53 protein-coding genes (2 of these 53 only partly in view) are annotated in these 56,452 nt (G+C 72.9%); 30 read left to right on the top strand and 23 right to left on the bottom strand.

Features of this window, described 5'->3' with window-relative positions; genetic code table 11:
* The 5 genes from ACNAW0_RS03040 to ACNAW0_RS03020 all read left to right on the top strand — a co-directional run.
* On the top strand, positions 1-195 hold the 3' end of the coding sequence (locus tag ACNAW0_RS03040) for a cytochrome c oxidase subunit 3 (RefSeq protein ID WP_416286117.1). It extends 405 nt beyond the left edge of the window; the window shows 195 of its 600 coding nt (coding positions 406-600); its start codon lies off the left edge, out of view; the stop codon is at positions 193-195.
* Between the two features lie 72 nt (positions 196-267).
* Positions 268-1,104: a c-type cytochrome gene (locus ACNAW0_RS03035; RefSeq protein ID WP_416286116.1), complete on the top strand. Its 837-nt coding sequence runs from the start codon at positions 268-270 to the stop codon at positions 1,102-1,104.
* A 67-nt stretch (positions 1,105-1,171) separates the two neighbouring features.
* Positions 1,172-2,254 carry a ubiquinol-cytochrome c reductase iron-sulfur subunit gene (locus tag ACNAW0_RS03030; protein ID WP_416286114.1) on the top strand — a complete coding sequence of 361 codons (1,083 nt, stop codon included), beginning with the start codon at positions 1,172-1,174 and terminating at the stop codon, positions 2,252-2,254.
* Complete coding sequence (locus ACNAW0_RS03025; protein ID WP_416286113.1) at positions 2,251-3,879, top strand: cytochrome b N-terminal domain-containing protein; 1,629 nt, start codon at positions 2,251-2,253, stop codon at positions 3,877-3,879. Before ACNAW0_RS03030 ends, ACNAW0_RS03025 begins: the two co-directional genes overlap by 4 nt.
* A 207-nt stretch (positions 3,880-4,086) precedes the next feature.
* A complete protein-coding gene (locus tag ACNAW0_RS03020) occupies positions 4,087-4,785 on the top strand; it encodes a DUF4142 domain-containing protein (RefSeq protein WP_416286112.1) in 699 nt (232 codons plus the stop codon).
* A gap of 65 nt (positions 4,786-4,850) precedes the next feature.
* On the opposite strand, the gene ACNAW0_RS03015 is transcribed toward ACNAW0_RS03020, so the two are convergent.
* From ACNAW0_RS03015 to ACNAW0_RS02995, 5 genes are all read right to left on the bottom strand, one after another.
* On the bottom strand, positions 4,851-5,138 hold the full coding sequence (locus ACNAW0_RS03015) for an Lrp/AsnC family transcriptional regulator (protein ID WP_416286111.1): 288 nt from the start codon (positions 5,136-5,138) through the stop codon (positions 4,851-4,853).
* Positions 5,139-5,205: 67 nt separating this feature from the next.
* Positions 5,206-6,051 carry a sugar phosphate nucleotidyltransferase gene (locus tag ACNAW0_RS03010; protein ID WP_416286174.1) on the bottom strand — a complete coding sequence of 282 codons (846 nt, stop codon included), beginning with the start codon at positions 6,049-6,051 and terminating at the stop codon, positions 5,206-5,208.
* Positions 6,052-6,251: 200 nt separating this feature from the next.
* On the bottom strand, positions 6,252-6,791 hold the full coding sequence (locus ACNAW0_RS03005) for an NUDIX hydrolase (RefSeq protein ID WP_416286109.1): 540 nt from the start codon (positions 6,789-6,791) through the stop codon (positions 6,252-6,254).
* A gap of 43 nt (positions 6,792-6,834) precedes the next feature.
* A complete protein-coding gene (locus ACNAW0_RS03000; RefSeq protein WP_416286172.1) occupies positions 6,835-8,628 on the bottom strand; it encodes a RelA/SpoT family protein in 1,794 nt (597 codons plus the stop codon).
* Positions 8,629-8,754: 126 nt separating this feature from the next.
* Positions 8,755-10,512, bottom strand: a complete 1,758-nt coding sequence (locus ACNAW0_RS02995; protein ID WP_416286108.1) for a DEDD exonuclease domain-containing protein — start codon at positions 10,510-10,512, stop codon at positions 8,755-8,757.
* 126 nt (positions 10,513-10,638) lie between these two features.
* Between ACNAW0_RS02995 and ACNAW0_RS02990 the strand changes: the two genes are divergently transcribed.
* The 4 genes from ACNAW0_RS02990 (at position 10,639) to ACNAW0_RS02975 (ending at position 15,064) form a co-directional block, all read left to right on the top strand.
* Positions 10,639-12,093, top strand: coding sequence for an NYN domain-containing protein (locus ACNAW0_RS02990; protein ID WP_416286107.1), 1,455 nt, complete (start codon positions 10,639-10,641; stop codon positions 12,091-12,093).
* A 182-nt stretch (positions 12,094-12,275) separates the two neighbouring features.
* Complete coding sequence (locus ACNAW0_RS02985; protein WP_416286106.1) at positions 12,276-12,491, top strand: hypothetical protein; 216 nt, start codon at positions 12,276-12,278, stop codon at positions 12,489-12,491.
* 192 nt (positions 12,492-12,683) lie between these two features.
* Positions 12,684-13,943, top strand: a complete 1,260-nt coding sequence (locus tag ACNAW0_RS02980) for a M48 family metallopeptidase (RefSeq protein WP_416286105.1) — start codon at positions 12,684-12,686, stop codon at positions 13,941-13,943.
* Entirely contained in the window at positions 13,940-15,064 is a 1,125-nt protein-coding gene (locus tag ACNAW0_RS02975; RefSeq protein WP_416286103.1) for a glycosyltransferase family 4 protein, read from the top strand. Before ACNAW0_RS02980 ends, ACNAW0_RS02975 begins: the two co-directional genes overlap by 4 nt.
* Before the next feature lie 160 nt (positions 15,065-15,224).
* Here the strand turns inward: ACNAW0_RS02975 and ACNAW0_RS02970 are convergent, their stop codons facing one another.
* From ACNAW0_RS02970 to ACNAW0_RS02950, 5 genes are all read right to left on the bottom strand, one after another.
* On the bottom strand, positions 15,225-16,892 hold the full coding sequence (locus ACNAW0_RS02970; protein WP_416286171.1) for a putative bifunctional diguanylate cyclase/phosphodiesterase: 1,668 nt from the start codon (positions 16,890-16,892) through the stop codon (positions 15,225-15,227).
* Between the two features lie 85 nt (positions 16,893-16,977).
* Complete coding sequence (locus ACNAW0_RS02965) at positions 16,978-17,790, bottom strand: SAM-dependent methyltransferase (RefSeq protein WP_416286101.1); 813 nt, start codon at positions 17,788-17,790, stop codon at positions 16,978-16,980.
* A 206-nt stretch (positions 17,791-17,996) separates the two neighbouring features.
* Entirely contained in the window at positions 17,997-18,665 is a 669-nt protein-coding gene (locus tag ACNAW0_RS02960; protein ID WP_416286100.1) for a response regulator, read from the bottom strand.
* A 7-nt stretch (positions 18,666-18,672) separates the two neighbouring features.
* Positions 18,673-20,364 (bottom strand): GAF domain-containing sensor histidine kinase, encoded by a 1,692-nt coding sequence (locus ACNAW0_RS02955; protein ID WP_416286099.1) that lies wholly within the window; start codon positions 20,362-20,364, stop codon positions 18,673-18,675.
* A 14-nt stretch (positions 20,365-20,378) separates the two neighbouring features.
* Positions 20,379-22,184, bottom strand: coding sequence for an AMP-dependent synthetase/ligase (locus tag ACNAW0_RS02950; RefSeq protein ID WP_416286098.1), 1,806 nt, complete (start codon positions 22,182-22,184; stop codon positions 20,379-20,381).
* A gap of 190 nt (positions 22,185-22,374) precedes the next feature.
* Here ACNAW0_RS02950 and ACNAW0_RS02945 point away from each other — a divergent pair, with 190 nt between their 5' ends.
* From ACNAW0_RS02945 to ACNAW0_RS02920, 6 genes are all read left to right on the top strand, one after another.
* Positions 22,375-22,830 (top strand): SRPBCC family protein, encoded by a 456-nt coding sequence (locus ACNAW0_RS02945; RefSeq protein ID WP_416286097.1) that lies wholly within the window; start codon positions 22,375-22,377, stop codon positions 22,828-22,830.
* Positions 22,831-22,871: 41 nt separating this feature from the next.
* The gene (locus ACNAW0_RS02940; RefSeq protein WP_416286096.1) at positions 22,872-23,543 is read left to right on the top strand and encodes a hypothetical protein; all 672 of its coding nucleotides are present in this window, start codon (positions 22,872-22,874) and stop codon (positions 23,541-23,543) included.
* Positions 23,544-23,582: 39 nt separating this feature from the next.
* On the top strand, positions 23,583-24,566 hold the full coding sequence (locus ACNAW0_RS02935) for an ROK family glucokinase (RefSeq protein WP_416286095.1): 984 nt from the start codon (positions 23,583-23,585) through the stop codon (positions 24,564-24,566).
* A 1-nt stretch (position 24,567) separates the two neighbouring features.
* On the top strand, positions 24,568-25,269 hold the full coding sequence (locus tag ACNAW0_RS02930; RefSeq protein ID WP_416286094.1) for an endonuclease/exonuclease/phosphatase family protein: 702 nt from the start codon (positions 24,568-24,570) through the stop codon (positions 25,267-25,269).
* A gap of 106 nt (positions 25,270-25,375) precedes the next feature.
* Complete coding sequence (locus ACNAW0_RS02925; protein WP_416286093.1) at positions 25,376-26,779, top strand: flavin-containing monooxygenase; 1,404 nt, start codon at positions 25,376-25,378, stop codon at positions 26,777-26,779.
* 40 nt (positions 26,780-26,819) lie between these two features.
* The gene (locus tag ACNAW0_RS02920; RefSeq protein WP_416286091.1) at positions 26,820-27,644 is read left to right on the top strand and encodes an alpha/beta hydrolase; all 825 of its coding nucleotides are present in this window, start codon (positions 26,820-26,822) and stop codon (positions 27,642-27,644) included.
* 16 nt (positions 27,645-27,660) lie between these two features.
* Here ACNAW0_RS02920 and ACNAW0_RS02915 read toward each other — a convergent pair whose 3' ends face one another.
* The 3 genes from ACNAW0_RS02915 to ACNAW0_RS02905 form a co-directional block, all read right to left on the bottom strand.
* Entirely contained in the window at positions 27,661-29,079 is a 1,419-nt protein-coding gene (locus ACNAW0_RS02915) for an alpha,alpha-trehalose-phosphate synthase (UDP-forming) (protein ID WP_416286090.1), read from the bottom strand.
* A 174-nt stretch (positions 29,080-29,253) separates the two neighbouring features.
* Positions 29,254-30,087, bottom strand: a complete 834-nt coding sequence (locus tag ACNAW0_RS02910) for a DUF308 domain-containing protein (RefSeq protein ID WP_416286089.1) — start codon at positions 30,085-30,087, stop codon at positions 29,254-29,256.
* A gap of 480 nt (positions 30,088-30,567) precedes the next feature.
* Complete coding sequence (locus ACNAW0_RS02905; RefSeq protein WP_416286170.1) at positions 30,568-34,140, bottom strand: ATP-binding protein; 3,573 nt, start codon at positions 34,138-34,140, stop codon at positions 30,568-30,570.
* A gap of 195 nt (positions 34,141-34,335) precedes the next feature.
* Here ACNAW0_RS02905 and ACNAW0_RS02900 point away from each other — a divergent pair, with 195 nt between their 5' ends.
* The gene (locus tag ACNAW0_RS02900; protein WP_416286088.1) at positions 34,336-34,581 is read left to right on the top strand and encodes a hypothetical protein; all 246 of its coding nucleotides are present in this window, start codon (positions 34,336-34,338) and stop codon (positions 34,579-34,581) included.
* 61 nt (positions 34,582-34,642) lie between these two features.
* On the opposite strand, the gene ACNAW0_RS02895 is transcribed toward ACNAW0_RS02900, so the two are convergent.
* Complete coding sequence (locus tag ACNAW0_RS02895; protein ID WP_091196260.1) at positions 34,643-35,335, bottom strand: Crp/Fnr family transcriptional regulator; 693 nt, start codon at positions 35,333-35,335, stop codon at positions 34,643-34,645.
* Positions 35,336-35,584: 249 nt separating this feature from the next.
* On the opposite strand from ACNAW0_RS02895, the gene ACNAW0_RS02890 reads away from it, so the two are divergent.
* From ACNAW0_RS02890 to ACNAW0_RS02865, 6 genes are all read left to right on the top strand, one after another.
* Positions 35,585-36,079, top strand: coding sequence for a polyadenylate-specific 3'-exoribonuclease AS (locus ACNAW0_RS02890; RefSeq protein ID WP_416286168.1), 495 nt, complete (start codon positions 35,585-35,587; stop codon positions 36,077-36,079).
* A gap of 177 nt (positions 36,080-36,256) precedes the next feature.
* Positions 36,257-37,285, top strand: coding sequence for a 6-phosphofructokinase (locus tag ACNAW0_RS02885; RefSeq protein ID WP_416286087.1), 1,029 nt, complete (start codon positions 36,257-36,259; stop codon positions 37,283-37,285).
* 73 nt (positions 37,286-37,358) lie between these two features.
* Positions 37,359-38,177 (top strand): pyrroline-5-carboxylate reductase, encoded by an 819-nt coding sequence (gene proC / locus ACNAW0_RS02880; RefSeq protein ID WP_416286086.1) that lies wholly within the window; start codon positions 37,359-37,361, stop codon positions 38,175-38,177.
* A gap of 302 nt (positions 38,178-38,479) precedes the next feature.
* Complete coding sequence (locus ACNAW0_RS02875; protein ID WP_416286085.1) at positions 38,480-38,689, top strand: hypothetical protein; 210 nt, start codon at positions 38,480-38,482, stop codon at positions 38,687-38,689.
* 114 nt (positions 38,690-38,803) lie between these two features.
* Positions 38,804-39,877, top strand: coding sequence for an oxidoreductase (locus ACNAW0_RS02870; RefSeq protein WP_416286084.1), 1,074 nt, complete (start codon positions 38,804-38,806; stop codon positions 39,875-39,877).
* Complete coding sequence (locus tag ACNAW0_RS02865) at positions 39,877-40,152, top strand: hypothetical protein (RefSeq protein ID WP_416286083.1); 276 nt, start codon at positions 39,877-39,879, stop codon at positions 40,150-40,152. Before ACNAW0_RS02870 ends, ACNAW0_RS02865 begins: the two co-directional genes overlap by 1 nt.
* On the opposite strand, the gene ACNAW0_RS02860 is transcribed toward ACNAW0_RS02865, so the two are convergent.
* From ACNAW0_RS02860 to ACNAW0_RS02850, 3 genes are all read right to left on the bottom strand, one after another.
* Positions 40,146-40,697, bottom strand: a complete 552-nt coding sequence (locus ACNAW0_RS02860; RefSeq protein WP_416286082.1) for a PIN domain-containing protein — start codon at positions 40,695-40,697, stop codon at positions 40,146-40,148. The two genes, ACNAW0_RS02865 and ACNAW0_RS02860, sit on opposite strands and share 7 nt — an antisense overlap.
* Before the next feature lie 8 nt (positions 40,698-40,705).
* Positions 40,706-41,173, bottom strand: a complete 468-nt coding sequence (locus ACNAW0_RS02855) for a helix-turn-helix domain-containing protein (protein ID WP_416286081.1) — start codon at positions 41,171-41,173, stop codon at positions 40,706-40,708.
* 331 nt (positions 41,174-41,504) lie between these two features.
* Positions 41,505-41,984 (bottom strand): hypothetical protein, encoded by a 480-nt coding sequence (locus ACNAW0_RS02850; RefSeq protein ID WP_416286080.1) that lies wholly within the window; start codon positions 41,982-41,984, stop codon positions 41,505-41,507.
* A 247-nt stretch (positions 41,985-42,231) separates the two neighbouring features.
* On the opposite strand from ACNAW0_RS02850, the gene ACNAW0_RS02845 reads away from it, so the two are divergent.
* The gene (locus ACNAW0_RS02845; protein ID WP_416286079.1) at positions 42,232-43,035 is read left to right on the top strand and encodes an SGNH/GDSL hydrolase family protein; all 804 of its coding nucleotides are present in this window, start codon (positions 42,232-42,234) and stop codon (positions 43,033-43,035) included.
* Positions 43,036-43,144: 109 nt separating this feature from the next.
* On the opposite strand, the gene ACNAW0_RS02840 is transcribed toward ACNAW0_RS02845, so the two are convergent.
* On the bottom strand, positions 43,145-44,437 hold the full coding sequence (locus tag ACNAW0_RS02840; RefSeq protein WP_416286078.1) for an exo-beta-N-acetylmuramidase NamZ domain-containing protein: 1,293 nt from the start codon (positions 44,435-44,437) through the stop codon (positions 43,145-43,147).
* A 214-nt stretch (positions 44,438-44,651) separates the two neighbouring features.
* On the opposite strand from ACNAW0_RS02840, the gene ACNAW0_RS02835 reads away from it, so the two are divergent.
* From ACNAW0_RS02835 to ACNAW0_RS02820, 4 genes are all read left to right on the top strand, one after another.
* Entirely contained in the window at positions 44,652-46,262 is a 1,611-nt protein-coding gene (locus ACNAW0_RS02835; RefSeq protein WP_416286077.1) for a glycosyl hydrolase family 18 protein, read from the top strand.
* A gap of 211 nt (positions 46,263-46,473) precedes the next feature.
* A complete protein-coding gene (locus ACNAW0_RS02830) occupies positions 46,474-46,968 on the top strand; it encodes a hypothetical protein (protein WP_416286076.1) in 495 nt (164 codons plus the stop codon).
* A gap of 108 nt (positions 46,969-47,076) precedes the next feature.
* A complete protein-coding gene (locus ACNAW0_RS02825; protein WP_416286075.1) occupies positions 47,077-48,483 on the top strand; it encodes a class II 3-deoxy-7-phosphoheptulonate synthase in 1,407 nt (468 codons plus the stop codon).
* 62 nt (positions 48,484-48,545) lie between these two features.
* The gene (locus ACNAW0_RS02820; protein ID WP_416286167.1) at positions 48,546-49,565 is read left to right on the top strand and encodes a threonine aldolase family protein; all 1,020 of its coding nucleotides are present in this window, start codon (positions 48,546-48,548) and stop codon (positions 49,563-49,565) included.
* 95 nt (positions 49,566-49,660) lie between these two features.
* Here the strand turns inward: ACNAW0_RS02820 and ACNAW0_RS02815 are convergent, their stop codons facing one another.
* Both ACNAW0_RS02815 and pknB read right to left on the bottom strand, forming a co-directional pair.
* Positions 49,661-50,521 (bottom strand): deoxyribonuclease IV, encoded by an 861-nt coding sequence (locus ACNAW0_RS02815; protein ID WP_416286074.1) that lies wholly within the window; start codon positions 50,519-50,521, stop codon positions 49,661-49,663.
* A gap of 56 nt (positions 50,522-50,577) precedes the next feature.
* Positions 50,578-52,560 carry a Stk1 family PASTA domain-containing Ser/Thr kinase gene (gene pknB / locus ACNAW0_RS02810; RefSeq protein ID WP_416286073.1) on the bottom strand — a complete coding sequence of 661 codons (1,983 nt, stop codon included), beginning with the start codon at positions 52,558-52,560 and terminating at the stop codon, positions 50,578-50,580.
* A gap of 164 nt (positions 52,561-52,724) precedes the next feature.
* Here pknB and ACNAW0_RS02805 point away from each other — a divergent pair, with 164 nt between their 5' ends.
* On the top strand, positions 52,725-53,114 hold the full coding sequence (locus ACNAW0_RS02805) for an Rv2175c family DNA-binding protein (RefSeq protein WP_416286072.1): 390 nt from the start codon (positions 52,725-52,727) through the stop codon (positions 53,112-53,114).
* Positions 53,115-53,263: 149 nt separating this feature from the next.
* On the opposite strand, the gene ACNAW0_RS02800 is transcribed toward ACNAW0_RS02805, so the two are convergent.
* Entirely contained in the window at positions 53,264-54,346 is a 1,083-nt protein-coding gene (locus ACNAW0_RS02800) for a polyprenyl synthetase family protein (protein ID WP_416286071.1), read from the bottom strand.
* Positions 54,347-54,355: 9 nt separating this feature from the next.
* Positions 54,356-55,819 (bottom strand): transcriptional regulator, encoded by a 1,464-nt coding sequence (locus ACNAW0_RS02795; protein ID WP_416286070.1) that lies wholly within the window; start codon positions 55,817-55,819, stop codon positions 54,356-54,358.
* 56 nt (positions 55,820-55,875) lie between these two features.
* Between ACNAW0_RS02795 and ACNAW0_RS02790 the strand changes: the two genes are divergently transcribed.
* Both ACNAW0_RS02790 and ACNAW0_RS02785 read left to right on the top strand, forming a co-directional pair.
* A complete protein-coding gene (locus ACNAW0_RS02790) occupies positions 55,876-56,037 on the top strand; it encodes a hypothetical protein (protein ID WP_416286069.1) in 162 nt (53 codons plus the stop codon).
* Positions 56,034-56,351: a helix-turn-helix domain-containing protein gene (locus ACNAW0_RS02785; RefSeq protein WP_416286068.1), complete on the top strand. Its 318-nt coding sequence runs from the start codon at positions 56,034-56,036 to the stop codon at positions 56,349-56,351. The genes ACNAW0_RS02790 and ACNAW0_RS02785 overlap by 4 nt, the downstream gene beginning before the upstream one ends.
* On the opposite strand, the gene ACNAW0_RS02780 is transcribed toward ACNAW0_RS02785, so the two are convergent.
* Positions 56,341-56,452: the end of an ISAs1 family transposase gene (locus ACNAW0_RS02780; protein WP_416286067.1), read on the bottom strand. 1,079 nt of this gene lie beyond the right edge of the window; only the last 112 of its 1,191 coding nucleotides appear in the window; its start codon lies beyond the right edge, outside the window — the gene reads right to left on this strand; its stop codon occupies positions 56,341-56,343. The two genes, ACNAW0_RS02785 and ACNAW0_RS02780, sit on opposite strands and share 11 nt — an antisense overlap.

Raw genomic sequence — 56,452 nt, 5'->3', positions numbered from 1 at the left:
TTCTACCTGACCACCGGCTTCCACGGTCTGCACGTGAGCGGTGGTCTGGTGGCTTTCATCATCTTCATGATCCGTACCACCATGGGCCGGTTCACTCCGGCGCAGGCCACATCGGCGATCGTCGTCTCCTACTACTGGCACTTCGTCGACGTCGTGTGGATCGGGCTCTACGCCATGATCTACTGGCTCCAGTGATCTTGGCGCGTCACATACCGCGCCGCTGCTCCGTCCCCTGAGACAAGGTCCAACCGGTTAAGGACACAGGTCATGACTTCTGACAACGACCGCCGACGCGGTCTGCTCGCGCGGCTGCGCGGGCGGCCCGTAGCGCGCAGCAGGGGCCGCCGCCGGCTGGGTGCCGCGGTCCGGCTGGCCGCCGCGCTGATGCTGGCCGGCGGCGCCTACACCGTCTTCGCCCCCGGCGTGCAGGCGCAGGACACGCCGCCCCTGAGCGCCGCCGCCAACGAGGGCAAGGCGCTGTTCGACGTGAGCTGTGTGACCTGCCACGGTCGCAACGCCCAGGGCGTCGTGGGCCGTGGTCCGAGCCTGATCGGTGTCGGCTCGGCCTCGGTCGAGTTCCAGGTCAGCAGCGGCCGCATGCCGATGGCCCGGCAGGAGGCCCAGGCCCCGCGGAAGAACCCGCAGTTCACCGACGAGCAGGTGCGCCAACTCGGCCAGTACATCCAGGAGCTCGGCGGCGGCCCGGAGGTCCCCGCGGGCAACAACCTGCACCAGAACGGCAACGTGGCCACCGGTGGCGAGCTGTTCCGGATCAACTGCTCGCAGTGCCACGCCTTCACCGGTGGCGGCGGCGCCCTCTCCTCGGGCAAGTACGCGCCGAGCCTGCACCCGGCCAGCGACCGGCAGATCTACGCCGCCATGCTGAGCGGCCCGCAGAACATGCCGGTGTTCGGCGACAACCAGATCTCTCCGCAGGAGAAGGCGGACATCATCGCCTACATCCAGCAGACCCTGAAGTCCGACCAGGACCAGGGCGGTTTCAACCTCGGCCGGTACGGCCCGTCGACCGAGGGTCTGGCGATCTTCCTGGTCGGCATCGTCGCGTTGGTCTTCGCGAGCCTGTGGATTGCGGGCAAGTCGTGACCGAGCAGACCATTCGTTTCAGTGCTGTGGCGTCGACCCCCGGCGCCATCCGTAGCGAGGTGGCGGCATGAGCATCCACACCGAGCGCCCGCAGGGGCGGGAGCCGCTCGACGTGAACGACCCCCGGGTCTCCCGGTTCGAGATCGTCCAGGAGGGCGCGCGGCGGGACGACATCGAGATCGTCCACTACGAGCCGCAGGTGGTCCCGGGCAGCAAGGCGGAGCGCCGGCTGACCCGTACGGTGGCCTTGTTCTTCCTGCTGACCGGCGCGGCCGCCACCGCGTTCCTGGTCGTCTACATCTGGTGGCCGTGGGAGTGGGAGCCGGGCCACGGCGGCGACAAGTGGTATACGCCGCTGCTCGGCGTGACCCTCGGCGTCGCGCTGCTCGGCATCGGCTTCGGCATCCTCACCTGGGGCAAGAAGCTGCTGCCCAAGGAGGTCTCGATCCAGGACCGGCACGACCAGCCGGGCCCCGCGGAGGACCGCCGGATCACCGGCGAGACGATGCTCTACATGGCCGACGAGCTGGGCGTCCGGCGGCGGCCGCTGCTCGGTGTGTCGCTGCTCGCCGGGCTCGCGCCGGTCGGCGCGGTGGTCGCGGCGCCGCTGATCGGTGGCCTGATCGAGAACCCGCACAAGAACAACCAGATGTTCACCACCGGGTTCAAGCCGGTGGACGGGAAGAAGATCCGGCTGATCCGCGAGGACGGCCGGCCGATCCGCCCGGCGGACGTCAGCGTCGGTGGTCAGCTCACCGTCTTCCCGGGCGTCGACGGCGGCGTCAGCAACAGGTACGCCGACTCGCCGACCCTGCTGATCCACCTGCGTGACGAGGACGCGCAGGCGTCGCGCGCCGCCAACGCGGGGAAGAAGCACAACCGCGACTACATGTGGGGCAACTTCGTCGCGTTCTCCAAGATCTGCACGCACGCCGGTTGCCCGGCGAGCCTCTACGAGCAGCAGACCAACCGCCTGCTCTGCCCCTGCCACCAGTCGCAGTTCCTCATCACCCGCAACGCCGAGCCGGTCTTCGGCCCGGCGAACCGGCCGCTGCCGCAGCTGCCGCTCGAGGTGGACGAGGAAGGCTTCTTCGTGGCGAAGTCCGACTACACCGAAACCATCGGTCCCGACTTCTGGGAGCGGCCATGAAGCGCAGAAAGTTTGACGCAGCAGCGCTGCCGGGCAAGACCGCCGGGGCGCTGGACGACCGCTTCCAGGCGGCCACCCCGCTGCGTAAGCTGCTGAACAAGGTCTTCCCCGACCACTGGTCCTTCCTGCTCGGCGAGATCGCGCTCTTCTCGTTCATCGTGCTGGTGCTGACCGGTGTCTTCCTGACCTTCTTCTTCGAGCCGGCGATGACCGAGGTCATCTACAGCGGCAGCTACGCCCCGCTGCGGGGCACCCCGATGTCGGCCGCGTACGCCTCCAGCCTGGACATCTCGTTTGATGTCCGGGGTGGTCTGATCATGCGGCAGATGCACCACTGGGCGGCGCTGCTGTTCATGGCCTCGATCGTGGTGCACATGCTGCGGGTGTTCTTCACCGGCGCGTTCCGCAAGCCGCGCGAGACCAATTGGATCATCGGCTCGCTGCTGTTCTGGGTGGGCTTCCTGGCCGGCTTCACCGGCTACTCGCTGCCTGACGACGGCCTGTCCGGCACCGGTCTGCGGATCGCCTCCGGCATCATGCTGTCGATCCCGGTGATCGGCTCCTGGGTCACCACGTCGGTCTTCGGCGGGGAGTTCCCGGGCACCATCATCATCAGCCGGTTCTTCATCGCCCACGTGCTGCTCATCCCGGGCCTGCTGGTGGCGCTGATCAGTGCCCACCTGGGCCTGGTCTTCAAGCAGAAGCACACCCAGTGGCCCGGCCCCGGCCGGACCAACGACAACGTGGTCGGCGAGCGGATGTTCCCGCGCTACGCGATCAAGCAGGGCGGCTTCTTCATGGTCGTCTTCGGCGTGATCGCCCTGATGGCGGGCATTTTCCAGATCAACCCGATCTGGTACTTCGGCCCGTACGAGGCCTGGGTGGTCTCCGCGGCCAGCCAGCCCGACTGGTACGTCATGTTCCTCGACGGCTCGACCCGCCTCATGCCCCCCTGGGGGATCTACATCCCGATCGGCGACGGCTACGTCATCCCGCCGCTGTTCTGGCCGACGGTCGTGCTCCCCGGCGTCCTGGTGGGCCTGTCGACGATGTACCCGTTCCTGGAGGCCCGCCGCCTCAAGGACAACCGCCACCACAACCTGCTCCAGCGGCCCCGGGACGTCCCGGCCCGCACCGCGGTGGGCGCGATGGCGGTGGCGTTCTTCATCGTGCTGACCCTCTCCGGCGGCAACGACGTCATCGCCGACAAGTTCCACATCAGCTTGAACGCGATGACCTGGGCGGGCCGGGTCGGCCTGCTGGTCCTCCCGCCAGTGGCGTACTACCTCACCTACCGGATCTGCCTGGGGCTCCAGCAGCACGACCGGGAGGTGCTGGCCCACGGCGTGGAGACCGGCATCATCAAGCGGCTGCCGGACGGCCGGTTCGTCGAGGTGCACCAGCCGCTCAGCGCGGCCGAGGGCCACGACGAGCACGGTGCGCTGGACTACGCCGGCTGGGTCGTCCCGAAGAAGATGAACCGGCTCGGCGCCCTCGGCCCGGCGGTCCGGGGCTTCTTCTACCCGATCGAGAGGCCGGCCGAGGCGCCGGTCTCGCCGGGGCACCCGCCGGTCGAGCCCCGACCGGAGCGCGAGGAGATCGGCAGCGGCGAGAGCCGTCGCTGACCTGCCCCAGCCCACTGACCGTGGCGCCCGCCGGGATTCCCGGCGGGCGCCACGGCCGTTTCCACGCCGTCCGTCCCGTCCCGCCCACCGAGTGCCTCGTGCTTCCGCTCCACTGCCCCGCAACCCCCTGACCCGGACGGGTGGATTCGCAGGAATAACCCTCGTCAACCGGGTATCCGTGCGGTCCAACGAAAAAGGGGGGGAAAGATGTTGGGTATCAAGCGCCTCGGACTCCTGGCCGCCATGGTGGTGGTCGGGGTGGCGCCCGCCGCGGCGGCGGCGCAGGCCGCGGCACAGCCGTCAACCCAGGACACCCAGTACCTGCAGGCCATGCACCAGGTGAACCTGGCCGAGATCACCATGGGCAACTTGGCCCAGCAGAAGGGCCAGAACGCCCAGGTCAAGGACTTGGGCAAGCAGTTCGTGACGGACTTCACCCAGCTGGACGACGCGGTGAAGTCCACCGCGCAGCAGTTGAACGTCCAGCTGCCGAACAACCCGACCACGGACCAGCAGAACGTCATCAACCAGCTGAACGGCCTCAGCGGGGCCGACTTCGACAAGGCGTGGGTGACCGCCGAGCTGAACAGCCACGTTCAGGCCATCCAGGCCACCCAGACCGAGATCTCGCAGGGCTCCGAGCAGTCGGTGATCACGCTGGCTCAGGACGCGCTGCCGGTGCTCCAGGCGCACCTCGACGCGTTGACGTCGCTGGCCGAGACCCTGGGCGTCCCGGTCCCGCAGGCCAGCGCCAGCGGCTCGCCCAGCCCGGGCGGCACCTCGACGCCGGCTCCGGGCGGCACCGAGTCCCCGACTCCGGGTGGTACCGAGTCGCCGACTCCGGGCACCACCGAGACGCCGGCTCCGGGCACCACGGAGGAGACCCCGGCGCCGAGCCAGAGCTGACCCGTACGACCGATGGTGGCCGGTCCATTCCCCGCGGGGTGGACCGGCCGCTACGCATACCGGGGTCAGTCGGCGTTGGCCAGCCCGATCGCGAACGCCTGCTCCAGGTCGTGCTGCGAGTAGGCTCGGAACGCGATGTGCGACTCGGTGTTGATCACGCCGGGCACCTTGGAGATGCTGCCGGCGATGACCTGGGCTATCTGCTCGAACTCGCGGACCCGGATCATGGCGATCAGGTCGACGTGACCGGCCACCGAGTAGACCTCGCTGACGCCGGGCAGGTTGGCCAGGGTCTCGGCCACCTCGGGGATGGAGTCGGTGGCGCAGTCGATCAGCACGATCGCGGTGATCACGGGATATTTCTCCGTTCGTCGGCGTCGTCGCCCATGCTAGGCGCTCGGCCGGTCAGCCCGTCCCCGGCTACGGGATCCGGGCGGCCGGGACGGTCAGAGCGTCCCCGGCACGGATCGTGTCGGTGAGCAGCTCGTCCGGCCCGACCGACGCGCCGGGCCAGACCACGGCACGGACAACCTCGCCCCGGACGGTCGCCCCCGGGCCGATCACCGCCCGGTGCAGCCGGCCGGTGACGGTGGCGGACGGGTGGACGAGGCTGTCGTCGCCGGCCGCGTGCAGGTTGGCCGCGAGGTAGTCGGCCGGGGTGCCGGTGTCGTAGAAGGTGCCCCGGTAGGGCACCACCTCCAGCGCGCTGGCCGCCTCCGCCGGCCGCCACACCGTCCGGACCAGGTCGCCGAAGATCGCCGGCAGGTCCCGGACCAGCCGCCAGGGCAGCAGCGAGAACCCGACGAACCGGTGGCCGCTGAAGGTCCCCGGGGCCGCCGGGTCGTCGGCCGGCTGGCCGAGCAGGCGTACGCTCCACCCGTCCCAGCCGTCCAGCAGCGCCGCGACGTCCGGCCCCGGCGGGACGTCCGGATCGGCCAGGTACGCGTCGGCGTTGCCGACCAGCACGCCCCGTCCGGCGATCCAGTCCCGCAGGTTGCCCAGCCCACCCGCGGTGCCGAGCGGGTCGCCCGGCTCGACCGAGAGGTGCGCCCTGGCTCCGACGTGCGCCACCACGAGGTCGCCCAGGTAGCAGGCGTTCACCGCGACGCGTTCCGGACCGGCCAGGGCGAGCCCCGCCAGCCGGTCGAGGGCCCGGTCCAGCAGCGGCACGTTGCCGATCGGGCAGAGCGCCTTGGGCACCCGCTCGGTGAGCGGGCGCAGCCGGGTGCCCTCGCCCGCGGCGAGCACCACCGCGCAGACGTCCACCGCCGCCCGCCAGCCCGGACCCCCCGCTCCGGTGGGGCTGCCCGCTCCGGCGTGATGGTTCGCTCCGGCGGAGCGGTTCGCTTTGGTCGGGCCGGCCGGATCCTCACCGGCAACGTTCGCGGAGGCCGGGCCGGCCGGGTCCTCGGCGGCAAGGTTCGCGGCGGCCGGGCCGCCGGGGCCGGGACGCGACCCGAGGCCGGTCACGCGTTCGGTGGCGTCGCCGGCGGCACCTCGCCGGCGCGCGGGCCGATGCCGTAGTAACCGAGCAGGTTGGCGGTGGCCCGGCTCAGCCGGGGCAGGTCGTCCAGCGGGTACCAGGCCGCCTCGAGGACCTCGGCGCCATCCACGGCCAGCTGCGTGGTCGAGGCCGGCACCTCGGTCTCGAAGACCACGTCCACCCAGCCCTTGGCGTGCACCAGGGCGTTGGGCACGGCCGGGCGGAGCCGGTCCGGGGAGAGCCGGATGCCCGACTCCTCGTACAGCTCGCGGGCCGCGCCCACCACCGGGGCCTCGCCGCGTTGCAGCAGCCCGGCCGGCAGGGTCCAGCTGTAGCCGGGTGGCTGGCGCAGCAGCAGGAGCCGCCCCACGCCCTCGGCTTCGGCGTCCCGGACCAGGGCGACCGCGCCGACGATGTACTTGGGCACGGCCAGCCGGACCAGTCGCCGCCGCAGCGGGACGGGGAGGCGGTAGAAGAGGTGGTAGCCGAGGGCCCGTCCGTTGGCACGCGCGCGGGGGATCATGCCCTCAGGCTAGTGCGCCCGCGGGCGCGCCGGGGGAACGGCTTTAGCCACTGCGGTGGTCGACGAGGTCGATCAGTTGCTGGACCACCGTGTCCGGCTCGACGGCCCGATCGAAGACCGCCACCAGCAGGGTCTCCAGGTCCGGGTAGCCCAGCTCCTCGGAGAGCCGCAGCAGCGGCAGGTCGCTGGCCAGCCCCCGGTTGTGCTTGCGCAGCGCGAGGCCGATGGTGGCCCGGCCCAGGCGTACCTTGTCGGCGATCGAGATGCCCGGCTCGGTGTGCTCGGCGAACCACCGGTTGATCTGCATCTGGGCGTGCGGCGACTTGACGAAGCGCAGCCACTCCCGGCGCGGCCCGCGCGGGGCGACGTCGGCCTCGAAGCCGCTCTCCGCGTCGCTCTCGGTGAAGATCTCCACCACGTCGCCCTCCTTCAGTTCGGAGGAGAGTGGGGCCAGCCGCCCGTTGATCCGCGCGGCGAGGCAGTGGTCGCCCCGCTCGCTGCCCAGCTCGTACGCGAGATCGACCGGGGTCGCGCCGGCCGGGAGGACCACCTGCCGCCCGTCGGCGACCACCTGGATCTGTGCCTCTGCGAGGTCGCAGCGCAGCGACTCCATGAACTGGGTCGGGTCGACGGTCTCCTGTTCCCAGTCGAGCACCCGGCGCAGCCAGGCCAGCTCGTCCGCCCGGTCGGCGGCGCGCCCGGCCGGGCACGGGAAGCGGTAGTTGGCGGCGATGCCGTACTCGGCGGACCGGTGCATCTCCGCGGTGCGGATGAGCACCTCGACCGTTTGGTTCTGCGGGCCGCAGACGCTGGTGTGCAGCGAGCGGTAGAGGTTGTTCTTGGGAGAGGCGATGAAGTCCTTGAAGCGACCCGGCACCGGCCGCCACAGCCCGTGCACCGCACCGAGCGCGGCGTAGCAGTCGGTGGCCGGGCCGTCCACCACGATCGCGATGCGGGGCAGGTCGAACGGCGTGGCGTGGCTGCCCGCGATGGTGTCCTTCCAGATCGAGTAGAGGTGTCGGGGGCGGGGGGAGACCTCGGCATCGACCCGGCTGCGGCGCAGCGCCACCTTCGTCCTGGCCACCACGTCGGCGAGGTAGGCGTCCCGCCCGGGCCGGTCGTGCACGTGCCGGGCGATCCGGTCGTGCTCCTCGGGGTGCAGGTGCAGCAGCACCACGTCGTCCAGCTCGCGTTTGAGGGCCTGGATGCCCAGCCGGTCGCAGAGCGGGACCAGCACCTCCTCGGTCTTGCGCGCGATGCGCTCCCGCGAGGCGGCGGAGCGTACGCCGAGGGTACGCATGTTGTGCAGCCGGTCGGCCAGCTTGATGATCAGCACCCGGACGTCCTTGCCGGCCGCGACGATCATCTTGCGGATGGTCTCCGCCTCGGCGGCCTTGCCGTAGAACGCCTTGTCGAACTTGGTCACCCCGTCGACCAGGTGTGCCACCTCGCGGCCGAAGTCCTCCTGGAGCGCCTGGAGGGTGTAGCGGGTGTCCTCCACGGTGTCGTGCAGCAGCGCGGCGACCAGGGTGGTGGTGTCCATGCCGAGGTCCGCGCAGATCTGGGCGACGGCGAGGGGATGCGTGATGTACGGCTCGCCGCTCTTGCGGAACTGGCCGCGGTGCATGTTCTCGGCGATCGTGTACGCGCGCCGCAGCACGGAGGCGTCGGCGTTGGTGTGGATGCCGCGGTGGGCGCGGACCAGCGCGCCGACCGGGTCGGTGTCGGTGGTGGGCCAGGTGAGCAGGGAGCGCAGCCGGCGGGTCAGCGGCAGCTCGCCTGGCTGGGTCGGGAGGGCACCGCCCAGGGCGGCGCCGTGTCCGGCGTCGACGTCCACCTGGGACACCTCCTCACCCCGGCCCCCGGTCGCCGCGCCGACGACCGGGAGCAGGCCCGCGAAACGGGCAGGACTGCACTCTCTTAACAGACTAAAGGAGTCGACGTAGTCCGATCGGACACTTGGTCATGAGCGTTCGGTCGAGAGTTGGTGGGACGCTCCGTTCTCGGCCTTGGTCAGCAGGGCACGGAATCGGCCCGCGCCGGTGGTCGGTGACGCCCAGCCGGAGGAGGTCTCCAGCAGCCGGGTCTCCGGTCGCTCCAACCAGGACAGGATGCGTTCGGTCTCCTCTGCGGAGGCTGCCGGGACCGGGCCGTGGCCGGGCAGCACGGTCTCGGCGGTGGCCCGGATGGCGTTCAGCGTCGGTCGCGGATGGACACCCGGCGGCGAGACGCCCGCGCCGGCCAGCCGGCCGTGCCGGACCAGGGCCAGCTCCCAGCCGCCGCGGGCGTGCGGGCGGGCGGCGGCCAGCTCGGCGATGCGGGTCAGCGCGACCAGGCGCTGCATCCGGACCGCCACGCGCAGCACCGCGGCCAGCCGGGCCCGCGCCACCGCGGCCTCCTCGTAGCGCTGGGCGCGGGAGAGCACCTCGATGCGGGCGAGCAGGGCGTCCACCACCACCTGCGGGTCGTCGGTGGTGGCGGTACGGAACGGGGTGGCGGCGCGGTGGTCGTACTCCTCGGGGGTGATCCGGTGTTCGCAGGGTGCCGGGCAGCGACCCAGCTCGGCCAGCGCGCAGGCCGGCATGGTGGTGCGCCGGGAGAGCCGGTGCGTGCACTGGCGCAGCGGCACCGCGTCGTGGAAGCCGGCGGCGGCCAGCTCGGCGGCCTGCTTGGAGCGGAACGGGCCGAGGTAGGCGGTGTCGGTCGGGGCGAGGTCGCGCACGATCGACAACCGGGGGTACGCCTCGTCGGTGAGCTTCAGCCAGACCTGGCGTTCCGGGTACTTGGAGCGCCGGTTGTACGGTGGCGCGTGCGCGGCGATCAGCCGCAGCTCGCGGACCTCCGCCTCCAGCGAGTGCGCGCACTCGACTGCGTCGACCCGCTCGGCGGCGGCCAGCATCTCGGAGATCCGGGCCCGCTTCTCGGCGGCGGTGAAGTAGCTGCGGACCCGGGTGGCGACGTCGCCGGAGGTGCCGACGTAGAGCGGCCGGCCGTCGGCGGCCCGGAAGATGTAGACCCCCGGCACCTTCGGCAGCCCGTCGGCGAGGTGCCGCTTGCGGCGCTGGGTGGGGGTGACCGCCCTGGCGAACTTGATCGCCTCGCCGATCGTGTCCACCCGGTGCCCGCCGAGCCGGCCGATCAGCCCGTGCAGCACGTCGACGGTGGCCTTCGCGTCGTCCAGCGCCCGGTGGGTGGGCTGGGTGGCGGTGCGGAAGTAGGCGGCCAGGGTGCCCAGCTTGCGGTTGGGCACCTCGTCGCGGGTGAGCACCCGGCGGGCCAGCGCCGCGGTGTCCAGCACCCGGGGGTTGGGCCAGCGGTAGCCGTGCTTGGCGCAGGCGGCCTTGAGGAAGCCCACGTCGTAAGGGGCGTTGTGGGCGACCAGCACGGCGTCGGAGATGAACTCCAGGAAGCTCGGCAGCACCTGCTCGATCGGCGGAGCGGGGATCAGCATGGCCTGGGTGATGCCGGTCAGCACGGTGATGAACGGCGGGATCGGCTCGCCCGGGTTGACCAGGGTGGCGAGCACCCCCAGCTCCTCACCGCCGCGCACCTTCACCGCGCCGATCTCGGTGATCCCGCCGCCGTCCGGCGCGCCGCCGGTGGTCTCCAGGTCGACCACCACGAACGTGGTCGCGTAGAGCGGCAGCGCGGGGTCGATTCCCGGGCCCGCCGCCGGGTCCAGGCCGGCCAGCGTCTCCTGGACGTATTCCGCTCGGGTCACCCGCGCACGTTAACGGCCGGGTCCGACACTCCCGTCCCACCTGCCCCAGCCGTTACCACGGGCTTAGGATGAGAGATCGGCTCACTCACCGGGCGGTGGGCCCGTCCGCGGTGGGAGACTTGCCACATGCCCCTCACCGAGCCGTACGACGACCACCTCCCCGAGGAGGAGCCGGTGGCCGCCGTGGACGATACCGGTGAGAACCCGCGGGGCCCGGGCCCGGGCGCGGACGCGGGCGACGCCCAGGTCGATGCCGGCGGGTCGGCCGCGTGCGAGCCCGAGCCGGTGCTGCCCGAGCCGGTCCGGCAGCGGATCGTGGCGCTCACCGCCGCCGCGCTGCCCGGGTTGCCCGCCGACGAGGTGCCCGTCCCGCTGCGCAGGGTCGCCAAGTTCGCCCCCAATCGGCGCGCCCGACTCGGGGCCCCGGCCATCGCCGCCCAGCTCACCGCCGACCCGCTGTTCCGGCAGCGGATCACCGCGCGGGTGCTGGCCGACGCCGGTGACCTCGGCGCGGCCGTCATGGACGGGACCGCCCCCGCCGCCGCCGACCCGGTCGAGGTGGCCGCCCTGGCGTACCTGGCCCGGCCGCGGGGCTGGCGGGAGCTGATCGAGGCCAGCGGCGCCGCGGTGCGCGCGGAGGCGGACAGCGCGGTGGTGGCCGAGCTGGTCCGCGAGGCCGAGCAGCGGGCCGCCCGTGCCGAGCACGACCGGGCGGTGGCCCGGGTCGAGGCGGAGAAGCTGCGCGACGAGCTGGCCCGGGTGCGGGAGGAGCTGGGCCAGCTCCGCGAGGAGGCCCGGCAGCTGGCCCGCGCACTGCGGGAGACCCAGGCCCGGGAGCGCAAGGCCACCGAGATGCTGTCCACCGAGCGGGGCCGGGCGGCCCGGGCGGCGGCCGACGCGGACGCCGAGCTGCGACGCGTCCGGGCCCGCCTGGCGGAGGCGGAATCCGCCGCGGGGGTGGCCCGGGCCGCCGCCAAGGAGGCCCGCTCGGTTGACGACGCGAAGCTGTGGCTGCTGCTGGAGACCATCGGCCAGGCGGCGGTCGGGCTGCGCCGCGAGCTGGCGCTCGACCCGGTGGAGAAGCTGCCCGCGGACTTCGTCGCCGACGCCTTCGCCGACCAGTCGGCGGCCACCCCGGCCGGCGCGGCCGCCCGCGCCCGGGACACCGACGACCCGGCCCGGCTGGACCAGCTGCTCGCGTTGCCCAAGGCGCACCTGGTGATCGACGGCTACAACGTCACCAAGCGTGGCTTCGGCGAGATGTCGCTGGAGCAGCAGCGTAAACGGCTGATCACCGGGCTGGGCGGGATCGCCGCGCAGACCGGGGACGAGATCACCGTGGTCTTCGACGGTGCCGAGCGGATCCACGGGCTGCCACCCACGCCGCGCGGGGTGCGGGTGCTCTTCTCCCGTAAGGGGGAGACCGCGGACGAGCTGATCCGCCGGTTGGTCCGCGCCGAGCCGCCGGGCCGGCCGGTGGTGGTGGTCTCCTCCGACCGTGAGGTCGCCGACGGGGTACGCCGGCACGGCGCGTACCCGCTGGGCGCCGACTCGCTGCTGCGGCGCCTCGCCCGCTCCTAGGGGCCTCGCCCGCTCCCAGAAGCGGCGGCTGGTTCTGCCGCCTGATGATCGGATTCGGGGTGGCTGCTGCCTCGTTGTCCGGTTCTGTCGCACCCCTCGCCTAGCGTCGTGGTGACCGACGGTGGTCGGGCGGCGACGGACCTGTCTCCCGCCCGCCACCGGCGAGGCGCCTGGAGGCGTTGATGCTCATCGACTGCGACACCTGCGGGATCCGCGGCGCCGGCTGCGCCGGCTGCCTGGTGACCGCGCTGCTCGACACCGGCTCGCCGGTGGCCGACCTCGGCCCCGCCGAGCACCGGGCCATCGAGGTGTTCGCCCGGGCCGGCTTCGACGTCGACGTGCTGTCGGTCGAGACCGCCCGCTCCAGTCGGCGTCCGGGCCGCCGCCGGATCGCCTGATCCCCAGGGCGTGCCGCCCCGATGGCCGGGCGACCGGTGTGGCCATGGCCGGCGCGTCCCGCTGCCGCACGTTCCGCGAACTCGTGTGGATCATCAAGCCGGGTCCGGCGCGGCCGTGCCAGGCAATAGGATGAGCGCTCACGGCGGGAGGTACGGCATGATCAGGGTACGGCGCGACGGCGGGGTGTGGCGGTGACGCCGCGCGCCTGGGCGCTTCTCACCCTCGCCGGGCTGGTCGTGGCGCTGGTCGTCGCCGGGGCGCTGCTGATCCCGTGGAGCCGGCCGCCGGCACCCCGGGCCGACCAGCTCGCCGCGCTGCGGGCCCTCCCGGTCGACCAGGTGGCCCGGGGCCGGGCGTTCCACGCCGCGCTGCGTCCCGCCGGGTGGTTGGCGCTGGTCGTCGGCCTGGTGGTGGCTCTCGTGCTCGGGCTCACCCCGATCGGTGGCCGGCTCGTGGAACTCGTCGGCCGGCCCTTCGGCGGGCACTGGACCGCACAGGCGGTGCTCGGCGGACTGGCCGTGATGCTCGTCGCCGATCTGCTCACCCTGCCCTTCGCCGCCTGGCGGCACACCGTGCTGGTCCGCTATGGGCTGAGTACCCAGGGCTGGGGCGGCTGGGCGGTGGACCTGGTCAAGTCGTACGCGGTCACCGCGGTCATCGGCGCGCTGGTCCTGCTCGGCTTCTACTCGGTGGTCCGGCTCGCCCCCCGCTGGTGGTGGGCGTTCGGCGCGGCCGGGGCGGCCGGGCTGGTGGTGCTGCTGTCGTTCGTGCTGCCGGTGCTGGTGGAGCCGGTGTTCAACCGGTTCACCCCGATGGAGCCCGGCCCGCTGCGCACCGAGCTGATGAGCATGGCCGCCCGGGACGGGGTGCCGGTCCGCGACGTGCTGGTCGCCGACGCGTCCCGGCGTACCCGGGCGGTCAACGCGTACGTCTCCGGGCTGGGGCCCACCCGCCGGGTGGTGGTCTACGACACCCTGCTGCGCGAGGCCACCCCCGAGGAGGTGACCAGCGTGGTCGCCCACGAGCTGGGGCACGCGAAGGACCGCGACGTCTGGGTCGGCACGCTGGTCGGGGCGCTCGGCGCCGCCGCCGCGGTGGCGGCGCTCTACCTGGTCGGCTCCTGGCCGCCGCTGCTGCGCCTGGCCGGGGTCGACTCGATCGCCCAGCCCCGGGCGTTCCCGCTGCTCATCGCGCTGATCACCGTGGCCGGTCTGGTGGCCACTCCGGCGCAGGCGCTGATGTCACGGCGGGTGGAGGCCCGGGCCGACGCGCACGCGCTGGCGCTCACCGGTGACCCGGCCACCTTCGAGGCGATGCAGCGCCGCCTGGCCGGGGTCAACCTGGCCGAGCCCGACCCGCCGCGCTGGGAGTACCTCTGGTCGGCGTCCCATCCGTCCACCGTGGAGCGGATGGCCGCCGCACGCGCCTACGCCAGGGAGATCGGCAGATGAGCCGGACCTTGCTGATCACCAACGACTTCCCGCCCCGCCCCGGCGGCATCCAGTCCTTCGTGCACAACCTCGCCGTGCGCCAGCCCCCCGGTTCCGTGGTGGTGTACGCGTCGAGTTGGCGGGGCGCCGCCAAGTTCGACGCCGACCAGCCCTTCGAGGTGATCCGGGAACGCACCAAGGTGCTCCTGCCCACCCCGCTGATCGCCCGCCGTGCCGCGAAGCTGGCCCGGGCGTACGACTGCGACACGGTGTGGTTCGGCGCGGCGGCCCCGCTGGGGCTGCTCGCGGCGGGGCTGCGCCGGCGGACGGGGATCCGGCGGGCGGTGGCGCTGACCCACGGGCACGAGGCCGGCTGGGCCGCGCTGCCCGGCGCGCGGTCGGCGCTGCGCCGGATCGGCCGGGGCGTGGACGTCACCACCTACCTGGGCGAGTACACCCGCGTCCGGCTGGCCCGGGTGCTGGACGGGGTGACCGAGCTGCGCCGGCTCGCGCCGGGCGTCGACGTGGAGACCTACCACCCGGCCGTGGACGGGGAACGGGTGCGGCTGCGGCTGGGCCTGGCCGACCGGCCCGTCGTGGTGTGCGTCTCGCGTCTGGTGCCGCGCAAGGGGCAGGACATGCTCATCCGGGCCCTGCCGGAAATCCGCCGCCGGGTGCCGGACGCGGCTTTGCTGATCGTCGGCGGCGGGCCGTACCGGGCGACGCTGGAGAAGCTGGCCAGGCAGACCGGGGTGGACCGGGACGTGGTCTTCACCGGCTCGGTGCCGTCCGCCGAGCTCCCCGCCCACTACGCGGCCGGCGACGTCTACGCCATGCCCTGCCGTACCCGCAACCGCGGGCTGGACGTCGAAGGCTTGGGGATCGTCTATCTGGAGGCCAGCGCGACCGGGCTGCCGGTGGTGGCCGGCGACTCCGGCGGCGCGCCCGACGCCGTCCGGGAGGGGGAGACCGGGTACGTGGTCCGGGGCCGGGATGTGGCCCAGCTCGCCGACCGGGTGGCGACGCTGCTCGCCGACCGGGACCTGGCTCGCCAGCTCGGCGCGGCCGGCCGCGCCTGGGTGGAGAAGGAGTGGCGCTGGGAGACCCAGGCCGAACGGATGGCCGACCTGCTCGCCGGCTGACCCGTCCGCCGCCTCGCCTCGCCGCCCGTCCAGCGCCTCGCCGCTGCGCCGCCCGTCCAGCGCCCCGCTGATCAACTCCGTGTGCGGCAAACGGTGGTCTCGTTGCCGGATTTGACCACAAGATGCCGCACATTGAGTTGATCAAGCCGGGGTGCGGGGGTCAGGCCGAGTGGGCGAGGGCCTCGTGGGCGGGGGCGGGGCGGCCGAAGTGCCAGCCCTGGCCGGCGTCGCAGCCGATCGCCCGCAGCCGGTCCGCCTGCTCGGCGGTCTCCACGCCCTCGGCGGTGACGGTCAGGTCGAGCGCGTGGGCGAGCGAGACCAGCGAGGCGACAATCCGTTCGTCGGTACGGCTGCCCGGATCGTCGGCCGGGGCGCGCAGCCCGGCCACGAACTCGCCGGCCACCTTCAGCTCGGTGACCGGCAGGTCCCGCAGGTACGCCAGATTGCAGTAGCCGGTGCCGAAGTCGTCGATGGCGACGCGGACCCCGAGGCCGTTGAGCACGCGCAGGGCGCGTACGGGCTCCGCGACCTTGCTCATCATGGTGCTCTCGGTGACCTCCAACTGGAGTCGCTCCGGGGGCAGCCCGGTCCGCCCGAGCACGCCCCGCACCTCCTGCACCAGGCCCGGCCGGTGCAGCTGCCGGACGGCCAGGTTCACGCTGACGAACGGCGCGTCGTCGTGCCCCGCCGACCAGGTGCGGGCCTCCCGGCAGGCCTCGGCGAGCACCCAACTGCCCAGCCGGACGATCAGGCCGGTCTCCTCGGCCAGCCCGATGAAGCTGTCCGGCCGGAGCACGCCCAGCTCCGGGTGGCTCCAGCGGACCAGCGCCTCCATGCCGAGCACCCGGCCGTCCCGCAGTGAGGTCAGCGGCTGGTAGTCGAGGTAGAACTCGCCCCGGTCCAGGGCGGCGGGGATGGCCGCGGAGAGGGCGTACCGGGCCAGCTCACGACGGTTGCGATCGACATCGAAGATCGACCAGCGGGACCCGCCGGCCGCCTTGGCCCAGTGCAGGGTGCTGTCCGCGGCTCGCATCAGCTCCACCGGCGTGGTGCCGGCCACCGGTCGCTCCACAATGCCGATGCTGGCCGACACGGCCAGCTCGTGCCCGTCGACCAGCGCCGGCTCGCTCACCGCCGCGAGGGCGGCCTCGGCGACCTTGACCGCGTCCTCGGTGCAACCGGTGCGCTCGACCAGGATGACGAACTCGTCGCCGCCGAGCCGGGCCACCAGGTGCTCGCCGAGGGCCCGGCGCAGCCGTTGCGCCACCGACACCAGCAGCGCGTCGCCGACCTGGTGACCGAGGGTGTCGTTGACCACCTTGAACCGGTCCAGGTCGAGGAAGCAGACCCCGATCCGGTCGGCGCCCCGGCCGGGCTCGCCGAGTGCGGCGGTGAGCCGTTCGGTGAACAGGGTGCGGTTGGGCAGGTCGGTCAGCGGGTCGTGGGTGGCCTGGTGCCGGAAGCGGGCCTCGCTGTCCCGCAGCGCCCGTTCGGCCTGCACCTGGGCCATCATCGCGGCCCGCCGGATGGCCTCCTGCTCGTCGAGGGTGCGGTCGCGCAGGGCGCGGGCGTACCCGGTGGCGACCGTGGCGAGCACCCGGGCCATCCGGTCCTCGACGTCGTCGGCGACCAGGTCGAGGTCACGGACCAGGCGGAGCTGGATCACCTCGATGGTGCGGCCCAGCCCCTCGGCGGAGGCGATGTGCGCCTGCACCAGCTCGGCGCCGACCTGCTGGCCGACGCGCAGGTCGAACGGGTCGGCCCGGATCGCCACGACCAGCCGCTCGGTGAGCCGCCGGAGCAGGGCCTCCAGCTGGGCCTGGGTCATCGGCAGGTAGCTGGTCCCGGAGACCGCCTTGGCCCAGGCCCGCGCGAAGGTTTCAAGGCAGGAGCGGGTCACGGCGGCGGGGCCGTCACCCACCGAGCCGCCCGACGCCGCCCAGGAAGACCGCACGCTCGGCGTTCTCCGCCTGCTCCGGCGACTCCGGGCGCCACTGCGGCACCCAGACCACGCCCGGGTCGATCAGCTCGAAACCGTCGAAGAGCGAGGCCAACTCGCCGCGGCTGCGGATCCAGAGCTGGTTGTCCGTGCGGCGGTAGACCTGCTCGGCGTCGGCCCGCTCGCCCGTCCCGGTGCGGCCGTCGTCGCTGGCCTGTGACATGACCAGGTAGCTGCCCGGGACCAGCGCCGCCCGCAGCGTCCGCAGGACCTCCTCCGGCCGGTCCGCGTCGGGGATGAAGTGCAGCACCGCCACGATCATCACGGCGACCGGCTGGGTGAAGTCCAGCAGCCGGTTGACCTCGGGGTGGCCGAGGATCGCCGCCGGTTGGCGGAGGTCCTCCCGGATCACCGTGGCCCGGTCGTTGCCGGCCAGGATCTCCCGGCTGTGCGCCACCGCGACCGGGTCGACATCGACGTAGACCACCCGGCACTCCGGGTCGACCCGCTGGGCGATCTCGTGCACGTTGCCGACGGTCGGGATGCCGGAGCCGATGTCGAGGAACTGCCGCACCCCCGACTCGGCCAGTAACTGCACCGCCCGGCGGAGGAAGGCCCGGTTGGCCTGGGCCATCAGCGGGGCCTCGGGCACGGCGGCCACCATGGCCTGAGCGGCCGCCCGGTCGGCCGCGAAGTTGTGCGACCCGCCGAGGTAGTAGTCGTACATGCGGGCCACGCTCGGGCGCTCGATGTCGATCGTGTCAGGTGCCCAGTCCGGCCGCTGCATCGCCCGCCCCTTTGTGTCGACGGCGCGCGGACTCGATGCCCGCGCTGGCCACCCGCGTATTGTGCCTGTGTGTGTCGTCCCGGTGCAAAGAGCACCGTCGCTATGCGACCGCCCCGCACCGTACGCGCTCGTCGGCCGCCCGCAACACGGCAGAGGCCCGGTCCGGGACACGGACGCGGGCCTCTGCGCGAGCTGTCGGACGGTCGTCAGAACTTGGGCGCGTCCGGGGCCTCCAGCAGGCCCAGCCGCAGCGCGGTCATCAGCGCCTGGGCGCGGTTGGCGGCGCCCAGCTTCTCGTAGAGCTTCGAGATGTGCGTCTTGGCGGTCGACTCGCTGACGAACAGCTGCTTGGCGATGCCGGCGACGCTCATGCCGTCGGCGAGCAGCCGCAGCACCTGGCCCTCCCGCGGGGAGAGCTGCGGGCCCGACGGGGCCAGCCGGCGCTTCATCGCCTCGGCCAGGTCGGCGGCGGTGAACGCGCTGGGCGAGGAGGCGGCATGCCGGGCGGCGGCCACCACCTCGTCGGCCGGGGCGGTCTTCGGCACGAACGCGCTCGCCCCCGCCTCCAGGGCACCGAAGAGCTGGTCGTCGCCGGCGTACATGGTGAGCACGACGATGCCCATCGACGCGCTGGACTTGCGGAGGGCGCGGGTCGCCTCCAGGCCGCTGCCGTCAGGCAGCCGCAGGTCCATGATCACTACGTCCGGCTGGAGCGCGCCGGCCTGGCGTACGCCCTCCGCGGCCGTGGCGGCTTCGCCCACGACCTCGAACTGCCGGTCCCGCTCGAAGGCGTGCCGCAGTCCCTTGCGGATCAGGTCGTGATCATCGACAAGGAGCACCTTGGTACGGGTGGCCGGTGCCGGGCTAGTGGTCATGCTCGGGTTACTCCCCTTCTGCTGCTGCGCTGCCGCGCACCTTATCGCGCCGGGGCGAGGAGCCGAGTACCACCGCCACAGTCGTGCCGCTGGGGCGCCGTGGCCTGATCTCCAGCCGGCCCCGGATACGTTCCGCCCTCTCCGCCATGATCGCAAGGCCGTAGTGCCCGTCGGGGCGCTGGTCACCGATGCCGTGACCGTCATCCGACACTTCGATCTGGGCGTACGGGGGGTCGACCGCACATGTTACCCACAGGTTCGACGCCCCGGCGTGCTTGCGCGCGTTGGTCACCGCCTCCTGGGCGATGCGCAGCAGCTCCGCCTCGGTGGCGGCGGGCAGCCGGGCGGTGGACTCGTCCAGGGACAGGTGCACCCGCAGGCCGGCGGACGCGCCGACGGTGCGGGCGTACTCGGCGATCGCGGCGGCCAGACCGCCGTGCCGGTCCACCTCGCTGCGCAGCTCGAACAGGCTCAGCCGCAGCTCGGTGATCACCCGGGTGACCTCCTGGCGCAGGGTACGCAGCGAGTCGGCGGTCTCCTCGGTGTCGTCGTGCACGGTGGCCAGGGCGTTGTCGATGCCGTACCCGACCATCACCAGCTCCTGGGCGACCCCGTCGTGGATCTCCCGGGCCAGCCGCTGGCGCTCCTCGTTGGTGGCCAGCGACCGGACCTCGTCGAAGAGCAGCGCGGCCTCCAGCCGCAGCGCCGCCGGGCCGGTCAGCGCGGTCACCCGGGACACCACCGGCGGCGGGTACGCGTGCGCGGTGTCCGCCTCGAGGACCACCAGACCGACCGTCCGCACCCCGGCCACCAGCGGCACGATCAGCGCCGAGACCTCGCCGGAGTGCTGCGAGCGGGCCTGCGAGCGGGCCGCGGTCTGCGGCTGCTGGCTGGCCCAGGCGTCGGCGATCGCGGAGTCCGCGTCCAGCGTGGTCTCCCAGTCCACCCGGTCCGCGCCGATCTGGGCGAGCACCACCAGCCGGCCGCCACCGCTGGCGGAGAGCACCGCGCCCCGGTCGGTCTTCGCCACCATCCGCAGCTCCTCCAGCAGGTGCTCGGAGATGCCGCCCGGGTCGAGGGTGGCGCCGGGCAGCTGGCGGGCGACCGTACGCAGCTGGGTCAGCAACCGGGTGGCCTCCGCGTACGGCTGTGGCTTGCCCTCGGCGCGGACCCGCATCACCCGCTGCAGCATGCCGGCCGTGTAGAGGCCGAGGGCGGCCAGGATCAGCCACTGGGCACAGACCGCGACGTACCCGAGCTGGCCGAGCTGCCGTCCGCCGCCGACCTCGGTGACGGCCGCGCTGACCAGCAGGGTGGCCGCGACCACGGCGAGCAGCGCCGCGCCCTCGGAGAACCGGCGACGCAGCGCGGTCACGGTGACCGGCACGGCGAGGTACGGCAGTATCGCCGAGGCGCCCACCCCGCCGGTGACCCCGTTCAGATGGGTGTCGGCGGCGACCTTGCTGGCGGCCAGGCCGAGGACGAGCACCTCGGCGAAGCGGCCGAGCGGCCCGAGCAGCCGGTGCTGCGGGGCCAGCACCGCGGGCAGCCCGGCGACGCCCAGCAGCGCGACCCACCAGAGCTGGGCCAGCTCGCCGGTGGCGAACAGGGTCAGGGCGGCGACCAGCGCGAGGAGGACCACACGAGCGGCAGCGGCGAGGGGCTGCGTCTGCGGTTGGCTGGGTGTCGAGGCGGGCACGTGACGGATGGTAGTCAGCGACGGTAGATGTCCGCGATCTCCGCGGCGTACGTCTTGTGCACGACCTGCCGCTTGACCTTGAGCGACGGGGTCAGCTCGCCGCTGGCCTCGGTGAAGTCCTGCGGCAGGATCCGGAACACCTTGATCGCCTCGGCCTTGGAGACCGACTGGTTGGCCTGGTCGATCGCGCCCTGGATCTCGGCCCGCAGCGCCTCGTCGTCGCGCAGCTCGGCGACGCTGGTGGTCTCCGGCCGGCCGTGCGCGGCCAGCCACTTCGGCAGCGCCTCCTCGTCGACGGTGACCAGCGCCGCGATGAACGGCTGCCGGTCGCCGACCACCAGGCACTGGCTGACCAGCGGGTGGGCCCGGACCTCGTCCTCCAGCACTGCGGGGGCGACGTTCTTGCCGCCCGCGGTCACGATGATCTCCTTCTTCCGGCCGGTGATGCTCAGGTAGCCGTCCTCGTCGAGCCGGCCCAGGTCACCGGTGCGGAGCCAGCCGTCGGGGGTGAGCACCTCCGCGGTGGCCTCCTCGTTGCGCCAGTAGCCCCGGAAGACCAGCTCGCCGGAGATCAGGATCTCGCCGTCGTCCTCGATCCGGATGGTCACGCCGGGCAGCGGGCGGCCCACGGTGCCGATCCTGGTGGCGCTCGGCAGGTTCGCGGCGGCGGCGGGGGAGGTCTCGGTCAGGCCGTAGCCCTCGGAGATGTTCACCCCGACGCCCCGGAAGAAGTGCCCCAGCCGGGCGCCGAGCGGGGCCCCGCCGGAGATGGCGTCCCCGCACCGGCCACCCATCGCCGCCCGCAGCCTGCGGTAGACCAGCCGGTCGAGGACCACGTGCTGGGCGCGTAGCCCCAGGCCGGGCCCGTCGGCGGTCTCCAGTGCCTGGCTGTACGCGATGGCGACCTTCTCGGCCCGGTCGAAGATCCGGCCCTTCCCCTCGGCCTCGGCCTTCTGCCGCGCGCCGTTGTAGACCTTCTCGAAGACCCGGGGCACGGAGAGCACGAACGTCGGCTTGAACTCCTGCAGCTCGGCGACAAGGTTCTTGGTGTCCGCGCAGTGCGCCAGGGTGGCCCGGGCCTGCACCACGCCGATCTGGATGAGCCGGGCGAAGGCGTGCGCGAGCGGCAGGAAGAGCAGGGTGGAGGCGCCCTGCCGGAACAGGTTCGGCAGCACCGGCACGGCGTTGGCGATGTCGGCGTACATGTTGCGGTGGGTCAGCATACAGCCCTTGGGACGGCCGGTGGTGCCGCTGGTGTAGATGATGGTGGCGATGTCGTCGGCCTTGACCCCCGAGCGGCGTACCTCGATCTCGGCCGGGTCGACCGACTCGCCGGCCGTGGTCAGCTCGTCCACCGCGCCCTGCTCGATCTGCCAGACCTGACGCAGCTCGGGTAGCCGGTCGCGGGCCCCGGCGACCAGGCTGGCGTGCGCGGCGGTCTCGACCACCACGGCGACCGCTCCGGAGTCGGCGAGGATCCAGGCGGCCTGCTCGGCGCTGGAGGTCTCGTAGATCGGCACGGTGACCGCGCCGGCGGCCCAGATGGCGTAGTCGATCAGGGTCCACTCGTAGCGGGTGCAGCTCATCAGCCCGACCCGGTCACCGGGGGAGATGCCGGCGGCGACCAGGCCGCGGGCCACCGCGACGACCTCGTCGCGGAACTGCCGGCAGGTGACCTCCGTCCGGGCGCCGCCCTCGCCCCGGCCGAGCCGGACGAACTGCACGGTGTCGGGGGCGGCCTCGGCGTTGGCCCAGACCGGGTCGGTCAGGCTGGCCGCGTCGCCGACGGTGACGATCGGCGGAACGGAGAACTCACGCACCTGCACTCCCTCGGGCTCGCACCGGCCGGGCCGGCCATGGTCGGCTCTGTCGAAACCTACCCGCCCGATGGGGTGGATGCGGTGGGGAGGTTGCCGGCCCGGCCGGTGTGGCGCGAGGCCGGCGGGTCCGGCGCGACGCCCCCCGGGGTGGAGCGGCGCGTGCGGGGCTCGCGCCGGGTAGCCTCCCCCCATGGCGGACTCCTCCATCCAGTCGATCCTCATCGACGCGCCACCGGACCGGGTGGCGGCGGTCATCTGCGACTTCCCCCGCTACCCCGAGTGGGCCGAGGCGATCCGGCGGGCGGAGGTGATCGAGGAGTACGAGGACGGCTACGCCAGCCAGGTCCGGTTCACCATCGACGCCGGCGTCATGGCCGACGAGTACGTGCTGGCCTACGAGTACGCCGAGGACGTCTCCCGCATCGAGTGGCACCTGGTGGCGTCCTCGAAGATGCAGAAGTCCCAGCGCGGGTCGTACGACCTGGTCGGTAACCCGGACGGCACCACCACGGTGACCTACACCCTCGAGGTGGAACTCTCCGTGGCCATGCTCGGCATGTTTCGCCGCAAGGCCGAGAAGGTGATCATGGACGCGGCGTTGAAGCAACTCAAGCGCCGGGTAGAAGCACTCGGTGCGGCCCACTGACCCGACCGGCGATCCGGTCGCCACGGGAGAGGAGCCGACTCATGGGCGCCACTGATCCAGGTTCGGCCCGGGAGGAGGCCGAACGCCTCGTCGCCATGCTGCTGGCCACCACCCGGCTGGCCGCCGCCGCGCCCGGGGCGGGGCCCTGGGGTCCGCTCGGCGGGATCCTCGCGGGTGTGCTCGGCCATGACCAGAACGCCGCCGGTCCCGGTGACGGGGCTTCGGCACCGTCGGGCGGGGCCGGTTTCGCTACCGGATCACCCGAGTGCTGTGTCTGCCCGGTCTGCCGGGGAATAGCCGCGTTGCGCGACCCGAGCCCCGAATTCGCCGAGCGGCTCGCCACCGGCGCCGGTGATCTGGCCGCCGGCGTGGCCAGTCTGCTACGCGCCTTCGCCCCGGCCGAGCCCGCCGCCCCCACCGACGCGGCCGGCGCCGGCCGCCCCGGCGAGGCGACCCGGACGCCGACGGACGACCACGTCTGGCGCGAGGCGACCCGTACCGGGCATGATTCTCAGCCGGCACCCGAGCAGGACGTGTGGTCCGCCGCCACCCGGGAGGAGGAAGCGACCGCTCCGGGTACCGCCGCGCCGCCCGCCGATGCCGCCGGGCCGGACGCGCCGGTACCGAACCGGCCGCCGGCCGGCCGGCCCGTGGTGCCCGCCTCGCGGGCGTCCGACGAGGTGGGCGAGAAAGCACCAGGCGACGGGGCCTGACCACCGGGACATCCCGGCAGCGCACGGCCGGTTCGGCCGATGCCGGGGGCAGCACAGCAGAGGGGAGCGGCAGCGGTGACGCTGACCATCGGAGTCGATGTCGGTGGCACGAAGGTGGCCGGCGGTGTCGTGGACGACACCGGCAAGGTTCACGTGCGGGCCCGACGGGACACCCCCGCCGACGACGTGGCCAAGACCCGGGACGTCATCATCGAGGTGGTCACCGAGCTGGCCACCGGCCGGACCATCGACGCGGTCGGCATCGGCGCGGCCGGCTGGATCGACGCCACCCGCTCCACCGTGCTCTTCGCCCCCAACCTGGCCTGGCGGGACGAGCCGCTGCGCGCGTACGTCAGCAACGCCACCGGCCTGCCGGTGATCGTGGAGAACGACGGGAACGTGGCCGCCTGGGCGGAGTTCCGCTACGGCGCGGCCCGGGCCGCCGAGGACTCGATGGTCATGTTCACCATCGGCACCGGTGTCGGCGGCGGCATCGTGCTCGGTGGCGAGCTGCTCCGCGGGGCCAACGGCATCGCGGCCGAACTCGGGCACATGCTCACCGTGCCGGACGGCCACCGGTGCGGCTGCGGCCGGCTGGGCTGCATCGAGCAGTACGCCAGTGGCAGTGCCCTGGTCCGGTTCGCCCGCGCCGCCGCCCGTCAGGAGCCGCACCGGGCCACCGCCCTGCTGGAGCTGGCCGGCGGTGCGGCCGAGGCGATCACCGGGCAGATGGTGACCGCCGCGGCGCGGGGCGGCGACGCGGTCGCCGCCGAGGCGTTCGCCCAGGTCGGCCGCTGGCTCGGCACCAGCCTCGCGGACCTGGCGCAGATCCTCGACCCGCAGGTGCTGGTCGTCGGCGGCGGCGTGGTGGAGGCCGGTGACCTGCTGATGGGCCCGACCCGGCGGTCGTACGCCGACGCGCTCGCCCAGCGCAGCCGCCTTCCCGTCGCCGAGGTACGCCCGGCCGAACTGGGGAACGCCGCCGGGGTCATCGGTGCCGCCGACCTCGCCCGGCGGATCTGAGATGGCCCGACCGGGCGTGCCGCTGCGGGTGGTGTCCTACAACATCCACGGCCAGCGGGACGACACCGCCGCGCTCGCCGAGGTGGTCCGGGAGATCACCCCGGACGTGATGATCGTCCAGGAGGGGCCACGGCGGTTCCGGTGGCGGCAGAAGTGCGCCTCGCTCGCCGACTCGTTCGGGTTGGTGGTGGCGGCCGGCGGCCTGCCCGCCCTGGGCAACCTGCTGCTGACCAGCCTGCGGGTGCGGGTGCTCGCCACCCGGTGCCGGCGCTTTCCGCTCACGCCCGGCCGGCACCTGCGCGGCGCCGCGTACGCCGAGTGCCTGGTGGGTGGCGTGCGGTTCCTGCTGGCCGGCTCCCACCTGTCCACCGACCCCGCCGAGCGGCCGGCCCAGGCGGCCTTGTTCAAGCGGGAACTGGCCGCCGCGACGCTGCCGGTGGTCGCCGGCGCCGACCTCAACGAGGGGTCGGACGGGCCGGCGTGGCGGGCCGTCGCCGAGGGACTGACCGACACGGCGGTCGCCGCCGGCCGGGCCGACCGGCACACCTTCCCGGGTGCCGACCCGCACCGGCGCATCGACGTCCTCTTCGTCGATCCGCGGATCGGCGTCGTAGACCACGACGTGGTGGACACCCCGCGGGCCCGTCGGGCCAGCGACCACCTCCCGATCCTGGCCGACCTGCTGCTGCCCGCCTCCGGCTGAGCCACCAGCCCGGTGCCGGCCCGCGCGCCGGGCTGGACAACGGCGGGCATTCTCGGCAGGATTTCGCACCGACCCGGCACACGTGCCGCACAAAGGAGTCTCTCCGGTGTCCTCCTCCACCGATCTCGGCCGCCCTGACGCGGAGCCGACGAGCGCCCCGACCCGGGACGGCCGCCCGGTCTCCGACCGCGGCGACACCGTCTGCGTCATCGGCGCCGGGGCCAGCGGCCTCACCGCCGTGAAAAACCTCCGGGAGCACGGCTTCGGCGTCGACTGCTACGAGCGGGAGACCGGCATCGGCGGGGCGTGGAACTGGCGGCACGACCGCAGCCCGGTGTACGCCAGCACCCACCTCATCTCGTCCCGGCCGTTCACCCAGTTCCCCGACTTCCCGATGCCGGACGACTGGCCGGACTACCCGCACCACGCCCAGTTGCTGTCCTACTTCGAGCACTACGCCGACCACTTCGACCTGCGCCAGCACATCTGGTTCGGCACCGAGGTGGTCCGGGTGGAGCCGGTCGAGGGCGACCGGTGGGACGTGACCACCCGCAGCACCGGCGGGTACGGCCCGGAGCGCACCTCCCGCTACGCGGCGGTGGTGCTCGCCAACGGGCACAACTGGTCGCCGAAGCTGCCCCGCTACGAGGGGCTGGAGGAGTTCCGCGGCGAGGTCATGCACGCCTCGTCCTACCAGGATCCGGCGCAGCTGCGCGGCAAGCGGGTGCTGGTGGTCGGCGCCGGCAACACTGGCTGCGACATCGCGGTCGAGGCGGCCCAGCAGGCGTCCCACTGCTGGCACTCGGCCCGCCGCGGCTACTGGTACGCCCCGAAGTACGTCTTCGGCCGCCCCACCGACCAGGTCAACGACACGCTGCTCGCGCTGCGGGTGCCGCTGCGGCTGCGGCAGCGGCTCTACCACTGGACGCTGCGGCTGACCGTCGGCGACCTGACCCGGTTCGGCCTGCCCCGGCCGGACCACCGGGTCTACGAGACCCACCCGATCGCCAACAGCCAGCTCGTCTACCACGTCGGCCAGGGGCAGATCACCCCGGTGCCGGACGTGGCCCGGTTCCACGACCGTTCTGTGGCCCTGACCGACGGCCGGGAGATCGATCCGGAGCTGGTCGTCTTCGCCACCGGCTACCTGCCGCGCTTCGAGTTCCTCGACGGGAAGGTGCTCGGCGACGTCGAGGGCACGGGCCGGCCCCGGCTCTGGCTGAACGCCTTCGCCGCCGACCACCCCACCCTCGCCGTGGTCGGCCTGGTGCAGCCGGACTCCGGGCTCTTCCCCATCTCGCACTGGCAGAGCGTGCTCTTCGCCCGCCTGCTCGCGCTGCGCACCACCCGGCCGGACCGGGCCGCCGCGTTCGACCGTAAGGTGGCCGCCGGCCTGGGCGAGCGCTACTCGGCGAAGGTCAAGGACAGCACCCGGCACTGGTTCGAGGTCGGGCACGTCGACTACCTGCGCGCGCTCCAGCGCGCCTTGTACGAGCTGGAGGGCAAGTGACCACGCCGGACCCCGCAGTCGCGAACGAAAGGCCAGCACAGTGACGGGCGAGCGGGTTCGGATCATCCGGGCGTGGGAGTGGGCCCGGCCGGAGCGCCCGGCCCGCCGCGAGGTGCTGACCGAGGTGCCCGAGGTGGACGGGGCGAAGCCGCCGCTGCTCTTCGTACCCGGGTTCGGGCACGGGGCGTGGGCGTTCGCCGAGCACTGGCTGGAGCACGCCGCGTCCCGCGGCTTCCCGGCGTACGCGCTGAGCCTGCGCGGGCACGGCGGCAGCGCGCCGGCGCCGGCGGCGACGCTGCGGTCGTACACCCATGACGTGGTCCAGGCGGCGGCGGGCCTGCCGCGGCAGGCGGTGCTGGTGGGGCACGGCGCCGGCGCCCGGGTGGTGGCGCACGCCCTGGCCCGCTACCCGGCCCGGGCGGCGGTGCTGGTGGCGCCGGTGTTCGGCAGCTGGGGCACGTTCGGCACCGCGCTGCGGCGCAACCCGGTGGGCACCCTGCCGGCGGTCTTCGGCGGTCGCCTGCGGCTGCACCGTCGGCAGCTGTTCAGCCGGGAGCTGCCCGCCGGCGAGGCCCGCCGGTACGCCTCGCAGCTGGACCGGCCGAGCCGGCGGGCGCACTGGCAGCTGCTCACCGGCCGGCAGCCCGAGCCGGCGGTGGGCCGCCCGCCGGTGCTGGTGCTGGGCAGCCCGGACGACCGGGTGGTGTCGCCGGCCGCGCTGACCCGGGCCGCCCGCCGGTACGCCTCGGCCCCGCTGCTCTTCCCCGGCATGGGGCACGACCTGATGCTCGACGCCCGCTGGCGGGAGCCGATCGACGCGATCCTGGACTGGCTGGAGAAGGGCCCGACGCCGGCGGCCGGGTGAGCGCCGGGCGGCGGGCTCAGTCGGTCGGGCCGAGCCGGCGAAGCAGTGAACCGGTCTGGTCCAGGGCGCTCAGGTACGACCGCGCCCAGGCGTGGATGTCGTTGCGGTGCAGGTACTCGCGCATCGCCCGCATGCGCACGGCGACGTCCTCCGGCGTGGCCCGCAACGCCGCGAGCAGCCCCTGCTTGAGCCCGTCCAGGTCGTGCGGGTTGACCAGGTACGCCTGCCCCAGCTCGGCGGCGGCGCCGGCGAACTCGCTGAGCAGCAGCGCCCCGGTGTCGTCCGCCCGGGCGGCGACGTACTCCTTGGCGACCAGGTTCATCCCGTCCCGCAGCGGGGTCACCGCCATCACGTCGGCGATCCGGTAGAGGGCGATCAGCTCGGTCCGGTCGAACGGCTGGCTGAGGTAGTGGATCGCCGGCTCGCCGACTCGGCCGAACTCGCCGTTGATCCGGCCGACCTGGTGTTCCACCCGGTCCCGCAGGATCTGGTACTGCGCGACCCGGTCCCGGCTGGGCACCGCGACCTGGACCAGCACCGTGTCGCGGACCTTGACGTCCCCGCTGGCCAGCAGCTCGCGGTAGGCCTTGAGCCGCTGCTCGATCCCCTTGGTGTAGTCCATCCGGTCGACGCTGAGGATGACCCGCTCGGGGTCGCCGAGGTCCTGGCGGAGCCGGTCGGCGCGGTCGGCGACCTCGGGCCGGGCGGCGAGCGCGGCCATCTCGGCGGTGTCGATGGAGACGGGGAAGGCGCCAACCCGGACCACCCGCTCGCCGACGCCGATCCGCCGGTCGGTGGCGGGCAGCCCGAGCACCTTCGTCACCAGCTGGGCGAAGTTGTGCGCGGCCTGGGCCCGCTGGAACCCGATCAGGTCCGCCCCCAGCATGCCGCGCAGCAGTTCGGCCCGGCGCGGCAGCTGCATGAACAGCTCCGGCGGCGGGAACGGCACGTGCAGGAAGAAGCCGATCCGCAGGTCGGGTCGCAGTTCCCGGAGCAGCCCCGGGACCAGCTGGAGGTGGTAGTCCTGCACCCAGACGAGGCCGCCCGGCTCGGCCGCCGCCGCGGCGGCTGCGGCGAACCGCTGGTTGACCCGCTGGTACGCCTCCCACCAGCGGCGGTGGTACTCGGGCTGCTCGACCGCGTCGTGGTAGAGCGGCCAGAGGGTGGCGTTGGCGAAGCCCTCGTAGTGGTCGCGGAGGTCGTCGCCGTCGAGGGGCACGGTGTGCATCCGGACGCCGTCCACGTCGGGCAGGCGCGGCGCGGGGCCGGTGCCGCCGGCCCAGCCGACCCAGGCGGCCGGCGTGTGCCGGAGCAGCGGGTGCAGGGCGTTCACGAGGCCGCCGGGACTGCGGCGCCACTCGAAGGCGCCGTCCGGCGCCACACCGTCGTCAATGGGAAGGCGGTTGGCCACCACCACGAGGGGAGTTAGTCGCATCTCGGGCATTCCGATCGGCAGAGGACCGACCACCGGAGCGACGGACAACCCGGACAGCCGGTGCGGGAAGTGACGTACGGCGATATTCCTACTGACCGTAAGTTACACCACTGTTACGCGGGCGGCCCGGGTGGGTCGCCGTCCCGGCATCCGGGCGGTGCGGGGTGGCGCGGGTCAGACGACCGCGCCGTCGTCCGGGTCGTCCTCGTCGGAGTCGCCGGGGCGCAGCCGCCAGATCAGCATCACGAAGCCGGCCAGGATGCCGGTGACGCCGAGCAGCGTCACCACCGACGGGTCGGTGACCGGCAGCACGGTGGGCGAGAGGAAGAGCACGAACCCGAGCACGATGCAGAGCACGCCGACCACCGCGAACTTCGAGAAGCGCGGCAGCGGTGGCGGCGGTGGCGGGGTGTAGTGCCCCTCGTCGTCGTCGGGCAGGCCGGCACCGAAGGTGTCCAGCCCGTCCAGGAGCGAGGGCTCGTCGGGTTGGCCGCGGTTCACGGAGATCCCGGAGACGTCCGCCGCGTACGGCAGGCGCCGCACGTCGGTGGCGGTCGGGCCGCTGCTCTCCTCGGTACGCCCGCCCGTGGCCGCGCCCGGGCCGGACGGGTCGACGGGTTCGTCGACGTCCTCGGCGGCCGGCCACGGGTGGCTTCCGTCGGCCGGCGCGGAGTGGAAGCCGGCCACGAGCTTCGCCCACTCGGCGTCGACGTCCGGCTCGTCCCGGGCCGGCTCGGCCTCGTCGGCGAGCTGGGTGAGGTAGTCCCGGGCGGTGGTCAGGTGGGAGCGGTCGACGTAGAGCCGGTCGACCGGGCGGGGCGGGACGGTGGTGGTGCGGGTGATCGGGTTCAGATCGGCGGAGGGCTGCAGATAGGCGGCGATCCCGCCGGCGGCGAGCACGTCGAGCAGGTGTTCGCCGACGCGCGGATCGACGTCGCCCGCGACCGCGTACTCGGCCGCGTCGAGCCCGTTGTCCCGCCGTCCTCGGCGCGGTCCACCCGCTGACACCGGACACCCTCCTCGCCGCACCCGTCGGTGCGTCTCGACCCGACGCCCCGTACGCCGTGCCCTGAATCGTGACACGTCCGCACCCGGTTCCGGGAGTGCGTTGTGGCGTGCCGCTCTTGGTTCCTGGGCCCTGTTTCGGCGGTCCCGCTCGCCGACGGCGCGCCGGGCGGTGTCCCGGCGGCCCGCTCCGGGTCCCGCGATCGTGGGCGTCGCCGCCCCTGCCGCGAAGGGCTCCGGTGCTGTACTGGCTGTTGAAGTACATCATCCACGGCCCGCTGCTGCGGCTGATCTTCCCTCCACAGATGGAAGCGCTCGATACCATCCCGAAGACCGCCGCCCGTCGTCAAGCGAGAAGTCACATTCGTCACCAAAGCGGAGCGAGCGCAGATTCACGGAAAGTGGCCCCATTCCGCGCCTCATGGGGCCACTTTCCGTGAAAGAGGCTTCGGGGGCTGACCGGGGGCGGGAACTCGGCGGGATTCAGCAGGCGACGGCGGGGCCGGTGTCGGAGACCGGGCGGCGGGCCAGCGTGAGCAGGCCGGGCGCCTCGTTGCGCTGGGCGAAGGCGCGTACCTCGGCCAGCGGCGCGGCGACCGCCGCCCTGTCCCCGGCCCGGTCCAGCTCGCCGGCGGCCAGGGCGAGGGCGATTATCCGGTCGGTCACGTCCGGGATCCGGCCGTAGATCTCCGCCCCCGCCAGGTGCAGCTCCCCGGCCCGCCCGTGGTCGCCGTCCGTCGCCGCGAGCGCCGCGGCCACCGTCCGCAGCGCCGCCTCCGACCAGGGCGTCCGGTGCCCGAGCTGATCCAGCATCCCCCGGATTCGCACCGCCGCGTCCCGACCGGCCAGGGTGGCCGCGTACGCCGCGGCGGCGATCCACTCGCCGCTGGCCAGCGCGGGCACCGCCGACCACGAGTCGGCCAGCTCGTCAACCAGCTCCGCCGCGTCGTCCGCCCGCCCCTGCAGAGCACGGCAGCGCGCGGCCATGCCCAGCATGGTCCAGCGCGGCCGGTGGAAGCCGCTGCGCCGGGCGCTGTCCAGCGCGGCGGCCACGTCGTCCCGGTGCTGGGGTGCCTCCGGGGCGGCGTCGTCCCGCTGGCCGGGGGCCGGCCGGGGTGCCGGCGGCACCGGCTGTCCACGCAGCACCAGCAGGCACGAGCGTAGCCCGCGGACCTGCATGTCCCAGCCGCCGGTCGGGGTGTCCACGAACGCGTCGGCGGCGGCGATCAACCGGCCGAAGTCCCCGTCGAAGTACGCCCGCATCGCCTCGCCGGAGTAGCTGGTGGCCAGCGTCTGCCCGCTGCCCATCGCCGCCGGTGCGGCGGAGAGCAGCGCGTTCGAACGCAGCCAGTCGCCCTCCTCGCGCACCGCGAACGCCAGGTTCCGCAGTGCCCGGGGCAGCGCGAGCAGCTGCTGGGCTCGGCTCGACTCGACCAGCGCGTGCAGCTCGTCCAGGCCCGACCGGTCACCGGCCTGGTACCGGGCGGTGGCCGCGGTGATCCGGGCGCTGATGTTGATCTCCGCGAGGCCGAGCCGGGCGCCGATCGCCGCCGCCGTCTCCGCTGCGACGACCGCCGCGTCCCGCTCGTAGTTCAGCATGTGCAACCGGCCCAGCTCGGCGTGCGCGTCCGCCTTCTGGGCGCTGTCCGGCAGCGGCTCGAACAACTCCACCGCCCGGCCCAGGCAGGCCACCGCCGCGCCCCGGTCGGTGCGCAGCCAGGCCGCCTGACCGAGCAGGGTCCAGGCGCGGGCGGCGCAGGCCTCGTCGCGGTGCGCGAGCAGCCGGTCGGCGAGCGCGTGCAGCTGCTCGGGCCCGCCGCCGGAGAGGAACGCGTTGCCGTCCCGGTAGAACGAGATCTCGGTGCTCAACAGCTCGAGTTGCAGCCGGCCCACCGGGTCGCTGTCGTCGGCCAGGCTCAGCGCCCGGCCGGCATGGGCGGCCGCCGCGTCCAGCCCGTGCAGGGCGTACGCCCGGCGGGCCGCCCGGTGCAGCGCGGCGCGGGCCGGGCCGGCATAGCGGTGGGTGTCCAGCTCCAGCGTGCGGGCGATCTCGTGGGCTGCCCAGCGGTGATGGGCGAGCACCTCGGCAAGGTCCGTGTCGCGGCTCTGCGACAGCGCGTCCAGCCAGTCCCCGGTCCGCTCGTGTCGGGCCACTCGCTCGGTGCGGGGCAGCCGCTGATAGCAGACGTCCCTGACCAGGACGTGCCGGAACCGCAACTCCGGCTGCCCGGCCATCGTGGATGCCGCCTGCTCGTGCACGAAGTCACGCTGCTCCAGCCGGCGCAGGGCGCGCTCCACCGACTCGACCGGCTGGCCCAGCGCGGCGGCCACCGCCCCCGGCCAGAACTGCACACCCACCACCGAGGCGGCCAGCAGCACGGCCCGGTCCTTGGCGTCGAGCAGGTCGACCCGGTTCGCGATCACCGCGTGCACGCTCTCCGGCATGGGCAGGTCGACGTGCTTCTCCAGCGACCAGCCGCGCCCCGACTGGCGCAGCGCGCCCTGCTCGATGAGCATCCGGACGTACTCGTGGGCGTAGAGCGGGTTGCCGCCGGCCACTTCGATCAGCGGCGTGAGCATCTCGGCGGGGAACGCGGCCTGGCCGAACATGTGCGCGTAGAGCGAGGCGATGCCGGTGTCCCGCAGCGGGGGCAGGGTGATGGTGACCGAGCCGGTGATGGTCCCCGCCCAGGTCGGGTCACGCTCGACCAGCTCGGGGCGGGCGGTGCAGAGCAGCAGCAGCGGCACCTCGCGGGCAGCCGTGCCGAGCAACTCGACGAAGCGCAGCATCGCGTCGTCGGCCCAGTGCAGGTCCTCGAAGACCAGCACGGTGGGGCGTCGGGAGGCGAGGGCCACCAGGAATCGCCGCCACGCCGACTCGGCCTCCTCGGCGGGCAGCGCGGCGCCGGGCAGCCCGACCAGCGGCCGCAGCGCGTCGATGACCCGGTCCCGCTCGGCCGGACCGACCAGTTCGGTGACCGCCGCGGCGAGCCGCTGCGCCGCGGCCGACGCCGGGTCGGTGTCGAGGATGCCGGCCTCGGTCTTCACGATGTCGGCCAGCGCCGCGAAGGTGACGTTCTCGCCGAACGGCGGGCATCGCCCGGTACGCCACGTCAGCGGCTCGTCGACCAACCGCAAGGCGTGCCGGTAGAGCTCGCGGACCAGCCGGCTCTTGCCGATGCCGGCCCGACCGAAGACGGTCACGACCTGCGGGAGCCGGTCCCGCAGCGACCGGTGCAGGGCGTTGACCAGCAGGCCCAGCTCGTGCTCGCGGTCGATCAGCGGGGTGGTGTCCGGCTCCCGGTCGGTCGGCTGCCGGCGTACCGGGGCCAGGGCCAGCCAGACCTCGGTGGGGGTGGAACGCCCGCGGAGGGTGACCGGCGGCTGCTCCTCGTAGCGGATGGCGTCCTTGGTCAGCGCGTGGGTGGTGCCGCAGACCAGCACCCCGCCGGGCGGCGCCACCGACTGCATCCGGGAGGCGGTGTTGACGACGTCGCCGGCGACGATCGCCTGCCCGCCGTGCCGGGCGGCGGCCACGTCCACCAGCGCCTCGCCGGTCGCCACGCCGACCCGGAAGCGCAGCTCGTCGTGGCCGGCCGGGGCAAACCGGGTCAGCACTCGTTGCAGCTCCAGCCCGGCCCGTACGCAGCGCAGCGCGTCGGTCTCGGTGGCCACCGGTGCCCCGAACAGCGCCATCACGGCATCGCCGATGTACTTCTCGACCACCCCGCCGTACTGCCCGACCACCCGCTTCGCGGCGGAGAAGAAGCCGGTCTGCATGCCGCGGACCTGCTCCGGGTCGGTCCGCTCGACGTACGGCGTGAAGTCGATCAGGTCGACGAAGAGAACGCTGACCCGGCGGCGGTCCTCCTGGGGCACGGCGGCCGGTGGCTCGGCGCCGGATCGGGGCGCGCCGCACGAGGTGCAGAAGGCCACGTCGGCGGCGAGCGGGCGCAGGCAGTGCGGGCAGACCGCGCCCAGCTCCGCGCCGCAGCCACCGCAGAAGCGGTCGCCCTCGGCGGCGGTACGTCCACAACGGTCACACTGCGCGGAGATGACACCCCTCCACTGGTGGATCCTCCGGCCGGCCCCGGCCGGCGCCGCCCCCCGCGGCGTCCATCCTGATTATCGCCGTCGCCGGCTGTGTCGGGTACCAGGCTGTTGGCTTGTGGACACTCGTCCGGGCGGTCGTCCAGGCCTGTTACGGACTAGATTCATGTACCAGACGACCGTGATCAAGGGAGACACGCCATGGTGTACGTGAAGCTGGAGCGCGACTGGACCGACGCCGCCGGGGTCGCCCACTCGGCGGGGGAGTCCGTCGACGTGGACGCGGCCACCCTCGCCAAGCTCCAGGCCCAGGGCACTGTCAGCGAGGGCTCCGGCGATGGCGAGGAGAGCGCCAACTGGGCCGGCCCGACCGGCGCCACCACCGACTGGGCGGGGCCGACCGGTGCCACCACCGACTGGGCGGGGCCGACCGGCACCAAGTCGTGACACCGCGTGGCTGAGCCCGAAGCGCGGCCGTGGCGTCCGGCGCCACGGCCGCGTCGCACGTTCAGCGGTCGTTCATGCCGGCGCGGCGGCGCAGCGCGGCCACGTCGGTCACCACGATCCGGCGGCCCTCGGTGCGCAGCCACCCCCGGCTGGCGAATGAGCCGATCGCCTGGTTGACGCTCTGCCGGGAGCCGCCGGCCATCTCGGCGAGCTGGCTCTGGTTGAGCTCGATGGTGATCATCGGGGCCTGGCTCTCGCCGGCCAGCCGGACCAGCGTCTTGGCCACCCGGCCGGGCAGGTCGAGGAAGACGTGGTCGGCGTTCTGTTCGGTGAGCCGGCGGATCAGCCCGCCGAGCGAGCGCATCACCGCGTCGAGGATGCGCGGGTTGGAGTGCACCAGCTCCATGAACGCCGGGCGGGACAGCGCCAGGGCCGCGCAGTCCTCGATGGCCTCGGCCGATGCCGACCGGGTCGAGGCGTCCAGCAGGGAGACCTCACCCAGCACGTCCGGCGGCCGGATCACCGTCAGCACGGCACGCTCGCCGGTCGGGGCGGTGCGGAACACGGCCACGGCGCCCCGGCGCAGCACGATGAGCGACTCGCCGGGGTCGTTCTCGACGAAGAGCAACTGACCCTTGCGGTACGTACGCGGCACCGCCGCGGCGATGACCCGCTGTCGCACCTCGGGCTCGAGCCCGGCGAACATCTCCACGCCCGTGAGCGCGTCACCCGGCTCCGGCAGGCGAACCTCCACGGCCCAACCCCTCCCGCGGTCAAGGACCACAACTCGCTCACCGGGCGAACCTGGCCGCCCGGTACGAGGCATCTGAACCGGTTCGGTGTCCGGTAGCGGTACACATCAGATCATGACGCTCCGGTCGTGTGCTGTACACCCCTGTAGGCACTTCCGTGATCCTGCCGAGCTGCGTCGTTGGCGATTCCGCCGGCCTTGGCGTACGCCCCGGCGAGCGGCGGCTGGCGACGATGGGTGAGGATGGCGGGGATGGCCTACCGCTACTTCTACGACTGCGAGTTCATCGAGGACGGCCGGATCGTCGACCTGGTGTCGATCGGCGTCGTCGACGAATACGGCCGCGAGTTCTACGCGGTCTCCACCGAGTTCGACGACTCGCGGGCCGTGCCCTGGGTGCGTCGCAACGTGCTGGACAAGCTCCCCTCCCCGGCCGACCGCGCCTGGCGCTCCCGCGAGCGCATCCGCGACGACCTCTACGAGTTCCTGCTGGAGCCCATCCGCGGCCGGCCGGGCGAGCGGCTGGAGCTCTGGGCCTGGTACGCGGCGTACGATCACGTGGTGCTGGCCCAGCTCTGGGGGGCGATGCCGGCGCTGCCCCGGGAGATCCCGCGGTTCACCAAGGAGCTGCGCCAGCTCTGGGACGACCGGGGCCGGCCGAGGCTGCCCGACGCCGAGGCGGACCGGCACGACGCCCTGGTCGACGCCCGGCACAACCTGGCGCGCTGGCGGGCGATGACGGGTTAGTCGATGCCCGCCTACTGCCGGGTAGCCGCGGGGTGCGGTGTCGTCGTACACCCGCGCGGGCTACAGTGCGCACTGACGGCCCGCCCCGGGCCGGCAATGGCGCCGATGGTCGGATCTGACACATATCCTGGGGCTTATCCGGGCTTGACCTGATGCTCCCAGGAGGATGAGCAGATCATGCGTATCGGCGTGCTCACCGGCGGCGGCGACTGTCCTGGTCTCAACGCGGTGATTCGGGCGGTGGTCCGCAAGGGCGTCGCCACCTACGATCACGAGTTCGTGGGCTTCCAGGACGGCTGGAAGGGCCCGCTGGAGGGGTTGTCCAGGCCGCTGGGCATCGCGGAGGTCCGCGGCATCCTGCCGCGCGGCGGCACCATCCTCGGTTCGTCGCGGACCAACCCGTTCAAGATCGAGAACGGTGTCGAACGGATCAAGGAGAACCTCGCCGCCCAGGGCGTGGACGCGCTGATCGCCATCGGCGGCGAGGACACCCTCGGCGTCGCCACCAAGCTGCACGAGCTGGACGTCAAGGTCGTCGGCGTACCGAAGACCATCGACAACGACCTCGGCGCCACCGACTACACCTTCGGCTTCGACACCGCGGTCAACATCGCGATGGAGGCGATCGACCGCCTCCACACCACCGCGGAGAGCCACCACCGCACCCTGGTGGTCGAGGTGATGGGCCGGCACGCCGGCTGGATCGCCCTGCACGCCGGCCTCGCCGGCGGCGCCAACGTGATCCTGCTGCCCGAGCGGCAGTTCGACGTCGACCAGGTCGCCGGGTACGTCGAGAAGCGCTTCCAGCACCAGTACGCCCCGATCGTCGTGGTCGCCGAGGGCGCCCAGCCGCTGGAGGGCCAGATGGTGCTGCACAACCAGGAGCTGGACTCCTTCGGGCACGTCCGCCTCGGCGGCATCGGCCAGTGGCTCGCCGAGCAGCTGGAGGCGAAGACCGGCAAGGAGGCCCGCACCGTGGTGCTCGGCCACATCCAGCGCGGCGGCACCCCGACCGCCTTCGACCGGGTGCTCGCCACCCGCCTCGGCCTGCACGCCATCGACGCGGCGCACGAGGGCGACTGGGGCAAGATGGTCGCGATGAAGAGCACCGACATCATCCGGGTCCCGCTGGCCGAGGCCACCCGGGAGCTGAAGACCGTGCCGCTGGAGCGGTACGCCGAGGCCGAGGTCTTCTTCGGCAGCTGACCGACGGCCGGTGGCGCGGCGGGCCCGCGAGGGTCCCGCCGCGCCCCGCCGCACGCGAGAGGGGTACGGCGTCATGGCGCCCGAGGTGCACACGGTCGCGGTGATCGGCGCGGGCAAGATCGGCGAGCTGATGCTCTCCGGGCTGCTCCGCTCCGGCTGGCCGGTGGAACGGCTGCTCGCCACCGCCCGGCGTCCCGCCCGCGCAGAGGAGCTGGCCGCCCGGTACGGCGTCCGGGTGGTCGACAACCTCACCGCGGTGGACGAGGCGGCGGTGCTCGCCATCTCGGTCAAGCCGCAGGACGCGGGGTCGCTGCTGGACGAGATCGGCCCCAAGGTGCCGGCCGACAAGCTGGTCATCTCGCTCTGCGCCGGCCTGCCCACCACCTTCTTCAGCCGGCGCCTGCCCGAGGGCACCCCGGTGGTCCGGGTGATGACCAACACCCCGGCGCTGGTCGACCAGGCGATGAGCGCGATCTCGGCCGGCGCGTACGCCACCGGCGAGCACCTGACCCTCGCCGAGGAGATGTTCAAGCCGCTCGGCGCCACCGTCCGGGTCCCCGAGTCCCAGCAGGACGCGGTGACCGCCCTCTCCGGCTCCGGCCCCGCCTACTTCTACCTGCTGGTCGAGGCCATGGTCGACGCCGGCATCCTGCTCGGCCTGCCCCGGCAGGTGGCGCACGAGCTGATCGTGCAGACCGCCATCGGCTCGGCGGTGATGCTCCGCGACTCCGGCGAGCACCCGGTCAAGCTGCGCGAGGCGGTCACCTCGCCGGCCGGCACCACCATCTCCGCCATCCGCGAGCTGGAGAACCACGGCGTACGCGCGGCCATGCTCGCGGCGCTGGAGGCCGCCCGCGACCGCGCCCGCGAACTTGCCGCCCAGGCCGACTGAGCCGGCGGTTGCCGTGCTTCCCCTTCGAACGGTGATAGCCCGGCAAGCCGACACGCCGGGGCGACAACAGCTGAGCTGTCACCGATCGCAGCGCGAGCAGGCGCGCTGTCTGTTGCCAGCTTGATTCTCGTGCCGCTGGCTTCCGAATAAGGCCATCGGGCGGGTGGTAGCTGGTTGTAAGCGCCGACAGGCCCTTCTGTGCGCACTGGGCTGCCTTTTGCATCGGCGCGATCGCGGGCTGGTGCCACATTCGTGAGCCTGGGCCAACGTGTTCGCCACCCAGGCCACCACCTTGCACGGCGATGGGCAGCATCAGGAACCTGGCGTACAGGATCCTCGCTTGTCGAGGAACAGCCCCTACCCTGGTTGACAGCAGCACACCGTCCGCGGCGGACGTCGAGCTGGCGCCGTACCTGATCGGGGTTGATCGGGCCCGGCTCGCCGGGCATCTGGCGCTGACCCTCACCGTGGCGCTCGGCGGGCCGCCGGGGCGTGGCGCGGCTTGGGCCTGACCGGGCTCAGCACCGCCGGGTGGTCGACTACCTGGCCGGGGTGCTGTGGGCGCTCGACGTGCCGGCCGGCGCGGTCGCCGCGGCCCGGCGGGCCTTGGCCGACGAGGCCGACTCGTGACCGCCGCCCTGTCCGCATCGTGGTCCACCACCATGCGGTACGCCCGCGCGGCGGCCGACCACTTCTGGTGCTCGTTCGAGGACCGCTGCCCCGGGCTGCTGCCGGAGCGGGAGGCCTCCGTGTTCCTGGCCGCGTTGGGGCGGCTGGCCAGCGGCGGCGACGACCCGGCCGGGCAGGCGGCGCTGCTGGCCGTGCTCGGCCGTGCCTGCCGCCGCTACCGGCTGCTGCCGCATCAGCTCACCATCGAGGCCGCGCTGACCGCCACCGTCGCCCGCCACGCTCAGTGGACGCCGGAGCTGGCGGCGGCCTGGGCGCGGGCGGCCCGGCGGGCGTCGGCGGCGGTGGCCGACAGCGCCGCGCGGGTCGGCGACGGCCCGGCCTGGTGGCCGGCCCAGGTCGTCGACCATGACCGGGGCGCCGACGGCATCGCCATCCTGACCGTACGTCCCTGGCGGCGCCTGCCCTTCCGGCCCGGCCACGCGGTGCCGGTCTGCACCGAGCGCTGGCCTGGCCGGTGGCGCTGGTACTCCCCGGCCAATGCCCCGCGCCCGGACGGCACCCTGGAGTTCCACGTCCGTACCATCGCCGCCGTCTCCCGTGCCTTGGTCGACGCGGTACGCCCAGGCGACCCGCTCTGGCTCGGTCCGCCGTGCGACACCGGCCTGGCCCTCGACCCGGCGTCCCGGGCGGACCTGCTGCTGGTCGCCGGAGGCACCGGGCTGGCGCCGCTGCGCGCCCTGGCTGAACAGGTGGCCGCGCCGCCGGCCGGGCGGCGGGTGACCCTGGTCGTCGGTGCCCGCACCGTCGCCGACCTCTACGACCCGGTCAGCCTCGACAAGCTCCAGTGCGCCCACGACTGGCTGACCATCGTGCCCGCCTTCTCGCATGATCCTTTCGCCGAGCCGGGGGAGCGGGGTGACGCGCTCACCGTGGCGCTGGACCACTACCGGGCCGGCCAGGAGGTTTACCTGTGCGGACCGCCGCTCATGGTGGCCGGGTCGCGGTTGCGGCTGCTCGCCGCCGGGGTCCCAGCCGAGCGGATCCACCTGCCGGGCTGGTTCGCCGGCTGATGGCCGTCTACCGCAGCCGCAACGCGTTCGCCGGCCCGCTCACTGCGGGCCGCATCCGCGAGCTGGCGCTCCCGCGTACCCCGCTCGGCCGACGCGGCTACCGGCCCGAGGATATCGACGCCCTGCTGCACCGGCTCGCGTACGAGGTGGGGGAGCGGACCCGGCGGCTCGATCTCGTGCAGGAGGAGAACCATCGCCTCAAGCAGGCCCTCCGCACCTGGCAGGCCGAGTGCGCCGCGACCCGCCAGGGCAGTGAGACCACGTTCATTCACTGATCGATGTGTCGGCGTACCTCGTCAGCAAACCCCGGCGTTCCCGATCGTTCGAGCGCGCCGAGGAGCCCGTAGACCGTCTTCGGCTCGCGCTTGTACCGGTCGGCCTGAGCAGTGAGCGTCGAAAGGACGGCATGTGGCGACAGGTCCAAAAGATCAAGGAGGAACTCGTCGGGCGACAGCACCTCGATTTCGAAGGCGGCGACCGACTGCGGTGGAAAATCGGACCTGTTCTCGGTCACCAGGGCGCCGGCCCCGACCTTGACGGCTGCGGCCAGGACATGCCGGTCTTTCTGGTCGCAGGTCATGCTCACTATCAGCGGTTCGTAACCGGTGGCCTCCGCCGAGGGGAAGTAGGTGCGCATCTGGTGGACGATGCGGTCAGCGCCGGGCGCGGAGATCCCGTTTCTGGTCAGCGCTCCCTGCAACTCGGTGAGTATGTGTGCCGACCACATCGGCTGGTACAGCCCTGCGGTGGCGAGGCGAAGCAACGTGTCACGTAGGTACATCGGGAAGAGGACACAGGTGTCGAGTACGGCGGTGAACACGTCTGCGGCTACCTCAGGTTCTCAGGCGGTGTCGCGGTCATGTTGTAGCCGTCCTCCTGCTCTGACATCTCGATCAACTCGTCCAGGGCGGCCTGTTGCTCGGCACGACGTCGTTGCTGGTATGCGAGCACGTCCCGTAGCAGTACCCGACGGTGACGACCAGGCTGGTCGAACGGAATGACGCCTTCGTTGAGCATCTTGACCAGGGTTGGACGCGAAACGCCCAGCAGGTCGGCGGCCTCCTGCGTTGTCAATCGCTGGTTGTGAGGTGCAACGGTCACCGCCTGGCCATGGGACATGGCCATGACGACCTGGCGTAGGACCTCGTAGATCCGGGCGGGAAGCGGAATCCGTGTGCCATCCGGCCCAACCAGCTCGGCAGACTGGGTTGTTGAGATTCGATCAACCAGATCGACAAGAGCATCAAACGGCTCTTCTGGGGGCATTACAGTACGACTTAGGACAGAAGCGCTCATTTCTTTACTCCTCTCGACCTCCCATCCTACGGCTAATTCGAAAAAGTCGAAAGGTTGTTGCGGAGACCGCAGGTCGGCGCGCTGTTGCCCGGTGCCGGCTCCGACTCTCATGGTGCGCCGCGTAGGCGTGCTCGAAGCCGCGCTGTCCATTTCGCGATGGGCGCCGTCATTGGCGGTGGCCTAGCCCTCGCCGGCCATTACCTGGCGCGGCGTACCCGCGCGGATGGCAGGCGAGGGTAGGAACCAGCCGACTGTTCGCGCCATCACCGATCATGGAGCGCTTGCCCGCTGCGCAGCTCGTGACGGGTGGGTGACGCGACGGTGGGGCAGGTCAGGTGACAGGTGGGGCCAAGTAGGTCACCGGCTTGCCGCAGTAGCTGGGCGGGAGGGTGTTGACCGGGCTGCGGCAGACCTGGATCACGACACGGTTGATGCTCGTCGAGGTGGAGTTGGCGCCCAGGGTGAACGTGAACGGCACCACGCTGTTGTCGGCCACCCGGGTCTGCCGGTCGACCTCGAGGTTGCCGGCGTAGGCGATGAACGTGGCCCTGCTGTAGAACTTGTCGTCGGCACAGGTGACGGGGCCGTTGGGCAGTGGTTGGTCGGTGAGCCTGCCGCTGACCTCAACGCCGGGTACCGGCAACGGTGAAGGGGTTCGCCAGCCGAGGGTGCCGTCGGTGACGCCGTACCGGCAGGCATCGCCGGAGTCGGCGTAGAACGACTGGGTGATCGGGGCGGCGTGGGCGATGCCGGGGGCGGCTACCACCGCCAACAGGGTGGTCAGGGCCGCCGCGAGGCGAGCTGCTCTCATCGTTGGTTCCTTTCCGGGGCGGGAGAGTGCCGGAGGGCATAACGACGATAGTCATCGATATATTAGAGGGCTGCGCCCGCTGTGGTAAATGGACGTCCGGCGAAAACCTTCGGTGATCAAGCCGCCGTTGGCAGCGATTTGTAATCAAAAGGGTCTATGGGCACTTCCCGCGAATCGTTGATCTTCCCCCGGGTTTGATCTATTGATATCAATCTCCCACCATCACTTCCCACCCCAGGAGTGTGACGTGCGGAGATCCCGTCTTGCCACCCTCGCCCTGACCCTGGCGTCATCGTTCGGTATCACGCTGGCCCTGGCTGCCCCCGCCCAGGCCGCCGCGGCCGACCGGTACGTAGCACTCGGCGACTCGTACGCCTCCGGCGTCGGCGCCGACAGCTACACCTCCGAGAGCGGGTCCTGCATGCGCAGCAACAACGCCTACCCCGCGCTCTACAACACCAACATCAAGCCGGCCTCGTACCGTTCGGTGGCGTGCTCGGGTGCGACCACAGCGGACGTCATCAACAGCCAGCTCTCCGCGCTGTCGTCGACCACCACCCTGGTCAGCGTCACCATCGGCGGCAACGACGTCGGCTTCGCCAACATCATGACCACCTGTGTGCTCTACGGCGAGACGCAGTGCATCGCCGCCATCCAGACGGCCGAGAACAAGGCCCGCTCCGAGCTGCCCGGCAAGCTCGCCAACGTCTACAACGGCATCAAGAGCCGGGCGCCCTCGGCGCGGGTGGTGGTCGTCGGCTACCCGGTCTTCTACCAGCTCGGCACGTTCTGCGTAGGACTCAGCGCGAACTCCCGCGCGAAGATCAATGAGGGCATCAACCTGCTGGACGACATCACGCGGACGGCCGCCACCTCGGCCGGCTTCAAGTTCGCCGACGTCCGGTCGATCTTCGTCGGCCATCAGCTGTGCAGCTACGGCGAGAAGTGGCTGCACGCGTTGAACTACCTCAACCTCAACATCTCGTACCACCCGACGGCCGCGGGGCAGTCCGGCGGCTACTACCCGGTCTTCCGTAGCGTCGCGGGCTGACCGAGGCGTGGCCCCCGCTCCGGCCCGGTGACGGGCGGAGCGGGGGCGCCGTGGAGCCCGGGAGCGACCGCGCCGGGGCTCGCCGGCATCGCCGAGGAGCCGGGGGACGTCAGTAGAGCAGGTACGGACGCCGCTGCTGCTCGAAGGCCGACAGCTCGTCGGCCCAGGCGCCGACCACGTCGTCCACCTCGGCGCCTGCGTCGATCATCGTGCGCAGCCGGGGCGAGCCGGTCAGCTTGTCCACCCAGTACGGCCGGGCGGCGTCGTACGAGTCGAACCGCCACGCGAACGCCGGGTACCGGCGCGCCTCCACCAGCATCGCCACAGCGGTGCGGATGGGGTCGTAGGTGGCCCGGTCGACGACCTTGACCTCGACGCCGGCGCAGAGCTTGTTCAGCAGGGCCGGCTTCTGCCCCGCCGACGTCGGCGAGAAGTACGCCTCGCGGAACTCGACACCCGGCAGGTTCCGGGCGTTGAGCCGGTCCCCCCAGTGGTAGTCGAAGTCGTCCGCGTGCCCGCCGATCAGCTCGAACGGCCGGCAGGTGCCCCGCCCCTCGGTGATCGAGGCGACTCCCTCGAAGAGACAGGTGCCGGGATAGACCAGCGCGGTGTCGGGAGTGGGCATGTTGGGGCTGGGCATCACCCAGGGCAGGTCGGTGTCGGCGGCGAGCAGGTCGCGCTTCCAGTGCTTGCACCGCACCACCTCCAGCTCGACCGGCCGTCCGGCGCTGGCGGGCAGGAACTCCGCGTTGAACAGCCGGGCCAGTTCGCCGACAGTCATGCCGTGCTGCTGGACGATCTCCTTCAGCCCCACGCCCGACGTGTAGGCGGAGGTCATCATCGGTCCGTACGCCCGTCCGCCGACCGGGTTGGGCCGGTCGAGGACGACGTACCGCTTGCCGGCCCGGGCCGCCGCGACCATCGAGGTGTACATCGTCCAGATGTAGGTGTAGAACCGCGCCCCGGCGTCCTGGATGTCGAAGACGACCGTGTCCACAGCGGTCTGGGTGAACAGGCTCTCCCACTTTGCCTGGCTCGCGCCGTACGCGTCGTAGACCGTGATGCCGGTGCGGGCGTCCGTCCCGGTGCCCTCGCTGCCACCGGCCTGGGCCGATCCACGGAATCCGTGCTCGGGGCCGAACGCCGCGACGACCTGCACGTTGCCCGACTCGTGCATCAGGTCGACGAGGTGCCGGTATGCCGAATCCACGCCGGTGGGATTGGACACCACCCCCACCCGCTGGCCGGCCAGTGCGGCGAATCCGGAACCGACCAGCATGTCCAGGCCGGTCGCGACCCGCCGGATGCCGGGTACGGCCTGCGCCGGGCTACCCGGGGCCGCCGCGGCGATCGTGCCCGCCGCGACCGCACCCGCGCCGGCCAGGAATTTTCTGCGCTCCATCAAGACCTCCTTGTCCGAGGTCATTGAAACTTAGCTACAAGTCAATGCTTGGTCAAGGAAGGTTCCTTACGGGATGTCCGTCGGGGTCCGCAGGCGCGGGCGACGCGAGCGGGCAACAAATCGAAGCATTTACATCTTGACGAAGTGATGACGGCGTGAGTAGCGTCGCAGCAATCAATCTGGAAAGTTTCCTAACTGTTTAGGGAGACGCCGTATGAAGAGATCGCTCCGCCGGGCCCTCTGGGCCACCGGTGCCGTGGTCGCGCTGGCGGTCGCGGCGGTACCGATGGCGACCGCGTCCGCCGCGGGCAGCGTGACCGCCACCTTCGCCAAGGTGCAGGACTGGGGGACCGGTCACGAGACGAAGGTGACCATCACCAACGGGACCAGCGCCAGCGTGGACACCTGGCGCATCGAGTTCGACCTGCCCGCGGGCACCACCGTCGGCCTCTTCTGGGACGCCGACGTCACCAGCAGCGGCAACCACTACGTCGCGGTGAAGAAGAGCTGGGCCGGTCCGCTCGCCCCGGGCGCCAGCTTCAGCTGGGGCTACAACGGCACCGGGCCGTACCAGGCTCCGCTGAAGTGCACCGTCAACGGCGCGTCCTGCTCCGGCGGCGCCCCGCCGCCCACCACGGCCCCGCCGACGACCACCCCGCCCACCACGGCTCCGCCGACCACCCCGCCACCCACGACCCCGCCGCCGACCGGGGGCAAGAAGGTCGTCGGCTACTTCGCCGAGTGGGGCGTCTACGCCCGCAACTACCACGTCAAGAACGTCCACACCAGCGGGTCCGCGGCCAAGCTGACCCACATCCTGTACGCCTTCGGCAACACCAGCGGTGGCCGGTGCAGCATCGGTGACAGCTACGCCGACTACGACAAGGCGTACACCGCGGCGGACAGCGTGGACGGCGTCGCGGACACCTGGGACCAGCCGCTGCGCGGCAACTTCAACCAGCTCCGCAAGCTCAAGAGGATGTACCCCAACCTGAAGGTGATCTGGTCGTTCGGTGGCTGGACCTGGTCGGCCGGCTTCACCCAGGCCGCGCAGAACCCGGCCGCGTTCGCCGACTCCTGCTACGCCCTGATCAAGGACCCGCGCTGGGCGGACGTCTTCGACGGCATCGACATCGACTGGGAGTACCCGAACGCCTGCGGCCTGCAGTGCGACAGCAGCGGCCCGAACGCCTTCAAGAGCGTGATCAGCGCGCTGCGGAGCAAGTTCGGCTCCAGCTTCCTGGTCACCGCGGCGATCACCGCGGACGGCAGCAACGGCGGCAAGATCGACGCAGCCGACTACGCCGGTGCGGCGCCCTCTCTCAACTGGATCATGTCGATGACGTACGACTACTTCGGCGCCTGGGCGGCCCAGGGCCCGACCGCGCCGCACTCGCCGCTCACCTCGTACACCGGTATCCCGCAGCAGGGCTTCTGGGCCGACGCGGCGATCCAGAAGCTCAAGGGCAAGGGCGTCCCGGCGGACAAGCTGCTGCTCGGCGTCGGCTTCTACGGCCGCGGCTGGACCGGGGTCACCCAGTCCGCCGCGGGTGGCACCGCCACCGGCCCCGCGCCCGGCACCTACGAGCAGGGCATCGAGGACTACAAGGTGCTCAAGAACAGCTGCCCGGCGACCGGCACCGTCGGCGGCACGGCGTACGCCAAGTGCGGCAGCAACTGGTGGAGTTACGACACCCCGTCCACCATCGGCGGAAAGATGACGTACGTGAAGAACCAGGGCCTCGGTGGCGCGTTCTTCTGGGAGCTCTCCGGTGACACCAGCAACGGCGAGCTGATCGGCGCCATCAAGGGCGGTCTCGGCTGAGCCGAAGGGCCGACGCACCACCCACACGGCGGGGAGGGGCCGTACCGGCCCCTCCCCGCCCGCCGTGCCGCACGCCCGCCGGCCCGGACCGCCGGGTCGGTCGGAGCGAGGATGGGCGGGCCCGGACCACCCGCGGTGGTCCGGGCACCGGGTCGATGTGACAGACTCGCCGCTCGGCGTGTCTCGACGCCCACGCTGACGGGAGGGACCGATGGGCCTGACGCAACCGAGGCTGGTGGCCGGCGCCGCCCTGCTCGTGCTCCTGCCGGCCGCCCTGACCGGCTGTGGCATCGGGATCGGTGACGACACCGGGGACGCCTCGCCCAGCGGGACGCAGCGGGCGCCGGCCGACGAGGCGGCGGCCAAGAGTCGCGAGCGCGTGCAGGCGTACCTCGACGCGATGGCCGCCAAGGACGTCGACGCCGGCCGCAGCCAGCTCTGCGCGCCCACGCAGGACGCCTTCGACGTCGCCGCCACCGGCCCCAACGGCGACTTCGCCGACCACTTCACCGTCCCGCAGGCCACCATCACCGATGTCCGGTCCGGCCCGAACGGCCAGGAGGTCAGCGCCTCGATCACCGTCGCCGTCGCGTCCCGGAAGGCCACCCGGCCGCTGCTGTTCACGGTCACCCGCAGCGGCGCCGACTGGTGCATCTCGGCCGAGGCGCCGGGCGGCCACACCCCCGAGCCCTCCACCACCCCCTGACCGGGGGCTGGCCTGCGACCGGCCGGGACTGTGGCGGTGATCTCCCAACCACCGGAACCATCCCCCTCGGCGGCGGGCCGCGACCACCGTCGCCGTACGCTTTCTCCCATGCGCCATGAGTGGCATCAGTTGAGTCACCCCGCGGTGGGCAGCCCACAACTGCGGACCAGTCGTCCGACCGCCGACTCCGCCGAGGACGCGGCCCTCGGCCTGGACCGTTGGCGGGAGCTTCCCCGCGCGCAGACGCCGCCCTGGCCGGACCCGGCGGGGGTCGCCGAGGTGTGCAAGGTGCTCGACACGGTGCCCTCCGTGGTCGCGCCGTACGAGGTCGACCAGCTCCGGCAGCGGCTCGCGCTGGTCTGCGAGGGCAAGGCGTTCCTGCTCCAGGGCGGCGACTGCGCGGAGACCTTCGCGGACAACACCGAGAGTCACCTGCTGGCCAACGCCCGCACCCTGCTCCAGATGGCGATCGTGCTGACGTACGGCGCGTCGCTGCCGGTGGTCAAGGTCGCCCGGGTCGCCGGCCAGTACACCAAGCCCCGGTCGCTGCCGACCGACGCGCGCGGCCTCCCGGCCTACCGCGGCGACATGATCAACTCACTGGAGGCCACGCCGGAGGCCCGGGTCGCCGACCCGCAGCGCATGATCCGGGCGTACGCCAACTCGGCCGCCGCGATGAACATGCTCCGGGCGTACCTGGCCGGCGGGCTGGCCGACCTGCACGCGGTGCACGACTGGAACAAGGACTTCGTCAAGCAGTCGCCGGCCGGCGAGCGCTACGAGGCGATCGCCCGGGAGATCGACCGGGCCATCGCCTTCATCCGCGCCTGCGGGATGACCGCGGACGAGGCGCTGCGTACGGTCACTCTCTACTGCTCCCACGAGGCCCTCGCGCTGGAGTACGACCGGGCGCTCACCCGGATCTCCGGCAACCGGGCGTACGGCCTCTCCGGGCATTTCCTCTGGATCGGCGAGCGGACCCGGCAGATCGACGGGGCGCACATCGACTTCATCTCCCGGATCGCCAACCCGATCGGCGTGAAGCTCGGCCCGACCACCACCCCCGACGAGGCCATCGAGCTCTGCGAGAAGCTCAACCCGGACAACATCCCCGGCCGGCTCACCCTGATCAGCCGGATGGGCAACCACCGGGTCCGGGACACCCTGCCCCCGATCGTGGCCAAGGTCACCGCCGCCGGTGCCAAGGTGGTCTGGCAGTGCGACCCGATGCACGGCAACACCCACGAGTCCTCGAACGGCTACAAGACCCGGCACTTCGACCGGATCGTCGACGAGGTGCTCGGCTACTTCGAGGTGCATCGCGGCCTGGAGACCCACCCGGGCGGCCTGCACGTCGAGCTGACCGGCGAGGACGTCACCGAGTGCCTCGGCGGCGCCCAGGGCATCGAGGACCTCGACCTGCCCGACCGGTACGAGACCGCCTGCGACCCGCGACTGAACACCCAGCAGTCGCTGGAGCTGGCCTTCCTGGTGGCGGAGATGCTCCGTGGCTGACGCGAGGAGTGAGCTTGCGAGCCCCGCAGTCGGCAGCCGAAAGGAATACCGTGGTTGACAACCTGATCGATCTGCGTTCCGACACGGTGACCCGGCCCACCGCCGGGATGCGGGAGGCGATGGCCACCGCCGAGGTCGGCGACGACGTGTACGGCGAGGACCCGACCGTCGCCGCGTTGGAGGCCGAGGTGGCCGCCCGCTTCGGGCACGAGGCCGCACTGTTCGCCCCGAGCGGCTCGATGGCCAACCAGATCGCCCTCCAGCTCGTCGTGCCACCCGGCGAGGAACTGCTCTGCGACGCCGACGCGCACGTCGTCACGTACGAGATCGGCGCGGCGGCCGCGTACGGGGGGATCTCGTCGCGGACCTGGCCGGCGGTCGGCGCGGAGCTCGACCCGGACGTGGTGGCCGGGATGATCCGGCCTGACGGCTACTTCGCGGTGCCGACCCGGGCGATCGCCGTGGAGCAGACCCACAACCGGGGCGGCGGCGGGGTGATCCCCCTCGCGGCCCTGCGTGAGCTGCGCCGGGTCGCCGACGAGCACGGGCTCGCCCTGCACTGCGACGGCGCCCGGATCTGGCACGCGCACGTCGCCGACGGCGTGCCGCTGACCGAGTACGGGACGCTCTTCGACACCCTGTCCGTCTGCTTCTCCAAGGGCCTTGGCGCGCCGGTCGGCTCCCTGGTGATCGGCAGCGCCGAGAAGATCGAACGGGCCCGGTGGATCCGCAAGCGGATGGGCGGCGGCATGCGGCAGGTCGGCGTCGTCGCCGCCGCCGGCCGGTACGCCCTCGCCCACCACGTCGAGCGCCTCGCCGAGGATCACGCCAAGGCCGCCCGGCTGGCCGAGGCCGTCGCCCCGTTCGGGGTGCTCGCCACGCCGGTGCGGACCAACATCGTCCCGCTCGACCTGACCAAGCACCCGCTCGACGCGAAGGCCCTCGCCGCAGCCGCCCGGGCGGAGGGCGTGCTGATCTCGGTGCTCGGCCCGCGTACCGCCCGCCTGGTCACCCACCTGGACGTCTCGGACGCCGCCGTCGACCGCGCCGCCGAGGCCCTCACCCGCGTCCTCCGCGCCTGACCGCCGCAGGGCTTCGTTGATCAGGGAGCTTGCGTCGGATTCCGCGCTTCGGACGACGCGAACTCCTTGGTCAACGCGGGCCGGGGCGGGGGGTGTTAGGGGTGGAGGCGGTTTAGGGTGGCGATGTCGGCGGCGTGGCCGATGTGTTGCTCCGTCGGGGTTTCCACCAGGACCGGGATGCCTGCGGTGGCCGGATGCCGCATCAGCTCGGCGAACGCCGGCTCGCCGATGGTGCCCTTGCCGATGTTCTCGTGCCGGTCCCGGGTCGAGCCGCACAGGTCCTTCGAGTCGTTCGCGTGCACCAGCTTCAACCGGTCCACGCCGACGGTGGCGACCAGGATGTCCAGCGTGGTGGTCATCCCGCCCTCGGTCGCCAGGTCGTGGCCGGCGGCCCAGGCGTGGCAGGTGTCGAAGCAGACGCCCATCATCGGGTGGCGGTCCACCGCGTCCAGGTACGGGCCCAGGTGCTCCACCCGGGAGGCCAGCGACCGGCCGCCCCCGGCGCTCGGTTCGACCAGCAGCATCGGCCCGTCGACCGCCGCCGCCTCGTCCAGCAGCGGCAACAGGGCCTCGCGTACCTGCCGCATCGCCGTTTCGGCGTGCCCCGCGTCGACGGCGCTGCCGGCGTGGAACACCACGCCCTCGGCGCCGATCGCCCGGCCCCGGCGCAGCGCGTGCGCCAGGGTCTGCGTCGACCGGTCAACCGTGGCCGGCGTGGGGGAGCCGAGGTTCACCAGCAGCGAGGCGTGGATGAACACCGGCACCCCCCGCTCGCGGCAGCCGTCCCGGAACAGCGCGTCCTGCTTCGGGTCGCCAGACGGCAGGGCCCAGCCGCGGGAGTTCGAGACGTAGACCTGCACCACCTCGGAGGCCGCCGCGTCGACGTACGGCAGCGCCGCCTTCGCCAGGCCGCCCGAGGTGGGGGTGTGCGAGCCGATCCGCCGCCGCGCGCTCACCGGTCCAGCTTTCGTTCGCGACTGCGGGGCTCGCAAGACCGGCTCACTCCTCGCGCTCAAAAGCACGTCACCGTGACCGGGGTGCCCGGGGCCGCCGGCGTGCCTTCGCCCGGGTTCTGGAAGCGGACCACCCCGTTCGGGTTGAGCTGCATCGTGGTCGGGAACCCCTGGCCCTCCAGCGTCTGCTTGGCCTGCTCGCAGGGCATGTCGATCACCCGGGGCACGGGCACCTCCGGTGGCCCCTTGCTCAGCTCCAGCTTGACCTGGGCGCCCTTCTCCACGCCGGTGCCGTCGGCCGGGCTCTGCCCGAGGACCTCGTCCTTCGGCTTGTCCGAGTCCTTGTACGACTCCACCGGGGTCAGTCCGAGCTGGGCGAGGATGTTCCGGGCGTCGTTGATGTTCTTGCCCACCAGGTTCGGTACGGAGATCGGGGCCCGGCCCTTGCTCAGCGTCACCGTCACCTTTGTGCCCGGCTTGACCACCGTGCCCACCTTCGGGTTGGTGGCCAGCACCACCCCGGCGGGCAGCTCGTCGTCGTACTTGTCGGGGCCCTTGGCCACCACCAGCTTGGCGTCGGTCAGCTCGGCCTGCGCCAGCTCGAACTCCTTGCCCACCACGTCGGGCACCGGCAGCTGCTCCGGACCGAGCGACAGGGTCAACGTGATGGTGCCGCCCTTGAGGATCCGGGCCGCGGCGGCCGGATCCTGCCCCAGCACGCTGTCCTTCGGCACCTTCTCGTCGTAGCGACGCTCGGCGTACTTCAGGGTGAAGCCACCGCGGGCGGCCTGCGCCTCCGCGTCGGCCTGGGTCAGGCTCACCAGTTGCGGGGCGACCGTGTAGCGGCCCACTCCGAACCACCAGCCGCCGACCGCGGCGACCAGGCCGAGCACCACGACCGCCGCGGCCACCGCCAGCCGGCCGCGCGGCGTGCCCATCAGCCGGGTACGCAGCTCGGCCAGCCCGCCGACCAGCTCGCCTGCGGGGGCGGCCGGGCGGCGGTGCGAGCGCTGCCCGCCGCCCTCGGGCAGCCGGGCCCAGGCGGGGCGTTCGGCGGGGCGGACCGCCGCCACCACCATGGTGGGCTGGGCCACCGGGGCGAGCGCGTCGGCCACCTTGGGCAGCACCGTGGTGTGCGAGTTGGGGTTGCCCAGATTGTCCCGGGCCACCTGTACCTCGGCCAGCAGCGCACCGGCGTCGGCGGGCCGGGCGTCCGGGTCCCGCCGGGTGGTCCGGCCGACCAGGTCGTCGAGGATCTTCGGCACGCTCGGCACCAGGGTCGACGGGGCGGGCACGTCCCGGTCGACATGCTGCCACGCGACGTCCACCGGGCGGTCGCCGTCGTACGGCACCCGGCCGGTGAGCATCTCGAACAGCACGATGCCGGCGGAGTAGACGTCGGTGCGCGGATCCGCCCGGCCCTCGGTGACCAGCTCCGGGGCCACGTACGCCACCGTGGCCATCAGCTGGTTGCCGTTCTCCTCCTCGGCGCTCGCCTCGACCGCGCGGGCCAGCCCGAAGTCGGCCACCTTGACCACGCTGTCCACCAGGTTGAAGGTGCCGCCGGAGGGTGCCTCGGCGACCAGCACGTTCTCCGGTTTGACGTCGCGGTGCACCAGGCCGGCCCGGTGGGCGGCGGCGACCGCGGCGAGCATCTGCTCGGCGATCGCGAGGGCCTCGTCCGGGTTGAGCCGGCGCCGCTCGGCGAGGACGTCGCGCAGGGTGCGGCCCCGGACGTACTCCATCACCAGGTAGGGAAGGCCACCATGGGTGCCCTGGTCGTAGACCGCCACCACGTTGGGGTGGGTCAGCCGGGCGATGGTCTTCGCCTCGTCGGTGAACCGCTCGACGAAGCCGGCCATCCGGGACTGGGCCTCGGGTGCCTGGGTCGGATGAATGATCTTGACCGCCACGGTGCGCTCCAGGCGCTCGTCGGTGGCGGTGTACACGGTCGCCATGCCGCCACGAGCCACGCGACCGCGAATGCGGTAGCGCCCGTCGATCAGCGAGCCCAGCAACGTGTCGGCGACCTGTGTGTCCATCGGCAGGCAGTCTATGTGTCGGAGGGGTGAAGGTTGAACAGGATGCTACAGCCGGGGTCCGACCTCCCTCCCGTCACGCGGTGTGGACCGGCGCCGCCAGGTCCGAAAGCGCCCGGCGGGGGTGCCGGTGCCAGGGCCGGCCAGGCGCGTGGCAGGGTGGTCGGGTGACCGATTCCGTACCCGCCGACGCGGCCGCCACCGGCGCCGACCTGCCCGGACCGGCCGACCCGGCCGGCTGGCTGACCCTGCCGGACGTGGCCGAGCGCCTCGACCTGTCGATCAGCAAGGTGCACCAGATGATCCGGGACCGGGAGTTGATCGCGGTACGCCGTGACGGCGTCCGCCGCGTCCCGGCCGACCTGGTGGCCAACCGCACCGTGCTCAAGCACCTGCCCGGCGTGCTGAACCTCCTCGCCGACTCCGGGTACGACGACGAAGAGGCGCTGCGCTGGCTCTACGAGGAGGATCCCACCCTCCCCGGCACCCCGGCCGTCGCCCTCGCCGGCGACCAGGCCCGCGAGGTCAAACGCCGCGCCCAAGCCCTCGGCTTCTAAACCCCACCCGTTACCCGCCCCGCCCTGCCGTTGATCATGAAGTTGTTGTCATGACACGCCGATGAGCGGTGCAAACAACTTCATGATCAACCGCGCCTCCGGCGGGCGGGCGGGGTGGGGGCGGCGTGGGGTTGGTGGGGGAGTGACGGTCAGTCGGTGCGGCGAGTGGCGGCGATGGCCAGGTCGACCAGGGCCTGGCGGGCCTCGGTGTCCAGTTCGACCGCGGCGAGGGCGGCGAGCGCGCTCTCGGTCAACGCCGCGATCCGCCGTTCGGTACGCTCCAACGCCCCACTGGCCGTGATCAGCTCACGCAGCCGGATCACCCCGGCGGTGTCCAGCTCCGGATCGCCGAGCCCGCCGAGCAGCAGCTCACGGCCGGCGTCGTCGACCTCCTCCAGGGCGGTCGCGACCAGGTACGTCCGCTTGCCCTCGCGCAGGTCGTCGCCGGCCGGCTTGCCGGTGCGCTCCGGGTCCCCGAAGACGCCCAGCACGTCGTCGCGGAGCTGGAACGCCTCGCCCAGCGGCAGCCCGTAGGCCGAGTACGCCGCGTGCACCTCCGGCGGGGCGCCGGCCAGCGCGGCGCCCAGCAGCAGTGGCCGCTCGACCGTGTACTTCGCCGACTTGTAGCGGGCCACCTTGCCGGCCCGCTCCCGGGAGGTGTCCCCGGTGACCTGGGTCAGCACGTCGAGGTACTGCCCGACGGTCACCTCGGTGCGCATCTCGTCGAAGACCGGGCGGGCCCGGGCCACCGCGCGCGGGTCGAGGCCGGCGGAGTGCAGCAGCTCGTCCGACCAGACCAGGCAGAGGTCGCCGAGGAGGATCGCCGCCGCGTCGCCGAAGCTGTCCGGGTCGCCACCCCAGCCGGCCGCACGGTGCCGGGCCGCGAAGCGCCGGTGCACCGCCGGCTCGCCGCGCCGGGTGTCCGAGCGGTCCATCAGGTCGTCGTGCATCAGGGCACTGGCCTGGACGAACTCCAGCGCGGCGAGGGCCGCCACCACCTGGTCGGAGTCGACCCCGCCGGCGCCCCGGTAACCCCAGTACGCGAACGCCGGGCGCAACCGCTTCCCACCCCCCAACACGAACGCCTCGATCGCCTCGGCGACCGGCACCAGGCCGTCATCGACGGCGGCCAGCCAGCCGCGCTGGCCGGCGAGGAACTCGGTGAGGGCCTTGTCGATCCGCTGACGCAGGCCGGCGCGGTCGACGGGGGATACGGGAGCAGCGTGGGTCACGCGAGAACGCTAGCCGGTTCCCGCCGGTCGCGTCGTGCCGCCATGGCGCGGTTTCGACCGGGGCCGCCGGGATCCGGCCGCGCCGTACCCGCCCGCCGCGACGACCGGCAGGTACGGGCGGGCCGCGGCGAGCAGGCCGGTGTACCGCCGGGCCGCCGGCTCGTCTCGGTGCGCGGCCAGTCGGCGGCGTACCTCGGTGAGCTGGCCGACCGCCCGGGGCGAGCCGGACCGGACGGCGTCGAGCAGCGCCTCGCCGGCCACCGCGCAGGCCCCCGCCACCTCGCCGAGCTGCAGGTGTGCCCGGGCCAGCCAGCCGCCGTAGACCGCCGTCCGGCGCGGCCCACCCCGCCCGTTCGCGACCGGCGCCAGCAGCGGCACGGCGGGCCCGGCGCGGCCCAGCGCGACCAGGGTACGGCCGGTCATCGCGGACAGTTCGACCTCGTCGAGCCAGTACAGCCAGGGCGGTTCCCGGCCCGGTCCGGGCCCACCGGTCCGCTCGGCGGCGTCGAGGGCCTGCCGGGCCGTCCGCGTCCGCCCAGCGAGCGCGGCGGCGAGCGCCACCCGGTGCAGCAGCAGCGCCCGCAGACCGGGCGAGGCCGCGTCGCGGCTGCCGGCGTACCCGATCCGGGCCAGCGTCAGCGCCCCCAGCGGATCCCCGATGCCGGCCAGCAGGTGGCTGGCCGACCCGAGCACGTGCCCGGCGAACCCCGGGTCGGCGGCGGCCACCGCCGCGCGCAGCGCCAGCCGGTAGGCGTCCAGGGCCCCGGCCAGGTCCCGGGCGTCGGCGGCGAGCCAGCCGGCGAGCTGCGCCGACTCGGCCAGCACCGGCAGCAGCCGGCGGCGGCCGACCGGCCCGGCGACCGCGAACTCCCGGGCCGCCCGGCGTAGCCGGCGGATGCCCTGCCCGGCCAGGTCGGCCCCACCCAGCAGGTCGTCCCAGCGCCGCAGCTCCGCCAGGTCGGCGGCGTCCGGGGCAGCCGCGGACGCCGGCCGCGCTGGTGTCCCGCGCGGCCCGGCTGTCCCGGGTCCGGTTGCCCTTGGTTCGGCGGTGGCCGGTCCGGTCGCCTCTGGTTCGGTGGTGGCCGGTCCGGTCGCCTCTGGTTCGGCGGTGGCCGATCCGGTCGCCCTTGGTCTGGCGCTGGCCGGTCCGGTTGCCGGTCGGTCGGGAACGGGTGCGGTACCGCCCGGCGCGGCCAGGGTGCGGTCGGCGAGCGGGCCGCCCAGCGACGCGCCGGACGGGTCGGCCGCCCAGCGGTGAGCGAGGGTGAGCAGCGCCAGCCGCGAGCGGGAACCGGCCAGATCGACCGCCGGCGGTACCACGCCCAGTCGGCGGCTGTGCGCTGCGGCCTCGGCGAGGATCTCACCCGGCACCCCGAGGACCACCGCGAGCCAGCCCGACCAGAAGTCGCCGGGCAGCCGGCGCTGCCGCTCCCACCGCGAGACCTCGCGACAGGCAGGTTTACAGACCTGCATAGAACGCCCCGGCTGGTGCTGGAACACCACCGGGGCCGGCCGGGAGGTCCCCCGACATGCAAACCCTAACCCCTGCCGCCGCGCTCGCCGTGGCCGCGTTGGCCCCGTTCCGTCCCCGTAACCGCGCTGAGGCTGCCGCCCTGCTCGCGTCGTGGGCCCGCCGGGACACCCTCACCCCCGCCGACGTGCGTGCCGTGCTCTCGGCGGTGGCCCGATGAGTGCCGCTGTCAAGGCCGCGATGCTGGCCACCAAGGATCTCGGGAAGAACGAACGTGCTGTGGCTATCGCCATTGCGGCGCATGCCAACCGGGAGGGTCAGGCGTGGCCGTCCGTGGCCACGATCGCTGAGTACGCGGGTTGCTCGGAGCGGACCGTGCAACGGTGCCTCGCCAAGCTGGTTCAGCTTGGCCGCCTGGTCGTGTCCAAGGTCGCGGGTATCGCCACCCGGGTTTACCGCCTGGTGACCGGACAGACCACCCCGGCCCCTGTCGGGGGCGACAACCCGGGGGGTGCACCCAGGGTCATTGCGTAGTTGGGTAGCTGCTGGTCACGGTGGTGATGAGGTCGTGGGGGCGGCGGTTGGCGCGTCGGGTGGCTCTGGCGATGTTGGTCTCGCCGTTGCTGCGGTGGAAT

It is taken from the genome of Micromonospora sp. SL1-18, assembly GCF_047921505.1.
Classification (GTDB): Bacteria; Actinomycetota; Actinomycetes; order Mycobacteriales; family Micromonosporaceae; genus Micromonospora.
The sequence above is the reverse complement of the archived record's forward strand: the minus strand, read 5'-3'. Positions and strand labels throughout refer to the sequence as shown.

Excerpts from the sequence above, each read along its gene's own strand:
- ACNAW0_RS02830 (WP_416286076.1), top strand. The coding sequence starts at position 46,474 with ATGGGCCTGACGCAACCGAGGCTGGTGGCCGGCGCCGCCCTGCTCGTG.
- ACNAW0_RS02865 (WP_416286083.1), top strand. The coding sequence starts at position 39,877 with ATGGCCGTCTACCGCAGCCGCAACGCGTTCGCCGGCCCGCTCACTGCG.
- ACNAW0_RS02975 (WP_416286103.1), top strand. The coding sequence starts at position 13,940 with ATGAGCCGGACCTTGCTGATCACCAACGACTTCCCGCCCCGCCCCGGC.
- ACNAW0_RS02850 (WP_416286080.1), bottom strand. The coding sequence starts at position 41,984 with ATGAGAGCAGCTCGCCTCGCGGCGGCCCTGACCACCCTGTTGGCGGTG.
- ACNAW0_RS02855 (WP_416286081.1), bottom strand. The coding sequence starts at position 41,173 with ATGAGCGCTTCTGTCCTAAGTCGTACTGTAATGCCCCCAGAAGAGCCG.
- ACNAW0_RS02970 (WP_416286171.1), bottom strand. The coding sequence starts at position 16,892 with ATGACCCAGGCCCAGCTGGAGGCCCTGCTCCGGCGGCTCACCGAGCGG.
- ACNAW0_RS02835 (WP_416286077.1), top strand. The coding sequence starts at position 44,652 with ATGAAGAGATCGCTCCGCCGGGCCCTCTGGGCCACCGGTGCCGTGGTC.
- ACNAW0_RS02945 (WP_416286097.1), top strand. The coding sequence starts at position 22,375 with ATGGCGGACTCCTCCATCCAGTCGATCCTCATCGACGCGCCACCGGAC.
- ACNAW0_RS02990 (WP_416286107.1), top strand. The coding sequence starts at position 10,639 with ATGCCCCTCACCGAGCCGTACGACGACCACCTCCCCGAGGAGGAGCCG.
- ACNAW0_RS02825 (WP_416286075.1), top strand. The coding sequence starts at position 47,077 with ATGCGCCATGAGTGGCATCAGTTGAGTCACCCCGCGGTGGGCAGCCCA.
- ACNAW0_RS03020 (WP_416286112.1), top strand. The coding sequence starts at position 4,087 with ATGTTGGGTATCAAGCGCCTCGGACTCCTGGCCGCCATGGTGGTGGTC.
- ACNAW0_RS02875 (WP_416286085.1), top strand. The coding sequence starts at position 38,480 with ATGGGCAGCATCAGGAACCTGGCGTACAGGATCCTCGCTTGTCGAGGA.
- proC (WP_416286086.1), top strand. The coding sequence starts at position 37,359 with ATGGCGCCCGAGGTGCACACGGTCGCGGTGATCGGCGCGGGCAAGATC.
- ACNAW0_RS03005 (WP_416286109.1), bottom strand. The coding sequence starts at position 6,791 with ATGATCCCCCGCGCGCGTGCCAACGGACGGGCCCTCGGCTACCACCTC.
- ACNAW0_RS03030 (WP_416286114.1), top strand. The coding sequence starts at position 1,172 with ATGAGCATCCACACCGAGCGCCCGCAGGGGCGGGAGCCGCTCGACGTG.
- ACNAW0_RS02840 (WP_416286078.1), bottom strand. The coding sequence starts at position 44,437 with ATGGAGCGCAGAAAATTCCTGGCCGGCGCGGGTGCGGTCGCGGCGGGC.
- ACNAW0_RS02960 (WP_416286100.1), bottom strand. The coding sequence starts at position 18,665 with ATGACCACTAGCCCGGCACCGGCCACCCGTACCAAGGTGCTCCTTGTC.
- ACNAW0_RS02885 (WP_416286087.1), top strand. The coding sequence starts at position 36,257 with ATGCGTATCGGCGTGCTCACCGGCGGCGGCGACTGTCCTGGTCTCAAC.
- pknB (WP_416286073.1), bottom strand. The coding sequence starts at position 52,560 with ATGGACACACAGGTCGCCGACACGTTGCTGGGCTCGCTGATCGACGGG.
- ACNAW0_RS02965 (WP_416286101.1), bottom strand. The coding sequence starts at position 17,790 with ATGCAGCGGCCGGACTGGGCACCTGACACGATCGACATCGAGCGCCCG.
- ACNAW0_RS02790 (WP_416286069.1), top strand. The coding sequence starts at position 55,876 with ATGCAAACCCTAACCCCTGCCGCCGCGCTCGCCGTGGCCGCGTTGGCC.
- ACNAW0_RS02890 (WP_416286168.1), top strand. The coding sequence starts at position 35,585 with ATGGCCTACCGCTACTTCTACGACTGCGAGTTCATCGAGGACGGCCGG.
- ACNAW0_RS03025 (WP_416286113.1), top strand. The coding sequence starts at position 2,251 with ATGAAGCGCAGAAAGTTTGACGCAGCAGCGCTGCCGGGCAAGACCGCC.
- ACNAW0_RS02795 (WP_416286070.1), bottom strand. The coding sequence starts at position 55,819 with ATGCAGGTCTGTAAACCTGCCTGTCGCGAGGTCTCGCGGTGGGAGCGG.
- ACNAW0_RS02900 (WP_416286088.1), top strand. The coding sequence starts at position 34,336 with ATGGTGTACGTGAAGCTGGAGCGCGACTGGACCGACGCCGCCGGGGTC.
- ACNAW0_RS02915 (WP_416286090.1), bottom strand. The coding sequence starts at position 29,079 with ATGCGACTAACTCCCCTCGTGGTGGTGGCCAACCGCCTTCCCATTGAC.
- ACNAW0_RS02935 (WP_416286095.1), top strand. The coding sequence starts at position 23,583 with ATGCCGGGGGCAGCACAGCAGAGGGGAGCGGCAGCGGTGACGCTGACC.
- ACNAW0_RS02785 (WP_416286068.1), top strand. The coding sequence starts at position 56,034 with ATGAGTGCCGCTGTCAAGGCCGCGATGCTGGCCACCAAGGATCTCGGG.
- ACNAW0_RS02930 (WP_416286094.1), top strand. The coding sequence starts at position 24,568 with ATGGCCCGACCGGGCGTGCCGCTGCGGGTGGTGTCCTACAACATCCAC.
- ACNAW0_RS03035 (WP_416286116.1), top strand. The coding sequence starts at position 268 with ATGACTTCTGACAACGACCGCCGACGCGGTCTGCTCGCGCGGCTGCGC.
- ACNAW0_RS02940 (WP_416286096.1), top strand. The coding sequence starts at position 22,872 with ATGGGCGCCACTGATCCAGGTTCGGCCCGGGAGGAGGCCGAACGCCTC.
- ACNAW0_RS02985 (WP_416286106.1), top strand. The coding sequence starts at position 12,276 with ATGCTCATCGACTGCGACACCTGCGGGATCCGCGGCGCCGGCTGCGCC.